General features: G+C 52.0%; 55 protein-coding genes (1 of these 55 running past the window's edge). 35 read left to right on the top strand and 20 right to left on the bottom strand.

Going from position 1 to position 57671, the window contains the following annotated elements; genetic code table 11:
- Together rpmB and radC are read right to left on the bottom strand one after the other, a co-directional pair.
- A protein-coding gene (gene rpmB / locus ACFQW4_RS21495) for a 50S ribosomal protein L28 (RefSeq protein WP_007885297.1) crosses the window boundary here: on the bottom strand, positions 1 to 58 show its 5' end (the start). The gene continues 179 nt to the left of window position 1, outside the view; only the first 58 of its 237 coding nucleotides appear in the window; it begins with the start codon at positions 56 to 58; its stop codon lies off the left edge, out of view.
- A 243-nt stretch (positions 59 to 301) separates the two neighbouring features.
- Positions 302 to 958, bottom strand: coding sequence for a DNA repair protein RadC (gene radC, locus ACFQW4_RS21490; protein WP_101760688.1), 657 nt, complete (start codon positions 956 to 958; stop codon positions 302 to 304).
- A gap of 185 nt (positions 959 to 1143) precedes the next feature.
- Here radC and coaBC point away from each other — a divergent pair, with 185 nt between their 5' ends.
- From coaBC to slmA, 3 genes are all read left to right on the top strand, one after another.
- On the top strand, positions 1144 to 2364 hold the full coding sequence (gene coaBC, locus ACFQW4_RS21485; protein ID WP_350261293.1) for a bifunctional phosphopantothenoylcysteine decarboxylase/phosphopantothenate--cysteine ligase CoaBC: 1221 nt from the start codon (positions 1144 to 1146) through the stop codon (positions 2362 to 2364).
- Positions 2342 to 2800 (top strand): dUTP diphosphatase, encoded by a 459-nt coding sequence (gene dut / locus ACFQW4_RS21480; protein WP_167391166.1) that lies wholly within the window; start codon positions 2342 to 2344, stop codon positions 2798 to 2800. The genes coaBC and dut overlap by 23 nt, the downstream gene beginning before the upstream one ends.
- A gap of 116 nt (positions 2801 to 2916) precedes the next feature.
- Complete coding sequence (gene slmA, locus ACFQW4_RS21475; protein ID WP_110868216.1) at positions 2917 to 3513, top strand: nucleoid occlusion factor SlmA; 597 nt, start codon at positions 2917 to 2919, stop codon at positions 3511 to 3513.
- A gap of 41 nt (positions 3514 to 3554) precedes the next feature.
- On the opposite strand, the gene pyrE is transcribed toward slmA, so the two are convergent.
- Both pyrE and rph read right to left on the bottom strand, forming a co-directional pair.
- A complete protein-coding gene (gene pyrE / locus ACFQW4_RS21470; protein WP_008109749.1) occupies positions 3555 to 4196 on the bottom strand; it encodes an orotate phosphoribosyltransferase in 642 nt (213 codons plus the stop codon).
- A 49-nt stretch (positions 4197 to 4245) separates the two neighbouring features.
- On the bottom strand, positions 4246 to 4962 hold the full coding sequence (gene rph, locus ACFQW4_RS21465; RefSeq protein WP_101760691.1) for a ribonuclease PH: 717 nt from the start codon (positions 4960 to 4962) through the stop codon (positions 4246 to 4248).
- Positions 4963 to 5106: 144 nt separating this feature from the next.
- On the opposite strand from rph, the gene ACFQW4_RS21460 reads away from it, so the two are divergent.
- Complete coding sequence (locus tag ACFQW4_RS21460) at positions 5107 to 6291, top strand: nucleoside transporter C-terminal domain-containing protein (protein ID WP_336769315.1); 1185 nt, start codon at positions 5107 to 5109, stop codon at positions 6289 to 6291.
- 31 nt (positions 6292 to 6322) lie between these two features.
- On the opposite strand, the gene ACFQW4_RS21455 is transcribed toward ACFQW4_RS21460, so the two are convergent.
- Positions 6323 to 6766, bottom strand: a complete 444-nt coding sequence (locus ACFQW4_RS21455; protein ID WP_110868218.1) for a DUF3574 domain-containing protein — start codon at positions 6764 to 6766, stop codon at positions 6323 to 6325.
- A 156-nt stretch (positions 6767 to 6922) separates the two neighbouring features.
- Here ACFQW4_RS21455 and ACFQW4_RS21450 point away from each other — a divergent pair, with 156 nt between their 5' ends.
- Positions 6923 to 7786, top strand: coding sequence for a YicC/YloC family endoribonuclease (locus tag ACFQW4_RS21450; protein ID WP_061720336.1), 864 nt, complete (start codon positions 6923 to 6925; stop codon positions 7784 to 7786).
- Between the two features lie 60 nt (positions 7787 to 7846).
- On the opposite strand, the gene ACFQW4_RS21445 is transcribed toward ACFQW4_RS21450, so the two are convergent.
- Positions 7847 to 8776 (bottom strand): PEP phosphonomutase, encoded by a 930-nt coding sequence (locus ACFQW4_RS21445; RefSeq protein ID WP_101760693.1) that lies wholly within the window; start codon positions 8774 to 8776, stop codon positions 7847 to 7849.
- Positions 8777 to 9255: 479 nt separating this feature from the next.
- Here ACFQW4_RS21445 and ACFQW4_RS21440 point away from each other — a divergent pair, with 479 nt between their 5' ends.
- From ACFQW4_RS21440 to ACFQW4_RS21370, 15 genes are all read left to right on the top strand, one after another.
- Positions 9256 to 9783, top strand: coding sequence for a fimbrial protein (locus ACFQW4_RS21440; RefSeq protein WP_101760694.1), 528 nt, complete (start codon positions 9256 to 9258; stop codon positions 9781 to 9783).
- Positions 9784 to 9855: 72 nt separating this feature from the next.
- Positions 9856 to 12384 (top strand): fimbria/pilus outer membrane usher protein, encoded by a 2529-nt coding sequence (locus ACFQW4_RS21435; RefSeq protein ID WP_377727362.1) that lies wholly within the window; start codon positions 9856 to 9858, stop codon positions 12382 to 12384.
- A gap of 72 nt (positions 12385 to 12456) precedes the next feature.
- A complete protein-coding gene (locus ACFQW4_RS21430; RefSeq protein WP_377727359.1) occupies positions 12457 to 13206 on the top strand; it encodes a fimbria/pilus periplasmic chaperone in 750 nt (249 codons plus the stop codon).
- Between the two features lie 11 nt (positions 13207 to 13217).
- On the top strand, positions 13218 to 13721 hold the full coding sequence (locus tag ACFQW4_RS21425; RefSeq protein WP_377727356.1) for a fimbrial protein: 504 nt from the start codon (positions 13218 to 13220) through the stop codon (positions 13719 to 13721).
- 11 nt (positions 13722 to 13732) lie between these two features.
- Positions 13733 to 14224 carry a fimbrial protein gene (locus ACFQW4_RS21420; protein ID WP_377727353.1) on the top strand — a complete coding sequence of 164 codons (492 nt, stop codon included), beginning with the start codon at positions 13733 to 13735 and terminating at the stop codon, positions 14222 to 14224.
- A complete protein-coding gene (locus ACFQW4_RS21415; RefSeq protein WP_210081781.1) occupies positions 14225 to 14692 on the top strand; it encodes a fimbrial protein in 468 nt (155 codons plus the stop codon).
- 5 nt (positions 14693 to 14697) lie between these two features.
- Positions 14698 to 15216 carry a fimbrial protein gene (locus tag ACFQW4_RS21410; RefSeq protein WP_377727350.1) on the top strand — a complete coding sequence of 173 codons (519 nt, stop codon included), beginning with the start codon at positions 14698 to 14700 and terminating at the stop codon, positions 15214 to 15216.
- Positions 15216 to 16013, top strand: a complete 798-nt coding sequence (locus ACFQW4_RS21405) for a hypothetical protein (protein WP_377727347.1) — start codon at positions 15216 to 15218, stop codon at positions 16011 to 16013. Before ACFQW4_RS21410 ends, ACFQW4_RS21405 begins: the two co-directional genes overlap by 1 nt.
- A gap of 13 nt (positions 16014 to 16026) precedes the next feature.
- The gene (locus tag ACFQW4_RS21400) at positions 16027 to 17739 is read left to right on the top strand and encodes a Wzy polymerase domain-containing protein (protein ID WP_377727344.1); all 1713 of its coding nucleotides are present in this window, start codon (positions 16027 to 16029) and stop codon (positions 17737 to 17739) included.
- A 297-nt stretch (positions 17740 to 18036) separates the two neighbouring features.
- Entirely contained in the window at positions 18037 to 18960 is a 924-nt protein-coding gene (lpxP, locus tag ACFQW4_RS21395; protein WP_101760701.1) for a kdo(2)-lipid IV(A) palmitoleoyltransferase, read from the top strand.
- Positions 18961 to 19098: 138 nt separating this feature from the next.
- On the top strand, positions 19099 to 20538 hold the full coding sequence (locus tag ACFQW4_RS21390) for an efflux transporter outer membrane subunit (RefSeq protein ID WP_377727340.1): 1440 nt from the start codon (positions 19099 to 19101) through the stop codon (positions 20536 to 20538).
- Positions 20539 to 20653: 115 nt separating this feature from the next.
- A complete protein-coding gene (locus tag ACFQW4_RS21385; protein WP_377727558.1) occupies positions 20654 to 21796 on the top strand; it encodes an alanine racemase in 1143 nt (380 codons plus the stop codon).
- A gap of 106 nt (positions 21797 to 21902) precedes the next feature.
- Positions 21903 to 22298, top strand: a complete 396-nt coding sequence (locus ACFQW4_RS21380) for a polyketide cyclase (protein ID WP_101760704.1) — start codon at positions 21903 to 21905, stop codon at positions 22296 to 22298.
- Positions 22299 to 22734: 436 nt separating this feature from the next.
- Positions 22735 to 23001: a hypothetical protein gene (locus ACFQW4_RS21375; RefSeq protein ID WP_137386792.1), complete on the top strand. Its 267-nt coding sequence runs from the start codon at positions 22735 to 22737 to the stop codon at positions 22999 to 23001.
- 74 nt (positions 23002 to 23075) lie between these two features.
- The gene (locus ACFQW4_RS21370) at positions 23076 to 23720 is read left to right on the top strand and encodes an oligosaccharide flippase family protein (protein WP_377727337.1); all 645 of its coding nucleotides are present in this window, start codon (positions 23076 to 23078) and stop codon (positions 23718 to 23720) included.
- An 80-nt stretch (positions 23721 to 23800) separates the two neighbouring features.
- Here ACFQW4_RS21370 and ACFQW4_RS21365 read toward each other — a convergent pair whose 3' ends face one another.
- Entirely contained in the window at positions 23801 to 24493 is a 693-nt protein-coding gene (locus ACFQW4_RS21365; protein WP_101760707.1) for a LuxR C-terminal-related transcriptional regulator, read from the bottom strand.
- Positions 24494 to 24784: 291 nt separating this feature from the next.
- Between ACFQW4_RS21365 and ACFQW4_RS21360 the strand changes: the two genes are divergently transcribed.
- The gene (locus ACFQW4_RS21360; protein ID WP_008109765.1) at positions 24785 to 25402 is read left to right on the top strand and encodes a trimeric intracellular cation channel family protein; all 618 of its coding nucleotides are present in this window, start codon (positions 24785 to 24787) and stop codon (positions 25400 to 25402) included.
- Here ACFQW4_RS21360 and ligB read toward each other — a convergent pair.
- Positions 25316 to 27085 carry an NAD-dependent DNA ligase LigB gene (ligB, locus tag ACFQW4_RS21355; RefSeq protein WP_377727333.1) on the bottom strand — a complete coding sequence of 590 codons (1770 nt, stop codon included), beginning with the start codon at positions 27083 to 27085 and terminating at the stop codon, positions 25316 to 25318. The two genes, ACFQW4_RS21360 and ligB, sit on opposite strands and share 87 nt — an antisense overlap.
- A gap of 240 nt (positions 27086 to 27325) precedes the next feature.
- Here ligB and gmk point away from each other — a divergent pair, with 240 nt between their 5' ends.
- From gmk to recG, 5 genes are read left to right on the top strand one after another with little or no spacing between them, the layout of a single operon-like run.
- On the top strand, positions 27326 to 27949 hold the full coding sequence (gene gmk, locus ACFQW4_RS21350) for a guanylate kinase (RefSeq protein WP_008109768.1): 624 nt from the start codon (positions 27326 to 27328) through the stop codon (positions 27947 to 27949).
- A gap of 57 nt (positions 27950 to 28006) precedes the next feature.
- Positions 28007 to 28282 (top strand): DNA-directed RNA polymerase subunit omega, encoded by a 276-nt coding sequence (rpoZ, locus tag ACFQW4_RS21345; protein WP_007885265.1) that lies wholly within the window; start codon positions 28007 to 28009, stop codon positions 28280 to 28282.
- A 20-nt stretch (positions 28283 to 28302) separates the two neighbouring features.
- Positions 28303 to 30414 (top strand): bifunctional GTP diphosphokinase/guanosine-3',5'-bis pyrophosphate 3'-pyrophosphohydrolase, encoded by a 2112-nt coding sequence (gene spoT, locus ACFQW4_RS21340; RefSeq protein ID WP_101760709.1) that lies wholly within the window; start codon positions 28303 to 28305, stop codon positions 30412 to 30414.
- A gap of 3 nt (positions 30415 to 30417) precedes the next feature.
- Positions 30418 to 31113, top strand: coding sequence for a tRNA (guanosine(18)-2'-O)-methyltransferase TrmH (gene trmH, locus ACFQW4_RS21335; RefSeq protein WP_101760710.1), 696 nt, complete (start codon positions 30418 to 30420; stop codon positions 31111 to 31113).
- Complete coding sequence (gene recG / locus ACFQW4_RS21330; RefSeq protein WP_377727326.1) at positions 31110 to 33188, top strand: ATP-dependent DNA helicase RecG; 2079 nt, start codon at positions 31110 to 31112, stop codon at positions 33186 to 33188. The genes trmH and recG overlap by 4 nt, the downstream gene beginning before the upstream one ends.
- Here recG and ACFQW4_RS21325 read toward each other — a convergent pair.
- Positions 33185 to 33670 carry a MarR family winged helix-turn-helix transcriptional regulator gene (locus ACFQW4_RS21325; protein WP_110868425.1) on the bottom strand — a complete coding sequence of 162 codons (486 nt, stop codon included), beginning with the start codon at positions 33668 to 33670 and terminating at the stop codon, positions 33185 to 33187. The two genes, recG and ACFQW4_RS21325, sit on opposite strands and share 4 nt — an antisense overlap.
- Positions 33671 to 33740: 70 nt before the next feature.
- On the opposite strand from ACFQW4_RS21325, the gene ACFQW4_RS21320 reads away from it, so the two are divergent.
- From ACFQW4_RS21320 to ACFQW4_RS21310, 3 genes are all read left to right on the top strand, one after another.
- Positions 33741 to 34676 (top strand): zinc-binding alcohol dehydrogenase family protein, encoded by a 936-nt coding sequence (locus ACFQW4_RS21320; RefSeq protein ID WP_377727323.1) that lies wholly within the window; start codon positions 33741 to 33743, stop codon positions 34674 to 34676.
- Positions 34677 to 34768: 92 nt separating this feature from the next.
- Positions 34769 to 36154, top strand: coding sequence for an NCS2 family protein (locus ACFQW4_RS21315; RefSeq protein WP_008109781.1), 1386 nt, complete (start codon positions 34769 to 34771; stop codon positions 36152 to 36154).
- 122 nt (positions 36155 to 36276) lie between these two features.
- Positions 36277 to 37956 (top strand): AsmA family protein, encoded by a 1680-nt coding sequence (locus ACFQW4_RS21310; protein ID WP_377727319.1) that lies wholly within the window; start codon positions 36277 to 36279, stop codon positions 37954 to 37956.
- A gap of 92 nt (positions 37957 to 38048) precedes the next feature.
- Here ACFQW4_RS21310 and fabY read toward each other — a convergent pair whose 3' ends face one another.
- The 5 genes from fabY to typA all read right to left on the bottom strand — a co-directional run bounded on the left by fabY (position 38049) and on the right by typA (position 42964).
- Positions 38049 to 38996: a fatty acid biosynthesis protein FabY gene (gene fabY / locus ACFQW4_RS21305; protein WP_101760715.1), complete on the bottom strand. Its 948-nt coding sequence runs from the start codon at positions 38994 to 38996 to the stop codon at positions 38049 to 38051.
- A gap of 59 nt (positions 38997 to 39055) precedes the next feature.
- Positions 39056 to 39493, bottom strand: a complete 438-nt coding sequence (gene dtd / locus ACFQW4_RS21300; protein WP_271461464.1) for a D-aminoacyl-tRNA deacylase — start codon at positions 39491 to 39493, stop codon at positions 39056 to 39058.
- Positions 39490 to 40362 (bottom strand): virulence factor BrkB family protein, encoded by an 873-nt coding sequence (locus ACFQW4_RS21295; protein ID WP_101760717.1) that lies wholly within the window; start codon positions 40360 to 40362, stop codon positions 39490 to 39492. Before ACFQW4_RS21295 ends, dtd begins: the two co-directional genes overlap by 4 nt.
- Positions 40363 to 40959 (bottom strand): glucose-1-phosphatase, encoded by a 597-nt coding sequence (gene yihX / locus ACFQW4_RS21290; RefSeq protein WP_377727314.1) that lies wholly within the window; start codon positions 40957 to 40959, stop codon positions 40363 to 40365.
- Positions 40960 to 41143: 184 nt separating this feature from the next.
- Complete coding sequence (gene typA, locus ACFQW4_RS21285) at positions 41144 to 42964, bottom strand: ribosome-dependent GTPase TypA (RefSeq protein ID WP_008109794.1); 1821 nt, start codon at positions 42962 to 42964, stop codon at positions 41144 to 41146.
- A gap of 439 nt (positions 42965 to 43403) precedes the next feature.
- Here typA and glnA point away from each other — a divergent pair, with 439 nt between their 5' ends.
- The 3 genes from glnA (at position 43404) to glnG (ending at position 47467) form a co-directional block, all read left to right on the top strand.
- Positions 43404 to 44813, top strand: coding sequence for a glutamate--ammonia ligase (glnA, locus tag ACFQW4_RS21280; protein ID WP_007885243.1), 1410 nt, complete (start codon positions 43404 to 43406; stop codon positions 44811 to 44813).
- Between the two features lie 187 nt (positions 44814 to 45000).
- Positions 45001 to 46050: a nitrogen regulation protein NR(II) gene (gene glnL / locus ACFQW4_RS21275; RefSeq protein WP_008109798.1), complete on the top strand. Its 1050-nt coding sequence runs from the start codon at positions 45001 to 45003 to the stop codon at positions 46048 to 46050.
- Positions 46051 to 46057: 7 nt separating this feature from the next.
- Positions 46058 to 47467, top strand: coding sequence for a nitrogen regulation protein NR(I) (glnG, locus tag ACFQW4_RS21270; protein ID WP_008109800.1), 1410 nt, complete (start codon positions 46058 to 46060; stop codon positions 47465 to 47467).
- Positions 47468 to 47518: 51 nt separating this feature from the next.
- Here the strand turns inward: glnG and hemN are convergent, their stop codons facing one another.
- A complete protein-coding gene (gene hemN, locus ACFQW4_RS21265) occupies positions 47519 to 48892 on the bottom strand; it encodes an oxygen-independent coproporphyrinogen III oxidase (protein WP_377727309.1) in 1374 nt (457 codons plus the stop codon).
- Between the two features lie 236 nt (positions 48893 to 49128).
- The gene (gene yihI, locus ACFQW4_RS21260; RefSeq protein ID WP_101760720.1) at positions 49129 to 49650 is read right to left on the bottom strand and encodes a Der GTPase-activating protein YihI; all 522 of its coding nucleotides are present in this window, start codon (positions 49648 to 49650) and stop codon (positions 49129 to 49131) included.
- 555 nt (positions 49651 to 50205) lie between these two features.
- On the opposite strand from yihI, the gene yihA reads away from it, so the two are divergent.
- Positions 50206 to 50847, top strand: coding sequence for a ribosome biogenesis GTP-binding protein YihA/YsxC (yihA, locus tag ACFQW4_RS21255; protein WP_101760721.1), 642 nt, complete (start codon positions 50206 to 50208; stop codon positions 50845 to 50847).
- A 395-nt stretch (positions 50848 to 51242) separates the two neighbouring features.
- Here yihA and polA read toward each other — a convergent pair whose 3' ends face one another.
- The 4 genes from polA to ACFQW4_RS21235 all read right to left on the bottom strand — a co-directional run bounded on the left by polA (position 51243) and on the right by ACFQW4_RS21235 (position 56367).
- A complete protein-coding gene (gene polA, locus ACFQW4_RS21250; protein ID WP_377727305.1) occupies positions 51243 to 54035 on the bottom strand; it encodes a DNA polymerase I in 2793 nt (930 codons plus the stop codon).
- Positions 54036 to 54402: 367 nt separating this feature from the next.
- On the bottom strand, positions 54403 to 55032 hold the full coding sequence (gene dsbA, locus ACFQW4_RS21245; protein WP_101760723.1) for a thiol:disulfide interchange protein DsbA: 630 nt from the start codon (positions 55030 to 55032) through the stop codon (positions 54403 to 54405).
- Positions 55033 to 55058: 26 nt separating this feature from the next.
- Positions 55059 to 56045, bottom strand: a complete 987-nt coding sequence (locus ACFQW4_RS21240) for a serine/threonine protein kinase (RefSeq protein ID WP_101760724.1) — start codon at positions 56043 to 56045, stop codon at positions 55059 to 55061.
- 46 nt (positions 56046 to 56091) lie between these two features.
- The gene (locus tag ACFQW4_RS21235) at positions 56092 to 56367 is read right to left on the bottom strand and encodes a YihD family protein (protein WP_101760725.1); all 276 of its coding nucleotides are present in this window, start codon (positions 56365 to 56367) and stop codon (positions 56092 to 56094) included.
- Positions 56368 to 56439: 72 nt separating this feature from the next.
- On the opposite strand from ACFQW4_RS21235, the gene mobA reads away from it, so the two are divergent.
- Positions 56440 to 57015: a molybdenum cofactor guanylyltransferase MobA gene (gene mobA / locus ACFQW4_RS21230; protein WP_271461461.1), complete on the top strand. Its 576-nt coding sequence runs from the start codon at positions 56440 to 56442 to the stop codon at positions 57013 to 57015.
- Positions 57012 to 57515, top strand: a complete 504-nt coding sequence (gene mobB, locus ACFQW4_RS21225; protein ID WP_110868414.1) for a molybdopterin-guanine dinucleotide biosynthesis protein MobB — start codon at positions 57012 to 57014, stop codon at positions 57513 to 57515. Before mobA ends, mobB begins: the two co-directional genes overlap by 4 nt.
- The last annotated feature ends 156 nt before the right edge of the window (positions 57516 to 57671 follow it).

Raw genomic sequence — 57671 nt, 5'->3', positions numbered from 1 at the left:
GGGAACGGTTGTTACCCGTTACCGGACGCTTTCCAGTTACCTGGCAGACTCGTGACATTTCTATTCTCCAAAAATCAAATCAGCTCGAGCTTTAAAAACTAGGTTTTGGCCGCCTCGTCAGGCCTTAGCCCGCCCAGGCGAGTTCCATGTGAACCCGCTAAGCTGGCCCAAACGCCAAACCCGAGATTCTCAAAGGTGGCGTAGTATACGCCGCTCAGCCCGAGTGCTCAAGTCCCGAACAGATAAAGATCCCTCTGGATCGCGCAAAAATGCCCTATTTCTGTTCAGTTGAATCGATGAATTACAACCAACCGCGCTCGGCGAAAGAGGTAAACTCGCCGTGACCGATCACCAAATGATCAAGTAAACGGATATTGAGCAGCGCGCACGCTTGCCCGACTTTTCCGGTAATATCGCGGTCGGCGCGACTGGGTTCAGCGATTCCCGACGGATGATTGTGCGCCAGAATCACCGCCGCCGCGTTAAGTTTCAGCGCTTCGCGCACGATTTCGCGCGGATGAACTTCCACACTGGCAATCGAACCGGAAAACATCTTCTGCGCCTGCAACACGCGGTGCTGATTATCGAGGAACAGTGCCATAAACACTTCGCGCTCCTGATGCGCCAGCACGCTTTGCAGGTAATGGCGCGTCACCTGCGGATTCTCCATCACGTTTTCCCGCGCCAGCTGGCTGGCAAAAAATCGCCTTCCCAATTCCGCGATGGCATACAGCTGCGTCATTTTGGCGCTGCCCACGCCTTTAATCTGCCCGAGTTCCTCTTTGCTGGCCGTCATAATGCGATAGAGCGAACCAAACTCGTTCAACATCTGATGCGCCAACAGCAGCACGCTGGTGCCGCTGATACCGGTACGCAAAAAAATCGCCAGCAGCTCAGCATCACTCAACACTTCAGCGCCCATTAACATCAGTTTTTCCCGTGGTGCCAGTTCCGTCATGACCATCTCCTCCCTGCGATGCGGCGATTCTGCGCGTCAGCCACCGTCAGCGCCAGCACGCGCTGAACGATTTCAGAGCCAGCTCGCAAAGGCCGCAGGCAGTGAAAAGGCGCACTGTGGATTTTGTGATAAAGTTGCCTGCATCTGCCGCCCCTGACGCGGCAATTTGCTTTGAGGCGAACAACATGACGGGATTAGCTGGAAAGAAAATTCTGCTGGGCGTGAGCGGCGGCATTGCTGCATACAAAGCGCCGGAGCTGGTGCGTCGGCTGCGCGATCGCGGTGCTGATGTGCGCGTAATGATGACCGAAGCGGCCAGGGCCTTTATTACTCCGCTGAGCCTGCAGGCGGTTTCCGGTTATCCGGTATTTGATGATTTGCTCGACCCGGCAGCCGAAGCGGCGATGGGCCATATTGAACTGGCGAAATGGGCCGATTTAATTGTGCTGGCGCCGGCTACCGCCGATCTGATTGCCCGCGTCACTGCCGGCATGGCGAATGATTTGGTCACTACCGCGTGCCTGGCAAGCGCAGCGCCGGTTGCCATCGTCCCGGCCATGAATCAGCAGATGTACCGCGCGGCGATCACGCAAGAGAACCTGCAGCGTCTGCAGCAGCGCGGCGTACTGATTTGGGGCCCCGACAGCGGCAGCCAGGCGTGCGGCGATGTGGGTCCCGGCCGCATGCTCGATCCGCTGGCGATTGTGGCGCACGCGCTTGAATGGGCTGCGCCCGTCAACGATCTGCAACATCTCAGCATTATGATCACCGCCGGTCCAACCCGCGAAGCGCTGGATCCGGTGCGTTATATCAGCAATCACAGCTCGGGCAAGATGGGCTTTGCGATTGCTGCGGCTGCGGCCAAACGCGGTGCGAAGGTGACATTAGTTACCGGTCCGGTGGCGCTGCCAACGCCAGTTGGCGTGCAACGCGTGGACGTCGACAGCGCGCTGGAGATGGAAGCGGCGGTGATGGCGCAAATCCAGCAACAACATATTTTCATTGCCAGCGCAGCCGTGGCAGACTACCGGGCGGCTAACATTGCCGCAGAGAAAATCAAAAAGCAGGGTGGCGACGACAGCGTCACGCTGCAGTTGGTGAAGAACCCCGATATTGTCGCGGGCGTCGCGGCGCTGCAGGAAAATCGCCCTTATGTTGTGGGATTTGCTGCCGAAACCCAGAATGTGGAAGAATACGCGCGGCAAAAACGGGTGCGAAAAAACCTGGATCTGATTTGTGCCAACGATGTGGCGCAGGCGGGTCAGGGCTTCAATAGCGACACCAATGCTCTTCACCTTTTTTGGCAGGAAGGAGAAAAAGTCTTACCGCTCAGTGATAAGACGCTCCTTGGCCAACAATTACTAGACGAGATTGTCAGCCGTTATGATGAAAAAAATCGACGTTAAAATTCTTGATGCACGTGTGGGCAATGAATTCCCGCTGCCGACTTATGCAACCTCTGGTTCCGCAGGCCTCGATTTACGTGCCTGCCTGGATGATGCGCTGGAAATCACACCCGGCATGACCACGCTGGTTCCCACCGGTTTGGCGATTCACATTGCCGATCCTGCTCTTGCCGCAGTGATTCTGCCGCGCTCCGGTCTTGGCCATAAACATGGCATCGTGCTGGGTAATCTGGTCGGTTTAATCGACTCCGATTATCAGGGCCAACTGATGGTTTCCGTGTGGAACCGCGGCCAGGACAGCTTCACGCTGCAGCCAGGCGACCGTTTAGCACAGCTGGTCTTCGTGCCGGTCGTGCAGGCCGAATTTAACCTGGTGGAAGATTTTGACACCAGCGACCGCGGCGCAGGCGGCTTCGGTCACTCAGGCCGCCAGTAACACGCGACACTTTTCGCTTAGCCATCTTTTTATTTCTTGTCGCCACAGGCCGCTATGTCTGTGGCAGATGAGGCAGTATTGCCTGTTTTTGGTGAATTTCAGGGGTGTTGAAGGTCATGGCAGAAAAAAAAGTCGCGAAACGGAATCGTCGCGAAGAGATTTTGCAGGCGCTGGCGCAAATGCTGGAGTCGGGCGATGGCAGTCAGCGCATCACCACCGCGAAGCTGGCCGCTAATGTCGGCGTGTCGGAAGCGGCGCTTTATCGCCACTTTCCCAGCAAAACGCGCATGTTTGACAGCCTGATCGAGTTTATTGAAGACAGTCTGATTACCCGCATCAATCTGATCCTGAAAGATGAAAAAGAGACTCTGACGCGCCTGCGTTTAATCGTGCAGCTGATTCTGGGATTTGGTGAGCGTAATCCGGGGCTGACGCGTATTTTGACCGGCCACGCGCTGATGTTTGAACAGGATCGCCTGCAAGGGCGTATTAATCAGCTGTTTGAGCGTATTGAAGTGCAGCTGCGTCAGGTGATGCGCGAGAAGAAAATGCGTGATGGTGAAGGTTTCCAGAACGACGAAACGCTGCTGGCGAGCCAGTTACTTGCGTTTTGTGAAGGGCTGTTGTCGCGCTATGTGCGCTCGGAGTTTCGGTTTCGTCCGACCGTGGATTTCGATAGCCGCTGGCCGCTGATGGCTGCACAGTTGGTTTAAAAGACCAGGTCGGCATAAATGCCGACCTCATTACCGAATAATTAAATCCCGTACTCTTTACGATACGCGCGCACTTTCGCCAGATGGTCAGCCATCTCCGGCTTCTCTTCCAGGTAATCAATCAGCTCAGCCAGGGTAATAATCGCCGTGACTTTGCACTTATAGTCACGTTCCACTTCCTGAATCGCCGAAATATCGCTGCGACCGCGTTCCTGACGATCCAGCGAAATCAACACGCCCGCCAATGTCGCGTTATGTGCACTGATGATATCCATTGATTCACGAATCGCCGTACCGGCGGTGATCACATCATCCACCAGCATCACTTTGCCTTGCAGCGGGCTGCCCACCAGCAAACCGCCTTCGCCGTGATCTTTGGCTTCTTTGCGGTTGAAGCAGTAAGGCACGTCACGTTCATGATGATCGGCCAGCGCCACCGCGGTGGTGGTGGCAATTGGGATGCCTTTGTACGCCGGGCCAAACAGCAGATCGAAATCAACGCCGCCATCAACGAGCGCCTGCGCGTAGAAACGGCCTAACAGCGCCAAATCGCGACCGGTATTAAACAGACCGGCATTGAAGAAATAGGGGCTTTTACGTCCCGATTTCAGGGTGAACTCACCAAACTTCAGCACCCCTTTGTTCAGGGCGAATTCAATAAACTGACGCTGCCAGGCTTTCATTGCTCACTCCTCAAATAAAGAAAAGGCGACTCTATGGTCGCCTGTTACATCAATTAGTTAGCGCCGCTTTCTGCGCCTGAATCAACTGCTCAATGCCGCCTCGCGCCAGCGCCAGCAGCTGCAGTAACTCGTCGTGGCTGAAGGGCTCACCTTCTGCGGTGCCCTGCACTTCAATCATGCGGCCGTCTTCGGTCATCACCACGTTCATGTCAGTTTCTGCGGCGGAATCTTCCACATACTCCAGATCGCACAGCGCTTCACCGCCGACGATACCCACAGAAATCGCCGCCACCATGCCTTTCAGCGGGCTGGCTTTCAGCTTGCCAGCCGCAACCAGCGCATTCAGTGCATCGGCCAGCGCCACGCAGGCGCCGGTAATAGATGCAGTACGCGTACCGCCATCGGCCTGAATCACGTCGCAATCCAGCGTGATGGTGAATTCGCCTAGCGCTTGCAAATCCACTGCTGCGCGCAGTGAACGGGCAATCAGACGTTGAATCTCCAGCGTACGTCCGCCCTGTTTGCCTTTGGCGGCTTCACGCGCCATGCGGCTGTGGGTCGAACGCGGCAGCATGCCGTATTCAGCGGTGATCCAGCCTTGACCTTTGCCTTTGAGGAAACGCGGCACGCTCTCTTCGACGGTTGCGGTGCACAGCACTTTGGTTTCGCCGAATTCAACGAGCACAGAGCCTTCTGCATGTTTGGTGTAGTGACGAGTGAGTGTGACGGGACGTGTTTCAGATGCACTACGGCCTGCTGGACGCATGGTTTCTCTCCGGCTTGCTTAGGTTTGGCTGCGCATTATACGGACTTCAGCTGCGGCTGTCCCGCCCGCGATCGCCACAATCCTGGATGAAATTCTCTGGTGGCTGTGGCTAAATGCGCGTTTCCTCCCTTAAAAAGATAAATGATGATCGCGATACTCCATTTCCTGCTGGCGCTGGTGGTGATTTTTGCCCTTGCGCTGTTGGTCAGCCACGACCGCAAACGCATTCGTCCTCGCTTTATTATTCAGCTGCTGATTGTCGAAGCCGCGCTGGGCTGGTTCTTCCTGCACTCGGCCGGCGGCCAATCGGTAGTCACTGCGGTGGGCGGCTTCTTTGAAACCTTATTAACCTACGCCGCGCAAGGGACCAACTTTGTCTTCGGCAATATGGCAGATCAGGGATTAGCCTTTATTTTCCTCGGCGTGCTCTGCCCGATTGTGTTTATTTCCGCACTGATCGGCATTTTGCAGCACTGGCGCATTCTGCCGCTGCTGATTCGCGCCGTTGGCACTCTGTTATCGAAAGTGAATGGCATGGGCAAGCTGGAGTCGTTTAACGCCGTCAGCACCTTGATTCTCGGCCAGTCGGAAAACTTCATTGCCTATAAAGGCATTCTCGCTGATATTTCCGCGCCACGCATGTACACCATGGCGGCGACGGCGATGTCGACGGTTTCGCTGTCGATTGTTGGCGCGTATATGTCGATGATTGATGCCAAATATGTGGTTGCGGCGCTGCTGCTTAATATGTTCAGCACCTTTATTATTCTGTCGATCATCAATCCAACCCGCCCGGAAAACGAAGAGCAGATTGCGCTGGATAAGCTGCATGAAGATCAGAGCTTCTTTGAGATGCTGGGCGAATACATTCTCGCCGGCTTTAAAGTGGCGATGATCATCATGGCGATGCTGATTGGCTTTATCGCGCTGATTGCAGCAATCAATGCGCTGTTTTCTGCGGTATTTGGCTACAGTTTCCAGCAGCTGCTTGGCTACGTTTTCTATCCGTTTGCATGGCTGGTTGGCATTCCCTCCGCCGATGCTTTGCAGGCGGCGAGTATTATGGCCACCAAACTGGTAGCGAATGAATTTGTTGCGATGATCGAGCTGAAGAAAGTGGCGGCTGAAATGACGCCACGCGGACTGGGGATTCTGTCAGTGTTCCTGGTGTCGTTCGCTAACTTCGCCTCAATCGGCATCGTTGCCGGTGCGATTAAAGGCCTGAACGAGAAACAGGGCAATGTGGTTTCCCGTTTTGGCTGGAAGCTGGTGTATGGCTCCACGCTGGTGAGCTTGCTCTCGGCCGCGTTCGCCGGGCTGTTTATCTGATAACGCATGGCGGCTGCATGGCCGCCATTTTTTAAAACGCCACGCACACCAGTGAATCAACCCGCATCACCGATTCCTGCTCGAAGCGCTGTTTATACACATCACGAAGTTTGTTGATGCTGTCAGAACTCGCCACATCCGGAGTGTGAATCAGCATCAACGCTTTGCTGTTTTCCCGCGCCAGCTTACCGTTCTCGCCCAGCCACTGACCTTTGGCGTCATATACCGATAAACCGTCTTTGAAACGCGGCGTCACATCGTTATCGACAAACTGCTGCCATTCGCTGCTGCTGACGATGCCACCTTTCGGTTTATTCATGCCAAACCACAACGTAGTTTGCATCATCACGTCACCAGAACCGCATACCGCAACCGGCGCGGTGTTGGGCGGGATCTGATGCATTTTCGTCGACGGAGCCTGACAGCCAGCGAGCAGTAAGGTTAATAAAGCAGGAAGAGCCAGAGAGCGGAACATCACTTCATCCTTTTAAGCGAACCAGCGCTAAGCATAAGTGTCTGTCGGTAAAAGAGGTAATTTTTTGTTATTCACGCTTAAGTGCGCTTATGCCTGTTAGCGTCGAGTCTGCCTCGCTATACTTCACCCAACATTTCTGAAAAAGAGAAGACGATTATGATCCGCAGTATGACCGCTTACGCCCGCCGCGAAGCCAAAGGCCACTGGGGCAGCGCCGCCTGGGAAATCCGTTCGGTTAACCAGCGCTATCTGGAAACCTATATCCGTCTGCCGGAGCAATTTCGTGGCCTGGAGCCGGTCATCCGCGAGCGCATCCGTAATCGCCTGACGCGCGGTAAAATCGAATGCAACCTGCGTTATGACGCCGATGCCAGCGCGCAAGGCGAACTGCAGCTGAATGAATCACTGGCCAAACAGCTGGTGCAGGCCGCCAATTGGGTGAAGATGCAGAGTGATGAAGGCGCGATTAATCCGCTGGATATTCTGCGCTGGCCGGGCGTGATGTCCGCGCAAGAGCAGGATCTCGATGCCATCAACGCCGAACTGCTGGTGGCGCTGGATGGCGCGTTAGATGACTTTATCGAAGCGCGTGAAAGCGAAGGCACCGCGCTGAAAGCGATGATTGAACAGCGTCTAGAAGGCGTATCGCACGAAGTCAGCAAAGTGCGCGCGCAGATGCCAGAAGTGATTAAATGGCAGCGCGAGCGTCTGGTCACCAAGCTGGAAGAAGCCGAAGTGCAGCTGGAAAATAATCGCCTGGAGCAAGAGCTGGTGATGATGGCGCAGCGCACCGATGTGTCGGAAGAGCTGGATCGCCTGGATGCGCACGTTAAAGAAACCTACAACATCCTGAAAAAGAAAGAAGCCGTTGGCCGCCGCCTCGACTTTATGATGCAGGAGTTCAACCGCGAGTCGAACACGCTGGCTTCAAAATCAATTAATGCCGAGATCACGACATCAGCGATTGAGCTGAAAGTGTTGATTGAACAGATGCGTGAGCAGATTCAGAACATCGAGTGATCACGCCCTCCATTAATAACGTCAAGTCCGTCATCCTACGGGCTTGACGATTAATGCGGGTTAGCGATTTATTGAGCGTGCCATGCGCGTGTAAGTATGTCGGATACCGCGAATGGCAATGCTGTAAGCCATGATATTTTCAGGCAATGCCATCCCGATGTAACCGGTGTCACCAATATGATGAAGATCTGCGCCCGCCATCTTACTCATTAACGCGATTTGACGAATGGTATTCACATCTGCCCCCTCTTGCGATGTCCCGATCGCGGTCATCGCCAAAGCGCCATGCGAATGAATACATTCAATGAGTGAGGCAACTTTCTGCTGACTCATACCCGGTAGTGTGCCGGGTGCAGGCACTAACACCACATCAACCCCTTGATGCACGAACTCAGCAATATCTTGCTCGGTGAGGATGTCGCTGCCACTCTCCTGAACAATGCCAGCACCATGCATCTTACCGGTGATAATGAGTGCGCTGTTACCAACCGCCTCGCGGATCATTTTCGCCGCTTTAGCCAGCGCACGATTGCTCACACCGTTATTAGGATTGCCCGTGAGAACCAAAATTTTGGCTCCCATTTGCACCAAACGGCAGGCGTTCTCCGCTGTTGCCGCGCGCCCTGGCACCATTTGTAATCCATCAAGATGCGTGGCATCAAAATCAGGATCTACCGCTTCAAGATTGACCCCAATAATACGCCCGGTCAGCCGGCATAATTCATGTAATATTTGTTCCGGCGCAATGTTTGCGGGCATGCCATGAATAATAGGGTTTTCACTGTCGAACATGTTGATCAACACAATATCAGCACCCTGAGAGGCCGCCAATTCGGCGTTAGTAATATTATGCAGCAAAGGTGAAGTCATGCCGATAGTTTCGCTGACTACCACCCGTCCTTCGCTGGCACGCACAGCATATATCAACGCATCTTTATCCATCGGCAGCAGCTCGGAAGCTGAGCAATCCAGCAAACGTTTATGTGTCATAGAATTTATTCTCTTTGGTAAGCATCAGGTTAAGATCGGGAAATTATGCATAAAATAACAGTTAGGGATCCAAAATATATCCGCCCTGATCAACTCTTTGTAAATATCCCCTGTACCAGGTAGCGAAAGCTATACATGAAAAAAATGTTCATCATCAGGCAACGCCTTATTTCATTTTAAATAAGACATTTTCATTTCCGTGTATAAGAAATGTCTCTAATTTTGAAATTTCCTCCTTAATATCTCTAGCACAAAACTTATTAATGCCCTAAGGATGAAAAGAAAAAGACCCTGTTTTTCTGAATATTACTCGTGATCGTAATATTTTACTTTTCCTATTAATTTTTTCGAGAAACCTGTCGCCCTTCAATTCGTGCACATGCAATGGATCGTTTAAGGAAAGCGAATTTTATGCTCATCACTATCGCGGTTCTTTTCCTTTGCGCCTTCAAACACCCATATAGGAACAGGTAAATATTATGAGATTTAACAAGATGTCAGTCGCACTCGGCTTGGGATTGATGATGACCGCCAGCCTGGCTAACGCTGTCAATAGCCAGGGTGCAGGTACTGTCACCATTAAGGGCTCAATTATTGATGCACCTTGTTCAATCAACCCAGGCTCGCAGGATCAAACCATTGATCTGGGTCAGGTATCGAAAAAGCAGTTGGCAGCGGGTGGTAAATCAACACCGGTACCCTTCAACATCAAACTGGAGAATTGCGATTTCACCGCAGGTAAAGATGTGAGTGTGACCTTTACCGGCCAGGCCTCTGCTGCCGTACCGACTCTAATTGGCATGACCGGTACCGCTAGCGGTGCCAGCATTGGCCTGACAGATGGCTCAGGCCAGCTAATTAAATTGGGCCAGCCATCAACTATGACTCTGCAGAATGGTAGCAACACTTTGTCGTTCTCTGCATATCTGCAGGGTGATGGTGCCTCTGCAACCATAACACCGGGGGTATTTCAAAGCACCGTCGATTTTAGCCTGGATTATCAGTAATCATTTTCCACGCTAATTAGAGACATGCGTAATCTGCGCATCTCTTTTTTATTTGACCAGGGTGTTAGTAGTATGTCAGTCCATACCAGGAACTCATTTCCTTTTCAAAATAACTGGCGCTTACGCCCGTTAGTAACTGCTTTATTATTGGCTTTTTTTAGCAGTGCTATTAGCAGTGCATTAGCAGAGGAAGTTGAGTTTAATCTGGACAACATGGATATTTCCGACCGGGAAAACATTGATATGAGTCAATTTTCCCGGGCAGGTTATATGATGCCTGGTCAATATGACATGGCAATCAAAATTAATGACAATGAATCACCCACAGAGGAGGTTACTTTTTTACCGTCTGAACATGATGAAAACGAAACTGTCGCCTGCTTAACACCAAAAATGATGGCAGGCTTCGGTTTAAAGAAGTCATGGTTAGATAAAGTTACCTACTGGAATAATGAAAAATGTGCCCGGCTTGATATCATGCCGGGTATCATTTTGCGTCCTGATCTCGCGTCATCAACGCTCTACATGAGTGTTCCTCAGGCATATATTGAATATCAAACGGCTAACTGGGATCCCCCTTCACGCTGGGACGAAGGGATTGCTGGATTTATTGCGGATTATAACACCAATTTTAATTACTCCTCCCCGGCACAAGGCAGTGAATCAAGCGAATTAAGCGGTAATGGCGTGGTAGGTGTCAACGCCGGTCCCTGGCGTATGCGTGCGTTCTGGAATGGTACTCATTACACTGCCAATAACACTAAAACCTCTACTTTTAACTGGAATCAATATCAGGCATTTAGGGCAATCAAACCTTGGGGCGCAAAATTAATTATTGGTCAAAATGACCTCGCCAGTGATGTGTTTGAAAATGCACGCTATGTTGGCGCCAGCCTTATTAGTGATGATAGCCAGTTACCCCCCAATTTGCGTGGATACGCACCGGAGGTCCGTGGCGTGGCGAAGACCAATGCAAAAGTCACCATTAGTCACGCTGGACGTGTGTTATATGAAAGCCTGGTGGCTCCCGGTCCTTTTATTATTCAGGACTTGAGCGACTCTATTACTGGCACGCTGGATGTCAAAGTTGAAGAGCAAGATGGCAGCATTCAGACCTTTCAGGTCGAAACCGCATCTGTTCCCTATCTTAGTCGCCCTGGACAGGTTCGCTTTAAGGCGGCGGTAGGGCAAACGACAGACGATAGATTTCATCTGCAGAATGAAAGGTTAATGGCAGGGGAATTCTCATGGGGTATTAGTAACGGTTGGTCGCTGCTCGGGGGTGGATTATCCTCTGGAAAATATCATGCCGCGTCGTTGGGTGCAGGGCGTGACCTCTTATCGTTTGGGGCCCTGGCACTCACCGCAACCCAATCTTATGCAAAGCTGCCTAATAACCAAACGCGCTCTGGCGGCTCCTATAGCCTGAGTTATTCTAAACGCTTCGAAAACTATGACACGCAGGTTACCTTCGCAGGTTATCGCTTTACGGAGAAGAGCTATCTTAGTCTAAATCAATATCTTGAGGCGAGCCGTAAGCATTTGGTTATTCGTAATAATGCAGCGAATAAGCAGACCTATACCGTTTCACTTAATAAACAATTCCGTACACTCGGCGTCAGCGCATTTTTAAATTATAACTATCAGACTTACTGGAATCGTCAGGCGACCAGCCGCTGGAATATGTCGTTTGCGCGTTATTTCGATGTGGGAAATTTTAAAAACGTCAGTTTCAATCTCTCCGCCTATCGCGCACAAAATTCAGGTATACAAGATGACGGAGTGTTCTTAAGCCTGAACGTGCCTTTCGGGACCTCATCGGGCTTGAATATCAATGCACAAAATTCAGATGCCGGCCAAATCAATAGCCTGAGTTGGTATAACCGCATGGATGAACGCAACAGTTATCGCTTAGGCGCCAATGTCGATCGCCAACAACAAAGCGCTTATAGTGGCTACTACACCCATACCGGCGATAACACGCTAACGAACTATAGTGCCAGTTATAAACCCGGTCAGTATCGCTCCGCAGCCCTGTCCATGCAGGGAGGATTAACGGCCACAGCACATGGAGCAGCATTACATCGCACCATAATACCTGGAGGCACGCGTCTGATGCTGGATACTGAAGGTATTAGCGATGTGCCCATTAAGTCTTCCGGTGCGGCCACTCATAGCAACAAATTCGGAAAAGCGGTACTAGCGGATGTCAGTAGCTATATACGTAATCAGGCACATCTGGATATCAACCAACTCAACGATGACATTGAAGCGGAGTCGCCCGTTTTGCAATTAACCTTAACCGAAGGCGCCATTGGCTATCGTCGCTTTCGATTAATTAAAGGTCAAAAGCTAATGGCGGTTATTCGCCTAAGTGATGGCAGTTATCCGCCGTTTGGCGCGAGCGTATTAAGTAAAGGGCGTGAGACCGGCATTGTTGATGAGATGGGCAGCGTCTGGCTTAGTGGTGTAAACCCTGAAATGCTGATGGATGTCCGCTGGAACGGCAATATTCAATGCCAAATTACCTTCCCAAAAGTATTACCCATTGATGAGAGTGGAGAAACAAACCTGCTGCTTCCGTGTACAGAAAAAGAATAATTTTTGCGCATTAAAGTTTGTTGAGTATCTGTCGCTCTATTACCCCAGACATATAGAGTGAGTATTAATTTTATGAACCTGAAGGCTTCTCTCGCTACCGTGGCGATGCTGTTTGGCGCTATGATTTTTTCACAAAGCACGCTGGCTGCTGTTGCATTGGATCGCACCCGCGTCATTTATGACGGCGCTGAACGCTCAATCAGTTTGAATATCAGCAATGAAAATAAAGCGCGTCCGTATCTGGCGCAAAGCTGGCTGGAAGATGAGCAAGGAAAAAAAATAAAGTCGCCGCTTATGGCGCTCCCTCCAGTTCAGCGTATTGAGCCGGGTCATAAAAGCGCGATTAAAATCCAATCTTTACCTGCCGCAAAATCATTGCCTCAGGATCGTGAATCTTTGTTTTACTTTAATTTGCGCGAGATTCCGCCACGCAGTGAAAAACAAAACGTATTACAAATTGCGTTACAGACCCGCATCAAACTCTTTTATCGCCCAGAAAAATTAATGATCGATCCACGGGCTTCGATCAAACCCGTACAAAATCAACTCACGTTGAAAAAAAACGGTGATCAATACACGGTGATAAATCCTACCGGATATTATGTCACGCTGATTACTGCAGCCAGTCATGTTGATGGTAAAGAAGAAAGTGATTTTAATCCGATCATGATTCCGCCACAGGGCAGTGCCGCTATTAACGTAAAAGCCAGTAAGTTAGGTTCGCATCCGGTATTAAGCTATATCGACGATTTCGGCGGTCGGCCAAAATTGACATTCAGTTGCAAAGCCAATGTGTGCCGTGTCACCGATAGCCGCGAATAAGCATGAACAGCATGAAGTGGCTGGTCATCGTTTTAGCACTGCTGCACTGCAAAATGCTCTTCTCAGCGCCGATCGCGCCGCATGAAGAAATTATCCCCGGCACGAATAGATATCCAATTAATGTGTCGGGGATTATCGTCAGCTCCCAATGTACTTTGAATGGTGATCGAGAAAGTCGTGTTAACTTCGGCGATATCATCATTCAACTAATTGATGGTATCCGGTTCAGTAAATCGGTGCCATTCACCGTCACGTGTCCGGGAGCTTTCAACGGGGAGCAGGAAGTTTTTATCTCAGCTACAGCGGCGGTGTTTGATAAAAATGTCATTTCTACCACCAACAGCAATGTGGGCATCAAATTAATATTAAACGGTAAAGACATCGAAATAAATAAAGCACACAACATTGATTGGCGAATATCAAACACATTGATTGCCGTGCCGGTTAAAAACAAGGTCAAAGTCACAGCGGGTAACTTTACTGCAACCGCCACCATGGTATTGAATGTTCGTTGAGGAGACACGGAATGCAGATTATAAAAATAATGCTCTATCCACTGATCATTGCATTTGCGTTGCATAGCACGTTGTCTAATGCCAATGCAGGCGTCAACTTTTCAGGAAAGCTGATTAACGTCCCGTGTAAAATTGACAATAATAAAGATATCGATGTCAACTTTGGTGACAATGTGGATATTAATGAAATAGATGGCCTAAAATACACTGAATTGCTGACGCTGTCGATTAAGTGCGATGAAAACTATTCCGAAAATCTTTACTTCCGTGTATCGGGTAGCGCAGCAACATTTGATAAAGCAGCAATACGCACTAACATCACCAACGTTGGGATAAAATTCATCAATGGTAAAGATGGCACACCACTCGAAATAAATAAAAAATACAATTATGTGCAGACGGGGGATTTTTCTCTGAAGGTAGTTCCTGTTAAAAAATCTGGTTCAATACCCTTACCAGGTAAGTTAACAATAAGTGCACAACTGATCGTCGAGCCTCAGTGAATGAAAACTGCAATACTCATACTATCACTCTTTATTTATTGTTGTAATTCACACGCTGTGAAAATAAATTTTTCAGCCACACTGATCAGTATTAATTGCGTAATAAACAATGACAAACCGGCAGACGTTGATTTTGGTGATGCAGTAGGAGTAAATCATATTGATGGTGTGAGATATCAACAGCGTGTTCCTATCAGCATCGTATGTCGGACCCCGCCGGGAAAACAGCTGGAACTGGCATTTTTGGGCATAACCAGCAATTTTGATGCCAGCGCATTATTCACAGGGATTGATGATTTAGGTATCAGGATAATGCAAAATAATCAACCCATTATAATCAATCAGCGCTTTACGCTTGATGATGTTACGCAGCCAATATTTTATGCCGTTCCGATAAAGCGAGCTGGCAGCGCTTTGAAAAGCGGACGTTTTAAAGCGCTTGCAACGCTTGTTATTAAATACGAGTAATGATTATGCGCTTCCATATTATGTTAATAATAACTCTGCTATCAACATGTTCTATAAACGCCTTTGCAGCTGCTGACTTTTCTTTTACAGGCGGATTAGTGCAGGAACCCTGCATTCTCGACCCCAACAGCAGTGATATTGTTATTGATTTTGGCAGCGTCATTAATAAATTTCTTTATCGCTATCAACGTACCGCAGGTATTTCCATAACGCTTAATTTACAGGGTTGCGATACCTCAACAACCAATAAACTCTCAATCACCTTTAAGGCAACAGAAGATGCGCGGCAAGCGGGCATGATGGCACTTGATCCATCCAGTACCGCAAAAGGCATCGCCATTGGCGTTGAAGAAAAAGGTATTTTTATTCCGATAAACAAAAGCGTCGAGAGGATTTTCCATTCTGGTGACAACAAAATGGTCTTTGACTTATTCCTGTCTGCTAATCGTGAAAGCATTAAAAATAACGAATTACATCCCGGGACAATCAATGCCAGCGCAACCATAGAACTGGAGTATCACTAATGAGCATTTTTAAACTCATCATTTATTTTATTTGCATAATTATAACTGCATCAGCACAAGCCACAATCATCAGCCATAATACTTTTCTTTCCTGGATTGGAAAATATACTACCTTTCGTATATATGTTGATCACTGGGATGAAGATAGCCCTTTGAAAAATCCGTGTTATAAGCAGTCGGGCTGTAAGATCGCGTCTTTTCCGGAAAATGATAGGGTTCCCGCTGACATTCATGCGCCAAATGTCTTATCTGCAGAAAACTATGCAACTATTGGTGAACTGGGAAAAGCGTATAAAGCTAAATACCCTTTATCGATAGAACATACCTTTCAAATAGACGGCAGGTCAGCTGAATACAATTGTTTCCGATTGGCAGCATTTCAAAATGATTGGCATGATGCAACCTTCCTGCCTGATAATATCTGCATCCGGGATCATAAATATCCCGTCAGCTGTTCACTTTTGGGTGATACTAATCTCTATCACGGTTATGTTTCTGATAAAAGCATAAACGGTAATACTGCTCAAACGCAGTTAACGCTCTCCTGTAGCTCAGCGGCAACGGCGAAAGTTTATGCGGTAGGGTTTAACAACAATATTGTCTCACTCCGTTCGGATAACAGTTTGCAGACTGAATTAAAAGTCAACGATCAAGATGCTTCTGAAGGCATTGAGCTTAAAGTAAATTCAGCCAACTTGCTGGCAACATTTACGCTTAGCTCAACGCTGCGTACTCATGGAGCGGTCACACCTGGCGCATTTAATGGCGCCGGCACGCTCATCATTACCGCTTATTAATTAGAAGAAAACCATGTTTTTTAGCCCTACTTTTCGCAAGCCCCCATTTACTACATTATTTGTTTCACTGGTCGTGGCGAGCGACTTAATATTGATGCTGCAAGTTTACGTTGCCAATATGGGCGGTTCAGGTTTTCGTTTGCCGCAAAATCTTATTACGCTCAATTTTATGGGCATCTGTATTTTTATCGTGGCAATAAAATGCCTCTTTTCTCCCCCCTCAACGGGCGGGGTGCGAGTGGCAAAGGTGACACCGATATGGCTGCTAGCGTTTCTGCTCCTTAGCCAGCCCATACTCTGTACGTTTTACGGCAATCATGATGTGACCTTACTCCCCCAGCTAACTGCCTATGCTCTGGCAGTGCTGTTTTACCTGGCCATGCTACAAATCCCCCTTTCGCCAAACGTTAAAAGGCTCTGGCTGGTATGCATCATTACTGCGGCCGTGGCGCAGGCGATGCTGGCGCTATGCCAACTCTTCATGACGGGGGCAAATAACTGGATGGAATTTCCGGCAGATGGCACCCGCGCCTATGGCATTTTCCAGCAGGTAAATTTACTGGGTAGTTTTCTGGCTACTGGCTGGACGTTAGCGCTGTATTTTAGCTTTAAGGTGCGTCATGGCGGGCTTCGTTTACTATTGGCAGCGATCATGGCTGTATTGCTGGTGATTTTAATGATCATCCAGTCTCGCGTTGCCTGGCTTGGTGCGTCGGCCAGTAGCGCTTTACTTATCTGGACATTCCGCCGGCATCGCCATTGGCGGCAACACCTCTTGATTGGCTTACCGATTGCATTAGCAATTGTGATAGCTTGCCAGACCCTGCTCGCGTATGCCCCCATGGCGGGATTACAAAAAGTGGATAAAACCCATTCAACGGCAGGCCGTGTGCAGATGATCACGCACAGCCTGCATATGATCGCCGAACGTCCTTTACGTGGCTGGGGTGCGGGTCATTTTGAGCACGATTATCTGCTGCACGTACGTGAGGAAACGGCGCATCCGTTGAATTCTCGTCCCCCAACGCACCCGCATAATGAAATCCTGTTTCAGTGGATGGAAAATGGCGTTATTGCGCTGGCGGGAGTGGCACTAATAATTTGGGCATGGTTCAAGCCCGTCGTAACCGGCAGCCCTCATGCAAGGCGACGCGCCTTTACGTTTTGGACGATGACCTTACCTATCGTGACCCATCTGCTTTTTGAGTATCCACTCTACCAGTCCGCGCCGCATGGTCTGGTATTACTACTGCTGATCCGTCTGATGCAATCTGAGTCAGATCTGCAAAGCCTGACTCTGCGCCCGTTGGCGCATTACGCTGCAACTGGGTTTGTCACCCTTTTTGCTCTCGCTTTGATGGTTTTTGCGGCAACAGGTTTGCACACCAATGCCATCCTGACGCAAATTGAGCGCAACAGGTTTGCTGATTTTTCCCATGCTGAGCAACTTATTAATCCTTACGCCCAATGGGAGCGCTATCAGTTTGATGCAAACCTTCATCGTCTAATGACGTTCAACAGCACAAAAGATGTCGGACAATTAATCCAATTCAAAGTGTGGGCAAGGGAATACCTGACAAAGCACCATGATGCCAACGTTACCTATTCACTGCTTAAAATTGCCATGTTGCAGGGAGACATGGAATGGCAACAGAGACTGCATCAGCGCGGTCATCGGCTTTTTCCTGAAGACAAACGCTTTAATCTTCCTGAACAAAGTAAATAAAGCGTAAAGATTAGTGTGTCCTTATTAACAGACAGTTCTTAATCCACTACGTGATGGCTATTTTGACTTCTTTAGGATGAGTTTACCCTGCTGTTTTTAAAGGGAATGAATAAAAGGTGATAGAATGAAGCCGTTCTAACCATGAATGTGCTCAATCCTGAGGATTGCAGAGATTGGGTAACATTGACGGCACTTTTTGCTAAAGTGCTGGTCGTAATCAATACAGTTGTACCGCTCCAGGAACTCAGGGACCCTTTTTCTTCGTGCGATACATTTTTTCCCCGACATGAAGGCGTTATGACGAAATCCAGGCAGTTCCGTTCCAAACTTCTGCATCCCCGTTATTGGTTTACCTGGTTTGGGCTAGGTGTACTGTGGCTGCTGGTGCAACTTCCTTACCCCATTCTGATCCGGCTTGGTGCTGGCGCTGGCAAATTGTCGCGTCACTTCCTGAAGCGCCGCGAACGCATCACCCGTCGCAATATCGAGCTGTGCTTTCCCAATATCAAGGAAGAGAAAATCGAGGCGATGATCGCCGGCAACTTCGAATCGCTAGGAATGGCGCTGGCAGAAACCGGCATTGCCTGGTTCTGGTCTGATGCACGCGTGCGTCGTTACTTCGAAGTGCATGGTCTGGAAAACCTGCAGCACGCACAAAGCCACCAGCGTGGTGTGATGGTCATCGGTGTGCACTTTATGTCGCTGGAGCTGGGCGGCCGCATTACCGGTTTATGCCAGCCAATGATGGCGATGTATCGTCCGCACAATAATCAGGCGATGGAGTGGGCACAAACCAAAGGTCGCATGCGTTCGAATAAAGCGATGATCGATCGTCGCGATTTGCGCGGCATGGTGCAGGCGCTGAAAAAAGGCGAAGCGGTTTGGTTCGCACCGGATCAGGATTACGGCCCCAAAGGCAGCGTGTTTGCTCCGCTGTTTGCGGTGAAACAAGCGGCGACCACCAACGGCACCTATGTTTTGTCTCGTCTGGCAAAACCGGCAATGCTGACCATCGTATTGATTCGTAACCAGGATAAGAGCGGTTATCAGCTGATTATTCAGCCTGAACTGGAAAATTATCCGTATGAAGATGAAGCCGCTGCCGCTGCTTACATGAATCGCGTGATTGAGAATGAAATTCTGCGCGCGCCCGACCAATATCTGTGGCTGCATCGTCGCTTCAAAACCCGTCCGCCGGGTGAAGCGTCTCTCTATATCTAATCTCTTGATGCAGCAGGTTTTCACCTGCTGCTCATTTTCTCTGCTCACATTTGACAACCATTCTTAACGAAAAACAGGTTTGTCAAAATCTGCCCCGCCTCTTGTAATGGTCGCCTTCACCTCTCTTTGACCAGAACCATGACACAGCACTTTCACTGCAAATTTCTCGCGCTGGCCGTTGCCACTGCGCTGCTGGCCAGTTGTGCCAATCCATACGGCTTACACCCCAAAAACACGCTGCTTGATGCTAACGCTCTGCAAGCCAGTCAATCCCTGAAAAACGCGCATTTCAGCGCCGCGAATTGGCCAAAAAGCGCATGGTGGCAAGGTTTTAACGATGCTCAACTCAATCGAATGATTGATGATGCGATGGCATCCAACCCGGATTTGCAGGTAGTCAACGCGCAAGCGGATAAAGCCAATGCACAAGTGATTGCCGCCGATGCCGAACGCTATCCGGATGTCGATCTCAACGCGGGCATTACGCGCTCGCGTGTGGCAAAAGTGGATGATCCGCTGCTGGAGGGGAAAAGCTACAGCACGCTGCGCACCGCTAACGTTGGATTGAGCTACACCTTCGATTTATGGGGCGGCAAAAAAGATGCCGCTGAAGCCGCATTGGGGCAAGCACGTGCCAGCGAGTTGGATCGTCAGGCCAGTCAGTTAACGCTAGCCGCGAACGTGACGCGAGCGTGGAACCACCTTAATCTCGCCTGGAATAATGCCGAACTGGCGCAGCAGAATGCCGAGCGTGCGGCGGGTATCGCCAAAATTCAGCAGCAATATGTCAGCGCTGGCCTCACTTCCGATTACCAATATAAGCAGGCGCTGTCGCAGCAGAAAACCGCGCAAGCCGAATTGACGCAAGCTCAACAGCAAGTCACCGATGCCGGTATTCAGCTTTCGACGCTGATAGGTAAAGGCCCGGATTACTGGCACCAGCTAAAACCGGCGCAGATGAATGTGCCGGTCGCCGCCATGCTGCCAAACACCATTCCGGCCGAACTGCTGGGTCGTCGTCCGGATGTGGTGGCCGCGCGCTGGCGCGTTGAAGCGGCATCGAAACAGATCGCCGCCAGCAAAACCGAGTTCTATCCCAACATCAATTTGGTGGCCGAAGCCGGCACCAAATCACTGCTCGGCGATGCCTTGTTTGGTGCACCAAGCCGCTTCTTTAATGTGGGACCGAGTTTGTCATTGCCGATCTTTGACGCGGGCAAACGTCGCGCCGATTTAGCAGAGAGCGACGCCGATTACGATCTGGCGGTAGCGCAGTACAACAAATTGCTGATTAGTTCACTGGGCAATATCAGCGACACCATTACTCAGTTGCAGTCGATTCAGGATCAGCTGGCGCAACAGGAAAGCGCTAACCAGCTGATTCACAGCGCGTGGGATGATTTGCATCGTGAATACGCAGCGGGCCTACGTCCTTATCTTGATGTGCTGACAATCCAAAATCAGTTGATCGAATCCGACCAAAAACGGGTGGCGCTGAAGGCGCAGCAGATTAACCTTGCAGTGGTTTTGATAGAAGATTTGGGCGGCGGATTCCAGAGCTCCAACTCTAAAGTTTAAAAAGTCACCATCAATGGCGGCCCTGCGCAGGAATGTGCCGATTTTGTCGGCTGGCATTCTGCCGTGCATTGATGAATCATAGTCCGCACTGTGTAATCACCTGCGGACTATTATGATGGAACAGAATATTGAGGCTGGTTGGTTGCGGCCTCTGATTGCCGACCGACTAACACCGTACCTCGAAATTGATGCAGCGCGCCTGCAACGCAACCTGCAACAGATGCAGCAAAAAGCCGATGCCGCTGGCGTCACGCTACGTCCTCATATCAAAACCCATAAAAGCGTCTGGATTGCTGAGCAGCAGCGAAAGCTCGGCGCGCGCGGCATTACCGTATCTAAACCGAGTGAAGGCATCGCTTTTATTCTCGGTGGCGAACGCGATCTGCTGCTAGCTTACCCAATTGTGCATGCCGATACGCTGAAAGAACTTTTGGCGGTAGCCGCACAACATCAGGCGCGCATTACCTGCATTGCGGATTGCGCGAATGGCGTGGCAGCAATAGCGGCTGCACATCAGCGCCAGCCCGATTGCCAGCTGGCGTTAGCCATCAAGGTGGATGTGGGATTACATCGCATCGGTGTTGATCCGCACGACGATGCCGCCGTTACGCTGGCGCAACAAATTCAGGATGCGGGCCTCACGTTTGCCGGGCTGGTTTCTCATGCCGGTCACGCTTATGGCGCAGGTAACGCCGCAGCGATTGCCGACGTTGCCCTGCAGGAAATCGCATTGATGCGTGATCTGCAGCAGCGCCTGATTGCCGCTGGTTTTGCGCACTGCCCGATTTCAGTCGGTTCAACGCCAACGGCATTGGCGGCACCCGTCGCGCAGGGCAGCGATGAAATCCGCCCCGGCAATTATGCGCTGCTCGATCTTACCGCATGGCGTTTAGGTCTCTGCACGCCAGATGCGTTGGCGCTGAGCGTGGTAACGCGCGTGGTAGCGGTCAATCCGCACTTCGCCATTATTGATGCCGGTTCCAAAATGCTTAGCTCTGACAAAGGGCCGCACGGCACCAATGCCAGCGGATTTGGTATCGCCGTCGATGAGCAAGGCAATCATTATGAAGTGTTGAAGCTGTCGGAGGAGCATGGTTTCCTGCAATATGCTGAACAGGCACCCACCGTTGGCGCGCTGCTGCGCATCTTCCCTAATCACAGCTGCGCGGTGGTTGCGCAGTCCGATCGCTTCGTGCTGCGCCATGCTGATGGTACGGGTGAAGAACAGGCTATTCAGGGACGCGGCAAGTTTATCTGATTACAGCGTTTTCACGGAAACCGCTGCTGACCCACACTTCCATGACCGGGCCGTTTGCAGCCCGGAATCAGCGTGCTTTAATGGCTGTATCACATCAGGAGGTCCCATGCTGCCATCTCAGACCGTCACACTAACGGTTCCACGCAACTGGTTAGATTTGTATGAAACCATCTGGAAACCGGAATGCTTTGCCAAATGGGCTAGCGGACTCAGCGCCAGTACGCTGACGCAGGAAGGGAACAGCTGGAAAGCCAAAGGTCCCGAGGGAACGGTAAAGATTCGCTTTACCCCACACAATCCCTTTGGCGTGATGGATCACTGGATTGATACCGGAACGGGTAAAGAGATTTATATGCCGATGCGGGTGATTGCCAATGAGCAAGGTGCGGAAGTTGTGATGGTGGTTTATCGTCAAGCATTCATGTCTGACGAGAAGTTTGCCGAGGATGTTGCATGGGTAAAACGCGACCTGGAACAGCTTCTTCATCTGTTAACTCATTAGAATCAATGGATTATGCAGAGATCGCTTCTTTAACGCATGCTGGAATCAATCAATAAAAATCGCTTACTTTTTTGCTCAGTAGCGTTTAACTGTTTTGCTCAAACCTTCACGTATTTATCTGTTAAACACCAGTCTGGCTTAAGCATCCTCAACAGGAAAATTCCTGGTGAGGATGTGCAGAAAAATGCTGAGTGCCTCTGATTTATCAAAGTTTTTTCTGTATTTCTTTATCGCCGATTCATTCAACCGTATGGAATGAAGAAAAGCACTAATAAATAGTAAATCATTCGCCTTATATATTCTGATGCAAATTCTGAAACCATTTATTCCTGCAGTCTATTTATAGGAGTTTTCTGATGGTGTTAAATTAATTAAAACACGGTATAACTCATTTCACACACAGCAGTAACCATAATAACAACAGCAGGGAAATAACATGGATCGCTCAACCTATCCTTTGTTATCAGAAAAAGAATTCGTTGAGATTGCCAGCCGGATGCTGGCCGGGGAATATATAAACTCAAAGGGATTTTATAATGATCTTACGGATTTCCTCCGCACAGGAGGAGATACCATTAAGACAACAACATCATTAAGCGCCAGGGTCATCTTAATAAATTCAGAACATCATTTAATTGAACGCATTTTTACGTGGCAAAACCTGAAAGGTATATCAGGGCTGCGTCAGGATGCGCTGCATTGATGTAAGCTGTGCTTTGGCCTGTGGCCAGAGTAAACCCTTAATTGCACTGGTACATGTACCATAATGAGCAGAATATGGCGATAAGAGAAAAAAATCTGACCAACGCTAAATGGTCAATTTTGTCATCGATTAAAATCGTCGGCATTGGTGTTTTACAACTTTCACTTCTGGCACAAATACTCCAGGCAAACGAGTTAAATTTACTCGCCATTGCTATTGTAATGTTATTGATTATTGACACACTGGCCGATCGCGGATTTGGCAATGCCATTATCAGAACAAAAAACCTGAACAACAGCGATCTCTCAATATTATATTGGGGGAATGCATTAAGCGGACTCGCTATTTTTGCCGCGCTGTTTATTGGTAGCGATATTTCTAGCCGAATAATGAATCAACCCGAAATGGCAATAATGCTGGAAATGATTTCGGTCATCTTCATTATTATTCCGCAGGGACAACATTATCGCGCCATATTACAGCGGGAAAACCAATTTTCACGCATCGCTTTCGCGGAAACATCTTCTGTGCTGGTGGGATTAAGCGTCACACTGTTTACCGTGTGGCTGACACCTTCAGTGCTGTGCGCCATCTGGGGCTACCTCGCCATGGTATCCATCAGAATGCTGATTTACTGCTACTACGGTCGCTCCTGGTTCCAGCCAGAATACCGCTTTAGCCTGAAAAGTTTCGCTAACGTGCGAGCAAGAAACGGATAATAAAAACAAGTCTGTATGGTGGGCTCTGGGCATCTGAAAAGATGCGTTCGCGTGCTGGTCGCCAGCACGCTTTTTTCTTTTTAGGCTTCCAGTAACTCTTCCAGTGACTGAAAACTGAGTTCGCTTAATTTGCCGTTACGCTGCAAGCGCAACCAACTCACTATCATGCGTAACTCATCAATCACCATGTAGAGATCGGCCATATCATTCTTGCTTTTAACCTGCAGTCGCGCCAGTGCATTGAGTTTGTGTGCATTCACTGTTTTATGACTGATGCCCAGGCGAATGCCGATGTGCTCAATGCTGTAACCCCACGCCATCATCAGTAGTACCCTTAATTGCCTGTCTGGCAGAAGAATATCCGCGCCTTCAACTAACTGAATTTGGGCATTAGTGTTGATGCTGGTGAGGAGACGGCTGGAAAGTATCTGACGAGATGATTTTAAGTCCAACACCGTGAGCGAAGGCAGGTAACGACTGAGCGCATGCATCAGCGGTAACAAACGCCGCGTCAGCACCACGATTTGCATCGTGGGAAACTGCTGCTGTAAGGCGTAAAGCACTTTTAAGGTGCCGGTTAGCGGCATATTTTCATGAAAGATACACACCAGCAAACGCGGTTTCATCTTTTCGCACTTCGCCATGACCGTGCTGAGAGACCATAGCTCATGCAGCTGACACGCAACAGGTAACGAGGACAAAAGACTCTCAAGCCCCAGCGCCGCCAGTTTGTCAGAGGAGAAAAAGAGGATGTCTTCGTTACGAGTTTTCATGCCTGTCCAATAGTTGCTACACGTGATGCCTGAGAGCGGAAAGCCTGCTTCAATTGCCAGTAATCACGTACGACACAAACTGGCTAGAACTTAAGAAGAGAAGATCTGCCCCTCTTCGCATCATTTATACTTATGCGAAAAGGCCAATAACTGCAGATTTATCCCGCCTGCTAAGCCTGTTAGCATGCACGCCATCAAAAAGCCTAATCCGATAACGCTTTATTTAGAAAATCTCAGTGGTCTACACTCTGAGAAATCTTTAGCCTTGCCGCCAATTTACTGGAGTGCTCTATGTTGTTAACCGTTCTCTATATTATTGGTATTACAGCCGAAGCCATGACCGGCGCGCTGGCGGCAGGACGTCGTAAAATGGACCTGTTTGGCGTGATCATCATCGCCTCGGTCACCGCCATTGGCGGCGGTTCGGTGCGTGACATTTTGCTGGGCCACTATCCGCTCAGTTGGGTTAAAAACCCGGAGTACATCATGATCGTGGCTGCGGCTGCGGTTGTGACCACCTTTGTTGCACCGCTAATGACGCACCTGCGCAAAGTGTTTCTGGTGCTGGATGCGCTGGGTTTAGTGGTGTTCTCCATTATTGGCGCCCAGGTTGCACTGGATAGCGGGCACGCCTCCATCATTGCTGCCATCGCCGCCGTGATCACTGGCGTATTCGGCGGAGTGCTGCGCGATATGTTCTGCAACCGCATTCCGCTGGTGTTCCAGAAAGAGCTGTATGCCGGTATCGCTTTCGCCTCGGGCTGGATGTATATCCTGTTGCTGAAAACGCCGCTGGCGCATGAAGCGGTGGTGATCATCACGCTACTGTTCGGCTTCTTCGCCCGCTTGCTGGCGCTGCGTTTCCGCCTCGGTTTGCCGATCTTCAACTATCCCCATCCTGAACATTGAATCAGTTGCAGGAATCTCCTGCTGCTGCAGGAAGTGAATCAACTGCTGCAGGTGCGCATCCTGCAGCATCATCACAATCCGTTGCGCTAACACGCTACCGATACCGGGCAGTTGCTGCCAGCTTTCCGGCGTTCGCGCCAGCAACTGCGACCACTGCGCATCCGGTAAAGCCTGTAACGCTGCACGCGGCAACGGCAAGCCAAGCGCACTCACCCAGCGTCGCAGCGGCTGCTCACGCGTCAGGTTAAAGCGGTGCCAGATAAGTTGCGCGCGAGCCGGCGTGATGCCATTAGCCTGCGCAATCTGATCCGGCGTCAGTGTCAGCCAGGAAAAGAGATGGCTGATAGCGCCGCTATCCAGTAGGCGCTGCCAGCTGCTGCGCTGAACACCCGCAATATCGAGTACCGACTTCTGGCTGAGCCAGCTAAGGCGAGATAAAAACTGCGCCCGGCAGTCGGCGCTAAAGTGCAGACAGGTTAAGCCGTGGAATTCACCCTCCTGTGGCGACGCTGGATAATCGCGCTGCGCCACACGCCAAATCACGCGCTCCAGTCGCGGAATGCCTAATCCCGCCAGCGTGAGCGTCACCTCATCACCCGCGATCACATCCAGTTCCCGCCAGCGTCGCAGGGAACCAATGTTTACCCGGCGTACCGTTTTGTCCTCCAGTTGTACCGGTATCAGATTTAGCACCACGGCGATCTTGCCCGTGCGGCCCACATTGAAATCCACTGACAGCACTTCGCTGCTGACTTCTGCTGGTTGATACTTCCATGCCGCTGACCAACTGCCCTGGCCGGGCTGCCAGTCGCGCCCTGCGCTGACAGGTGATTGATGGATTACCACGCCGTCGGTGACAAACGGCAGCGATTCGCGGAACCAGCGATCGCGCCATACCGCGACTTCCTCTTCATTACTCACCTGACGGCTCCAGCTCTGCGCCAGCCCAAATCCCCATTGTGTGAGCTGCGCCAGACGATCGGGCATTGAATTGGGTCCATCCGGCCACGCCCAGATAAATACGCCAAGGCGCTCAAGCAGCGGGCTGGTGTCGTGGCGCATCATCGCTCCCGCCACCTGAGCGCGCGCGTTCTTGCCGCCGTCACGCGCCTGTTGATGATCGGTCATTTGCAGAAACAGCTCACCTTGCAGCACCACTTCCTCATGCAAGGTATCCAGCCGCTGCGGGATGGAGGGAATATGTGCGGATTTGGCCAGCCACTCTTCGCCACGCAAACCATCGCCGCGGCTGATCAATGAGGCCAACTTACCCTGTCGATATACTAAAGTAACGGCGACGCCATCGACTTTCGGCTGCAGCCATAGCGCAGATTTGTCCTGCATCCAGTACGCCACTGCCAGCTTATCGCGCAGTTTGCGCACGCCGGTATGCGCCACCGGATGATGCGTACTGCCATCGGTGGTGAGTTGTGCATCGTAGGTGGCGTGCGCCGGAGTGAAACAGCGCTGCCACTGCTGTAATCGCTGTTGCAGGCTGTCGTAATCGGCATCGGTCACCAGATTAGTGCCCTGCCGGTAATACGCGTCATCCCACTGTCGTAGCTGGGTTTGAAGCTGTGTGATTTCCTGCCCCGCGCGCACCGGCGACCAATTCGGGCAGAGCGCTTCGGCCCAGCAACCCATACTGAATAAGCAACACAATAGACTCAGGCATCCTTTCATCTTCGCTCTCCTTTTTTGCTATTGGAGCGCGCAGCGCAGGCCTTTACCAGCCATGAAGATTGTGCGCTGGATGCAGATTCCAGAGATTAAATTGCTGTTGCAGCCTGCTACATCAGCCTCTGGCGCGGCTTCACAGAAAAAAGAATTGCCTCAGCCAAGCGGCAAACGCTGCGTGACCACCCCAAGCCGTGTATACTGTGCAGGAAATCGACTCCGCTCTTTACTCAATTCAAGATAACCATGGCTCAAGGCACGCTTTATATAGTTTCCGCCCCCAGCGGCGCGGGTAAATCCAGCCTGATTCAGGCGCTGTTAAAGACACAACCGCTGTACGATACGCAGGTGTCTATTTCTCATACCACCCGTGGCGTGCGTCCCGGTGAAGCTCATGGTGAGCACTACTTTTTCGTCTCTAAGTCCGAATTCGAGACCATGATTGCAACAGACGACTTCCTCGAACATGCGGAAGTGTTTGGCAATTATTACGGTACGTCACGCGCTGCGATTGAGCAGGTGCTGGCGACCGGCGTGGACGTCTTCCTGGATATCGACTGGCAAGGTGCGCAGCAAATTCGCCAGAAAATGCCGGCCGCTCGCAGCATCTTTGTGCTGCCGCCTTCTACCGAAGAGTTGGATCGTCGCCTGCGTGGCCGCGGTCAGGACAGCGAAGAGGTGATTGCCCGTCGTATGCAACAGGCCGTGGCGGAAATGAGCCACTACGCCGAGTATGACTATTTAATTGTTAATGATGATTTCGATCTGGCGCTGTCAGATCTGAAAACCATTATTCGCGCAGAACGTCTGCGTATGGGTCGCCAAAAATCGCGACATGATGCTTTAATCAGCAAACTATTGGCAGTCTGAATTCACTTTCAGTATTATGCCCAGTCATTTCTTCATCATCTGTGGAGTAGCACACCTATGGCACGCGTAACCGTTCAGGACGCAGTAGAGAAAGTTGGTAACCGTTTTGACCTGGTGTTGGTCGCTGCACGTCGTGCACGTCAGATGCAGGTAGGCGGTAAAGATGCGCTGGTTCCGGAAGAGAACGATAAGCCAACCGTTATCGCCCTGCGCGAAATCGAAGAAGGTTTGATCACTACCCAGATTCTGGATGTCCGTGATCGTCAGGAACAGCATGAGCAGGAAGCCGCTGAGTTACAAGCCGTTACCGCTATCGCTGAAGGTCGTCGTTAACAGCACTTCGCAGGTCGCCCTTGTATCTGTTTGAAAGCCTCAATCAACTGATTGAAAAATACTTGCCTGAGGAGCAAATTAAGCGCCTCAAGCAAGCTTATCTAGTCGCGCGTGATGCCCACGAGGGTCAAACACGCTCCAGCGGCGAGCCTTATATCACCCATCCTGTTGCTGTAGCCTGCATTCTGGCCGAGATGAAACTCGACCACGAAACGCTAATGGCGGCGCTGCTGCATGATGTGATCGAAGATACGCCCGCCACTTACCAGGATATGGAACAGCTGTTTGGTAAAAGCGTTGCCGAACTGGTAGAAGGTGTATCCAAGCTCGATAAGCTGAAGTTCCGCGACAAGAAAGAAGCGCAGGCTGAAAACTTCCGCAAAATGATCATGGCGATGGTGCAGGATATCCGCGTCATCTTGATCAAACTGGCTGACCGCACGCACAACATGCGCACGCTCGGCGCGTTACGTCCGGATAAAAAACGTCGTATCGCGCTGGAAACGCTGGAGATTTACAGTCCTCTGGCGCACCGCCTTGGTATTCATCACCTGAAAACAGAACTGGAAGAGCTCGGCTTTGAAGCGCTCTACCCGAACCGTTTCCGCGTGATTAAAGAGGTGGTGAAAGCGGCGCGCGGTAACCGTAAAGAGATGATTCAGAAGATCCTTGCTGAAATCGACGGTCGCTTACAGGAAGCAGGTATTCCCTGCCGCGTAAGTGGACGCGAAAAACATCTCTACTCGATCTACCGCAAAATGCACCTGAAAGAGCAGCGTTTTCACTCGATCATGGATATCTACGCTTTCCGCGTCATCGTGAAAGATCTGGATACCTGCTATCGCGTGCTCGGACAGATGCACAGCTTGTACAAACCGCGTCCCGGACGCGTAAAAGATTACATCGCCATTCCCAAGGCCAACGGCTATCAATCGCTGCATACTTCAATGATCGGCCCACACGGCGTACCGGTTGAAGTGCAGATCCGTACTGAAGATATGGATCAGATGGCAGAAATGGGTGTGGCAGCACACTGGGCGTATAAAGAGAGCGGCGAAGTCAGCGGTACTACCGCGCAGATTCGTGCTCAGCGCTGGTTACAAAGCCTGCTGGAGCTGCAACAAAGCGCCGGTAGCTCGTTTGAATTTATCGAAAGCGTGAAATCCGATCTCTTCCCGGATGAGATCTATGTGTTCACGCCGGAAGGCCGCATCGTCGAATTGCCGGCTGGCGCCACGCCGGTTGATTTCGCCTATGCGGTGCATACCGATATCGGTCATGCCTGCGTCGGCGCACGCGTCGATCGCCAGCCTTACCCGCTGTCACAATCGCTGACCAGCGGTCAAACCATTGAAATCATCACCGCGCCGGGTGCTCGCCCGAACGCTGCCTGGCTCAATTTTGTCGTCAGCTCGAAAGCGCGCGCCAAAATCCGTCAGCTGCTGAAAAACCTCAAGCGTGAAGACTCCGTCAACCTGGGTCGTCGCCTGTTGAGCCACGCGCTCGGCGGCAGCAAGAAGCTGGCAGAGATTCCGGTTGAGAACATTCAGCACGAACTTGAGCGCATGAAGCTGACCGCCATCGATGATTTGCTGGCAGAAATCGGCTTGGGCAACGCCATGAGCGTGGTGGTGGCGAAAAACTTGCTGCAGTCAGGCAGTGAAGAGCCGCAGAGCAACAGCAAACGCAAAAAGCTGCCGATCAAAGGCGCGGATGGCGTGCTGATTACCTTTGCCAAATGCTGCCGTCCAATTCCTGGTGACCCGATTGTGGCGCACGTTAGTCCCGGAAAAGGTTTGGTGGTGCATCACGAATCCTGCCGTAACATCCGTGGCTACCAAAAAGAGCCTGAAAAGTTCATGCCGGTTGAGTGGGATAAAGTGACCGACCAGGAATTTGTCGCAGAGATTAAAGTCGACATGTTCAATCATCAGGGCGCACTGGCGAATCTGACCGCGGCAATCAACACTGCCAGTTCCAATATTCAGAGCCTGAATACCGAAGAGCGTGATGGTCGCGTGTATAGCGCCTTTATCCGCCTCACCGCGAACGATCGCGTCCATCTGGCGAATATTATGCGCAAAATCCGCGTAATGCCGGACGTGATCAAAGTTCACCGCAACCGTAACTAGCCCATGAACGCTCAACGTTTTGCCCGAATTCAGGAGATGCTGGCCCTGCGCCAGCACGATCTTACCGTTTGCATGGAACAGGTGCATAAACCGCATAACGTCTCGGCAGTGATCCGTACCGCCGATGCGGTGGGCATTCATGAAGTGCACGCCGTCTGGCCAAGCGTGCGTATGCGCACCATGGTTTCCGCTTCGGCCGGCAGCAACAGTTGGGTGAAGGTTAAAACGCATCAGCATATTGCAGATGCAGTGCGTCATCTGAAGGATGAAGGCATGCAGGTGCTGGCGACCAATCTGTCCGCCAAAGCGGTAGATTTTCGCGACATCGATTACACCAAACCGACCTGCATTCTGATGGGTCAGGAAAAAACCGGTATTACCGCTGAAGCGCTGGCGCTGGCCGATCAGGACATCGTTGTGCCGATGGTGGGCATGGTGCAGTCGCTCAATGTCTCGGTGGCTTCCGCGCTGATTTTGTATGAAGCGCAACGTCAGCGACAGAATGCCGGTATGTATCAGCGCACCTACAGCCTGCTGGATGAAGATGAGCAGCAGCGTTTGCTATTCGAAGGCGGTTATCCGGTGCTGGCACGCGTCGCTAAGCAGAAAGGCCTGCCGTATCCGCACATCAATGGTCAGGGCGAAGTAGAAGCCGACGCCGAGTGGTGGGCCACCATGCAATCAACAGGTAGAAAATGAAAGGCCGTCTGCTGGATGCCATCCCGCTCAGTACCCTGACCGGCGTCGGCGCCAGTCAGGCGGGCAAGCTGGCCAAACTTGGCCTGTTCACCATTCAGGATCTACTGCTGCATCTGCCACTGCGTTACGAAGATCGCACCCAACTGTATAAAATCAATGACCTGCTGCCCGGCGTTTATGCCACGGTGGAAGGTGAAGTGCTGAGCAGCGAAATCACTTTCGGTCGCCGCCGCATGTTGGTGTGCCAGATCAGCGATGGCAGCGGCATGCTTACCATGCGTTTCTTCAATTTCAATGCCGGGATGAAAAACAGCCTGGCGCCGGGCCGTCGCGTTACCGCTTACGGCGAGATTAAGCGCGGTCAGCGCGGTGCTGAAATCATTCATCCCGAGTTTCGCGTGCAGGGCGAACAAGGCGGCGTTGAGCTGCAGGAAACCCTGACGCCGGTTTATCCCACTACCGAAGGCATTCGCCAGGCGACACTGCGCAATCTCACCGATCAGGCGTTGACGTTGCTGGAGAGCTGCCCAATTGCCGAGCTGCTACCATCCGAGCTGAGCGGCGGGCTGATTAGCCTGCCGGATGCACTACGCACGCTGCATCGTCCACCGCCGGATCTACGTTTAAGTGAGCTGGAGACTGGCCGCCATCCGGCACAGAAACGCTTAATTCTGGAAGAGCTACTGGCGCATAACCTCAGCATGCTAGCAGTGCGCGCCGGTGCACAGCGCCATCATGCATTGCCGATGATGGCGCGCCACGAGCTGGTTGATCAACTGCTGGCGGCGCTGCCCTTCTCGCCAACCGGTGCGCAACAGCGTGTGGTGGCAGAAATTGAAAAGGATTTGGCCAACGATTTTCCGATGATGCGTTTGGTGCAGGGCGATGTCGGCTCCGGTAAAACGCTGGTGGCCGCACTGGCGGCACTGAACGTCATCGCACACGGCAAACAGGTAGCGCTGATGGCGCCGACCGAACTGCTGGCCGAGCAGCATGCCAACAACTTCCGCCAGTGGTTTGCACCGCTGGGAATTGAAGTGGGCTGGCTGGCGGGCAAGCAGAAAGGCAAAGCGCGTGAAGCGCAGCAGGAAGCCATTGCCAGCGGTCAGGTCGCGATGGTGGTCGGCACCCACGCGCTGTTCCAGGAGCAGGTGAAATTCAACGGCATGGCGCTGGTGATCATTGATGAGCAGCATCGCTTTGGCGTGCACCAGCGCTTAGCGCTGTGGGAAAAAGGCGAGGAACAAGGTTTCCATCCGCATCAGCTGATCATGACCGCTACGCCGATTCCGCGCACGCTGGCGATGACGGCTTACGCCGATCTCGATACCTCCACCATCGACGAATTACCGCCAGGACGTACGCCGGTGACCACGGTAGCAATTCCCGATAGCCGCCGCAGTGAGATCATCACGCGCGTGCAAAGCGCCTGTCACGAAGGACGTCAGGCTTATTGGGTGTGTACGCTGATTGAAGAGTCGGAAGTGCTGGAAGCGCAGGCGGCAGAAGCAACGTGGGAAGAGCTGAAAGTGGCGCTGCCCGATTTGCAGGTTGGCCTGGTACACGGCCGCATGAAGCCTGCCGAAAAGCAGGCGGTGATGGCGGCGTTTAAGGCCAATGAAATCCAGCTGCTGATCGCCACCACAGTAATCGAAGTGGGCGTGGATGTGCCGAACGCCAGCCTGATGATTATCGAAAACCCGGAACGTCTCGGTTTGGCTCAGTTACATCAGCTGCGCGGCCGCGTTGGGCGTGGTGCTGTCGCTTCACACTGCGTGTTGTTGTACAAAGCGCCGCTCAGCAAAACCGCGCAGAAGCGGTTGCAGGTGCTGCGCGATAGCAATGACGGCTTCGTGATTGCCCAGCACGATCTGGAGATTCGCGGTCCGGGTGAAATGCTCGGCACACGTCAAACCGGCAACGCCGAGTTTAAAGTGGCGGATTTGCTGCGCGATCAGGGCATGATTCCCGAAGTTCAGCGCGTGGCGCGTCATATCCACCAGCACTATCCAGAGCAGGCGCAGGCACTGATTGAGCGCTGGCTGCCGGAAACCGAGCGCTACAGCAACGCTTAATCCGCCGTCTTGCTTTTATCGATGGCAATAAAATCCCCGACAAATTTCTGCAGCAGACGCGCCAGCTCGGCGCGTTCTTCATCCGGCCAGCTGGCAAACAGGTTCTGATAAATTTGCGCGCGCGCCGCATCGATTTTGTCAGTCATCGCTTTACCTGCCGCAGTGATCACCGCTTCATTCACCCGTTTGTCTTTGGCATTTTTCTGGCGCTGCGCCAGCCCTAATTCCTCCAGCTTCGCCACCTGACGACTGACGGTGGTGTAATCGCGTCCGGCCCGCTCCGCCAGCTCCACCACGCCAATTGGCCCGAAGCGACCGATTTGAATCAGTAGCGGAAACAGCGCACGATCGAGCTGAATATTTGACTCTTTTATCAATAATTCATCACGTTGTGGACGATTGAAAGTTCCTACAATCATCAGCAGCGCATTGTGCAGATCATCAAATGCAGCACTATTATGTGTATTTTGCACACTTTTCATTGACGTTATCCTGAGGCAAGCCTAATGTGTGCATATTACACATAGTTTCCACTTAACTGAAGGTGAAAGCATGAAAGCAGCGATAGTTTCCGCGGCAGGTGAACTGCCCGTTTACGGTGATTTTCCTGAACCGCAGGCTGATGAAAGCCATGTGGTGGTAACAGTGAAAGCCGCCGCCGTTAGCCAGCTGGCAAAAGCACGCGCCGCCGGAACGCATTACAGCGCGGCCGCGCACTATCCCTTTATTACCGGCATCGATGGTACCGGCACGCTGAGTAATGGCGATCCGGTTTACTTCCTTGCCTTTAATGCACCTTGGGGCAGCATGGCGGAGAGAACCTTAGTGCCCGCCGACAGCATCGTTTTGTTGCCGCCGAAATTGGATCCGGTGCTGGCCGCTGCGCTGGCGAATCCGGGCATGTCATCCTGGGCGGCATTAACCCGACGCGCCCAGCTGCGCACTGGTGAAACCGTATTGATCAATGGCGCAACCGGCACGTCGGGCGGTTTAGCGGTGCGTATCGCACAGCATCTGGGTGCAGGCAAAATTATCGCCACCGGTCGTAATCGCGCCGCGCTGGATCAACTGCGCGCGCAGGGCGCCGACCTCACTTTCACGCTGGATGAATTGCCGGACGCGTTACCGGCGTTGATGAACGAAGGTGTTGATGTGGTACTCGATTATCTGTGGGGCCAGAGCGCACTCGATATCATGCACGCCGCCGTAGCGGGCGGAGAGAAAACGGTACGCTTTGTGCAAATCGGTTCCTTAAGCGGACAGGAAATTACCCTGCACAGTAAACTGCTGCGCTCGTCCGGGCTGACATTAATGGGCAGCGGCCTCGGCAGCGTGTCGGATAAAGAGTTGATCGCCTGCATCGGCGAAATGCTGACGGCCGCCGCCGAGAGCGATTTTTCGATCGCCTTCCAGATGCGCTCGCTGAGTGACGTCGCGCTGGCGTGGCAGGAAGATGACAGCCGTTGCCGTACGGTGTTTACGCTTTAGATCAACGGAAGTAAAAAGGGGCATTGCAAACGATTGCTTTCACAACGCAACCGTTTAAAATCGCCCCTTTGTTGTAATTGAGAACGTCCACCATGTCCGTCAACACCGCTGAAACTCGCCAGCCTGCCAGCGCTGCAAGCCCGAAAAGTGAACTGATTTACCGCCTCGAAGACCGTCCACCGTTACCGCAAACCTTGTTTGCTGCATGTCAGCATTTGCTGGCGATGTTTGTCGCGGTGATTACGCCTGCGCTGCTGATTTGCCAGGCGCTGGGTTTACCGGCACAGGACACGCAACACATCATCAGCATGTCGCTGTTTGCCTCGGGCGTGGCATCCATTCTGCAAATCAAAACCTGGGGACCCGTGGGCTCTGGCCTGTTGTCGATTCAGGGCACCAGCTTTAACTTCGTGACGCCGCTGATCATGGGCGGCATGGCGCTGAAAAATGGTGGCGTTGATGTGCCGACCATGATGGCGGCGCTGTTTGGCACGCTGATGGTGGCGTCTTGTACCGAAATGGTGCTGTCACGCGTGTTGCACCTGGCGCGCCGCATCATTACGCCGCTGGTTTCCGGCATTGTGGTGATGATTATTGGCCTGTCGCTGATTCAGGTCGGTTTGACCTCCATCGGCGGCGGCTTTGCGGCGATGAGCGATCACACGTTTGGCGCTCCGAAAAACTTGTTGCTGGCGGCTTCGGTATTGGTGGTGATTATCCTGCTTAATCGTCAGCGTAATGCTTATCTGCGCGTGGCTTCGTTGGTGATCGCGATGGCGGTAGGTTATGCGCTGGCCTGGGCGCTGGATATGCTGCCCGCCACCAGCACGCCAGCCGATCAGCCGCTGATTGCCGTGCCATCGCCGCTCTACTACGGCCTGGGCTTTGACTGGAATCTGCTGATCCCGCTGATGTTGGTGTTTATGGTGACCTCGCTGGAAACCATCGGCGACATCACCGCGACTTCTGATGTTTCCGAGCAGCCGGTAAGTGGCCCGCTGTATATGAAGCGTCTGAAAGGCGGCGTGTTGGCCAACGGTCTTAACTCCTTTGTCTCAGCGCTGTTCAACACCTTCCCGAATTCCTGTTTTGGCCAGAACAACGGCGTGATTCAGCTTACCGGCGTTGCCAGCCGCTATGTGGGCTTTGTCGTGGCGCTGATGCTGATCGTGCTTGGCCTGTTCCCAGCCGTGAGTGGTTTTGTGCAGCATATTCCAGAACCGGTGCTGGGCGGTGCCACCATTGTGATGTTTGGTACCATCGCCGCATCTGGCGTGCGCATCGTTTCGCGTGAACCGCTGAATCGTCGTGCCATCATGATTATCGCGCTGTCGCTGGCGGTAGGTTTGGGCGTTTCTCAGCAGCCGCTGATTCTGCAATTTGCCCCGGACTGGCTGAAAACCCTGCTTTCATCTGGCATTGCGGCCGGTGGTATTACCGCCATCGTGCTGAACCTGATCTTCCCGCAAGAAAAGTAATCCTGCAGGCAGGCTTCGGCCTGCCTGATATTTATCCGCATTTACATCCAGGCTGTTGAGCTGTAACGGTAATTCAGGCATAACAACCACTCACCGGATAAATATCGGGATGGATGAGTGCGATGAAATTTTTAGGCAAGTTTTTCCTTACCTTACTGCTGCTAATTCTGCTGGCGCTGGTAGTGCTGTATGTGTTGCTACAAACACAATGGGGCGCAGGTTGGTTTAGCCGCTGGGTAAGCGATAAAACCGCCTGGCATCTCTCTCTCAGCAAGATTGAGCACGACTTCTCCTCCCCTTCGCATATCATTCTCGATGACTTCAGCTTTGGTCATGATGGTCAACCCGCCGTGTTAGTGGCGAAACGCGTTGATCTTGGCCTTGCGCTGGTTCAGTTCAGCGATCCACTGCACTTCAACAGCATCGAAGTGCGCGACGGTGAAATCAATCTCGCCAATCAAGCGCCCGATACCACGCTGCCGATTCAGGCCAATCGCCTGCAGCTGAATAATGTGCGTATTGAGAATCCGCACAGCGCATTGCCGATGACCGCTCAGCGCGTGAACGGCGGTCTTCTGCCGTGGAAACCGCTGCCTAACGACGTGCTGGGCAGCGATGCGCAGTTCCAGATCAGCGCTGGCACCCTGACGCTGGATGGCGTACCAGGTAACAACGTGCTGCTGCAGGGCAGTATCAAGCAACGTCGTCTGGTGCTGAGCAATATCGGCGCCGATCTGGCGCGCGGTTCGATGACCGGCAACGCCGAGCGCGATGCGCTGGGTAACTGGAAGATCGACCAACTGCGCCTCAACGATATCCGCATGCAAACCCATCAAAGCCTGAGCGACTTCCTCAATCCGCTGCGCGCTGTGCCTTCTGTGAGCATCAACCGTCTGGATATGACCGATGCACGCCTGCAAGGACCTGACTGGGCGGTGACCGATCTCGATTTAACCCTGAAAAATGTCACCCTGCGCGGCGATGATTGGGAAAGCGATGGCGGTTCTCTCTCCATGAATGCCGGGAATTTTATTAACGGTGGCTTTGAGCTCAACGATCCTATCGTCAATGCCGAATTCTCGGCGCAGGGCATCGCGCTGACGCAGTTCAGTTCGCGCTGGGTGAATGGCGTGGTGCGCGCCAGCGGCAACTGGACGCGCAGCGACAAACGTCTGACGCTGGATGAACTGGCGATCGCCGGGCTGGAATATACTTTGCCGCAAAACTGGCGTGAACGCTGGCAGCAAACCTTACCGGAATGGCTGGATAGCGTGCTAATAACCCGCGCTACTGCCAACCGTAACCTGATTATTGATATCAATCCGACGTTCCCGTTCCAGATGACGTCACTGGATGGCAGCGCGAATAATCTGCTACTGGCGCGTCAACATCAGTGGGGAATCTGGTCCGGTAAAGCCAGCTTCAACGCGGCCGAAGCCACCTTCAATCGTACCGATCTGCGTCATCCGTCCATTGCGCTGAATGCCAACGATCAACAGATTCAGGTAACAGAATTGAGCGCCTTTAACGGCAGCGGTTTACTGGAAGGATCAGCAACGGTTGGGCAGGACGCGCAACGTCCGTTGACGCTGAATCTGAAAGGCCAGGCTGTGCCGGCAAACGTGCTGGGCAATTGGGGTTGGCCAACGCTGCAGTTGAGCGGTAACAGTAATTTACAGCTGCAGCTGAAAGGTTCGCTGAACGCCAGCGCGCCGCTGCGCCCCAGCGTGGATGGCACGTTGTCGGTAACCACCGATGCCCAAGCTGTACAGCAAACGATGCGGGGCGGGCAAGTGCAATAATTCTGTAGCGGCGCGATTCATTGCGCTCTTTTGACTTTAAAAAGCGATGCGCAATAAATTGCGCCGCTACAGTATGTAAAAAAATTGCAGGACTAATCGATACGGGCGCCGGAGCCGCCCTCTTCCAGTGCTCCGTCAGAATCGGCGGGCAGCACGATATACACACCTTCGAATACCGCGCCCAGCTCATCATCCCCAAACAGCTCCACTTCCATCTGCACGCGCGCTTTGCGGCCACGCGCCAGACGATCAAGATCGCCGCTGAGCGAGCCGAGATCGGCAATCGCGCCCGGACGGCCGCTGATCGGTTTGCTGTAGCGAATATGCGCATCCGCCAGAATAATGGTGCCACCGAGATGGCGCTCGCGCAGCAGCAGCCAAATTAAACCCCAACCGGTGAGCGTGGCGAGCGAGAACAAGCTGCCCGCAAATAGGGTGTGATGGGGATTCTGGTTGCCCGCTTCGGGCATGGTGGTAACGAATTTCTGCCCGGTATATTGCAGAATGCGCACGCCCATTTTTTCACTCAGCGGAATGTGCTCGTACCAGGCTTGTTGCAGCTGTCCGCACCAGTCGGCGCGATGCAGAATATCGTCGAGCGTCACGACCGGTTTTATCATCAGGAAGTGGCGCACTGGCGTAGTTTGCGGCGCGGTGATTTCGCCCTGGTTGACGTAGCCGAGCTTGGCAAAAAATTCGACGGCGTCTTCACGCGCGCTACAAGTGACGCGTTTTGCCCCTTCCTGACGCGCGACCGATTCTAGCGTCATCGCCACCAGCGTGCCAAGACCTTTGCCCTGCACCGAAGGATGCACGGCAAGGAAGCGAATCGCGGCTTCGTTCTCGGCATTGATGTACAGACGGCCGATTGCCACCGGTTTGCCTTGCTCATCCACCACCATTTGATGATGCGCCAGCGCATCCCAGGCATCACGCTCAGAACCCTGCGGCTGACGCAGCGGCTTTCGTAACATTTCCCAGCGGAACTGGTAATACATATCCAGCTCTTCCGCCGTTTGCGGTACGCGAAGATGATACATAAAGTGATTCTCTCGTTCGAAGCTTGCGTGGCTAAGTCCTTGCCGCTCGGCTGAAACCCTCACACCTGTAACCAGAAGGTCACCGGACCATCGTTTACCAACGAAACCTGCATATTGGCGGCGAAGCGCCCGTTTGCGGTGGCCACACCCTGTGCACGGCAGCAATCGCTAAAGTATTCATAGAGGCGCTCGGCTTCCGCCGGTTCTGCGCCGCCAGAAAAAGAGGGACGCATACCTTTATTGGTATCTGCGGCGAGAGTGAATTGCGACACCACCAGCACGCTGCCACCTGCCTGCTGCACATTAAGATTCATTTTGTAATTCTCATCCGCAAAGATACGGTAGCCCAGCACGCGCTCGGTTAATCGCTGCGCTTTTTGTTCGTCATCGCCCTTTTCCACACCCAATAACACCAGCAAGCCGGCGCCAATTTCGCCCACTGTCGCGTCGTCAACGCTGACACTGGCGCGGCTGACGCGCTGAATCAAAGCAATCATGTTTCCTCACGTTCTTTTTCGCGTTCCTGCTGTTTTAGCTGGCGATAGTCATCCAGCGTGACGGTGATTTCCGCGCCTAACAACACAATACACCACGACCAATAGACCCATAGGAACAGAATGGGGATGACCGCCAGAACGCCGTAAATTAACTGATATGAAGGGAACATCGTAACATAGAGCGCAAAGCCTTTTTTACCCAGCTCGAACAGCAATCCGGCAACAATGGCGCCGATCAGTGCATCACGCGTCGGCACGCGCCGCGTCGGCACAATGCTATAAAGCAGCCAGAAAGCGAGGATCGAGAGGCACAGCGGGAATATGCGCAGCAGATGATCGATCAAGCTGGTGACGCCCGTGACGTTTACCCAGCGCAGCGACAGCAGATAGGAGCTGAGCGCTAAACTTGCGCCGGCCAGCAGCGGGCCCAGCGTTAAGATCATCCAGTAAACAGCAAAGGAGTAGACCATTGGACGCGGTTTATCGCTGCGCCAGATGGCGTTCAATGCGCTGTCCACCGAATGCATCAGCAGCAGCGCGGTGACGATCAACCCCACAATGCCGACCGCCGTCATCTTATTGACGTTGGCGACAAACTGGTCAAGATAACGCTGAATCACGTCGCCCGTTGCCGGAATGAAGTTGGTAAAGATGAAGTTCTTCAACTGCACGCTGATGTCCGAGAACATCGGAAAAGCTGCAAACAGTGCGAACACCACGGCAATCAGCGGCACCAATGCCAGCAATGAGACGTAGGCGAGATTACCCGCCTGCGTCGTCATGTTGTCATCGTCAACGCGTCGCCACAGCAGTTTTACCCACAAATAAAAGGCATGCGCCGAGTGGCGCAGATGTCGATGGTTCAGCACTCAGAGACGACCCGCAAACCAGTCCGGCACAGTTTTCTCATCAACCACCAGCACGCTTTCAATGCCGAGTGCGCGCGCAGCGTCGATATTGGCCTGATTATCATCGAAAAATACCGCCTGATCGGCCTGATAACCTTCGTGCTGCAGCACATAGTTGTAGATGCGCGCTTCCGGCTTACGCATGCCGATATCCTGCGACATATAAAGATGATCGGCCGCCTGATGAACATCGGGATATTGGGTTGGCCAGAACTCGAAGTGCAGCTGATTGGTATTGGACAGGATCACCACGCGCTCGCCATTGGCACGCAGCTTGTTCATGATCGCCAACGTTTCCGGACGCACGCCGACAAAGACCGCCTGCCAGCCAGCGGTGAATTGCGGATAGCTCAACGCGATATCCAGCTGGTCGCAAATGCGCGCAGCGAATTCTGGATCGCTGATTTCGCCACGTTCGTGTTTCTCAAAAGCCTCATCCATGCGAAAACGACTTTGTAGCGTGGATAACGGCACGCGCCCTAAGTCGCTCCAGACGCCGAGCACACGATTGAAATCGATATCAACAATCACATTGCCTAAATCAAAGATGTACAGCATGACGCCTCTCCTTTTCGTTCCCTGGATCATTCACTTTAGCGGCAAAAGTGGGAGCTGAACAGGGACGAGGGGCGGGAAATCAGTAATCTGGAAGCGGAGGCAAACTTCATTAAGCGAGCGTTGCAGCGGGTTGCAGGCATAAAAAAGCCCCGCAGGTGCGGGGCTCAATATCAGACTGTTTCGCTTACTCTTTGCTGCCGCGAGAAGAACGTTTACGATCGTTCTCGGTCAGATGACGTTTACGAATACGGACTGACAGCGGAGTCACTTCTACCAGTTCGTCATCATCGATGAACTCGATAGCCTGTTCCAGCGTCATTTTCTGCGGTGGAACCAGTGTGGTGGCTTCGTCAGTACCTGACGCACGCATGTTGGTCAGTTTCTTACCGGTCAGACAGTTTACTGTAAGATCATTAGAACGGCTGTGAATACCGATGATCTGGCCTTCATACACTTCCGCACCGTGACCGAGGAACAGCTTGCCGCGGTCCTGCAGACCGAACAGGGCGAACGCTACCGCTTTACCCTGACCGTTCGAGATCAGCACGCCGTTCTGACGCTGGCCCACTTCGCCCGGACGAACATCGTCATAGTGGCTGAAGGTGGAGTACAGCAGACCGGTACCTGAAGTCATGGTCATGAATTCGTTACGGAAGCCAATCAGGCCACGGCTTGGGATCATGTAGTCGAGACGTACACGGCCTTTACCATCTGGATCCATGTTTTTCAGATCGCCTTTACGCTCACCCATCGCTTGCATCACAGAACCCTGATGGGTTTCTTCGATGTCGAGGGTCACGTTTTCGAATGGCTCCTGCTTACGGCCTTCGTGCTCGCGGAAGATAACTTTCGGACGGGATACCGCCAGCTCGAAACCTTCACGACGCATGTTTTCGATCAGAACCGACAAGTGCAGCTCACCACGACCGGAAACGCGGAATGCATCCGAATCTTCGGTTTCTTCAACGCGCAGTGCCACGTTGTGTACCAGCTCTTTGTTCAAACGCTCCAGAATCTGGCGCGAGGTCACGAACTTACCTTCTTTACCGCAGAACGGTGAGGTGTTCACGTTGAAGAACATGGTAACGGTTGGCTCATCAACGCTCAGGGCTGGCAGCGCTTCCACATTCTGCGTGTCGCAGATGGTGTCAGAGATGTTCAGCTCGCCCAGACCGGTGATCGCGATGATGTCGCCCGCTTCTGCCAGGGTACTTTCGATACGTTCCAGACCCAAGTGGCCCAGCACTTTACCGACTTTACCGTTACGGGTTTTGCCTTCGCTATCAATGATAGTGACCTGCTGGTTTGGCTTCACGGTACCGCGCTTGATGCGGCCGATGCCGATCACGCCCAGATAGTTGTTGTAGTCCAGCTGCGAGATCTGCATCTGCAGTGGCGCTTCAACTTCAACCTGAGGTGGAGAAACGTGGTCAACGATCGCCTGATACAGCGGGGTCATGTCGTCAGCCATGTCGGTGTGTTCCAGACCCGCGATACCGTTCAGCGCCGAAGCGAAGATAATCGGGAAGTCCAGCTGCTCGTCAGTCGCATCCAGGTTAACGAACAGGTCAAATACCTGATCAACAACCCAATCAGGACGCGCGCCCGGACGGTCAACTTTGTTGATAACCACAATCGGCTTCAAACCATGAGCAAATGCTTTCTTGGTTACGAAGCGGGTTTGCGGCATAGGGCCATCCATCGCATCTACAACCAGCAGCACCGAATCCACCATGGACATGACGCGCTCCACTTCACCACCGAAGTCGGCGTGTCCTGGGGTATCAACGATGTTGATACGGTAGTCATTCCATTTGATGGCGGTGTTTTTTGCGAGGATGGTAATCCCACGCTCTTTCTCCAAATCGTTGGAGTCCATTACGCGCTCAGTCGCTTCGGTACGAGCATCAAAAGTACCGGACTGTTGGAGCAGCTTGTCAACCAGGGTGGTCTTACCATGGTCAACGTGCGCGATGATGGCGATGTTACGCAAATTTTCGATCACAGCTTTGCCTCAGGCATTATAGAAATAACGCGGTATTGTACACGGATTAAGCGGAAGACTGAACATGATCACAGATTTCGCCGAAAGTTTCTTATAGCGCTGGTTTTTAGCACCGTTTACGGTGCATTAATCTGCACTGCGATAGTAATTTGCACCAAATTGGTGCTTAACTTCACCTGTGGCGCACCATAACGATGCATGCAATCCATCCTGGTGCAGCCTTCGACTCACGAAAGGGCGCATTGTAGCGCCATTTTCGCCATTGTCATAAAGTTGGCACAGAATTCGCTTTATATATTTTAAGCGAAAACGACAGTTATAAAACGGTTGAAAGAGCTTGCCGAGATCTTTGGTTAGGAGTGGTCAGCAGTCGTGACACATTCCCGGCAACGAAGTTCTCTCACCATGACGATAATGACCATTTCCAGGAGAGTTGAGTATGTCCGCTGAACACGTTCTCTCGATGATGAACGAGCATGAAGTTAAGTTTGTTGACCTGCGTTTTACCGATACCAAAGGTAAAGAACAGCACGTTACTATCCCTGCTCACCAGGTTAACGCTGACTTCTTCGAAGAAGGCAAAATGTTCGATGGCTCCTCCATCGGTGGCTGGAAAGGCATTAACGAATCAGACATGGTGCTGATGCCGGATGCAACCACTGCAGTCATGGATCCGTTCTTCGAAGACTCGACCCTGATCATCCGTTGCGACATCCTTGAGCCAGGCACACTGCAGGGCTACGACCGTGACCCACGCTCCATTGCTAAGCGTGCAGAAGAGTTCCTGCGTTCTTCAGGCATCGCGGATACCGTGCTGTTTGGACCAGAGCCAGAGTTCTTCCTGTTCGATGACATCCGTTTCGGTTCTTCTACTTCAGGTTCACACGTGGCTATCGACGATATCGAAGCAGCCTGGAACACCGGTAAAGAGTACGAAGGCGGTAACAAAGGTCACCGTCCAGGTCTGAAAGGCGGGTACTTCCCAGTGCCACCGGTTGACTCAGCACAGGACATCCGTTCTGCCATGTGTCTGACCATGGAGCAGATGGGTCTGGTGGTTGAAGCACATCACCACGAAGTAGCCACAGCTGGTCAGAACGAAGTGGCAACCCGCTTCAACACCATGACCAAAAAAGCTGACGAAATTCAGATCTACAAATACGTGGTGCACAACGTTGCTCACGCGTACGGCAAAACGGCAACCTTTATGCCTAAGCCAATGTTCGGCGATAACGGTTCTGGTATGCACTGCCACATGTCTCTGTCAAAAGGCGGCGTGAACCTGTTCTCTGGCGACAAGTACGGCGGCTTGTCTGAAACTGCTCTGTTCTATATTGGCGGTATCATCAAGCACGCTAAAGCGATCAATGCCCTGGCGAACCCAACCACCAACTCTTACAAGCGTCTGGTCCCAGGCTACGAAGCGCCAGTTATGCTGGCTTACTCTGCCCGTAACCGTTCTGCTTCTATCCGTATCCCAGTGGTTGCCAGCCCGAAAGCACGTCGTATCGAAGCACGCTTCCCGGATCCAGCGGCTAACCCATACCTGGCATTCACCGCGCTGCTGATGGCCGGTCTTGATGGTGTTATCAACAAGATCCACCCTGGCGATGCGATGGACAAAAACCTGTATGACCTGCCACCGGAAGAAGAAGCTGAGATTCCAAAAGTTGCAGGTTCTCTGGAAGAAGCGCTGAACGCACTGAACGAAGACCGCGAGTTCCTGACCCGTGGCGGCGTGTTCACTGATGACGCTATCGATGCGTACATCGAACTGCGTAAGCCAGAAGTTGACCGCGTGCGTATGACTCCGCACCCAGTTGAGTTCGAACTGTACTACAGCGTTTAATTTAAAAATTTCAGCTCCCTGTTCACGCACTCTTTTTGCTGCGTGAACAGCCTGAAAGATTTTTAATTGCCGTGGAAACTTTAGCCCATCTCCGGATGGGCTTTTTTCTCCGCGCATTCATGGTTCGAAGCACAGATTTCCGTCCTGAAAGGCTATAATGCACTAAATTAGTGCAGAGGAACGCTGTATGGCAACTGGCACGCTGCCCGACGCGGGGCAGATTCTCAACTCCCTGATCAACAGTATTTTGCTGGTCGATAACGATTTAGTTATCCATTACGCCAATCCGGCGGCTCAGCAATTACTGGCGCAAAGCTCACGTAAATTGTTCGGCACGCCATTACCGGAATTAACCGGCTATTTTTCGCTGAATATTGAGGTGATGAGCGAGAGTCTCGGAGCTGGCCAGGGCTTTACCGATAGCGAAGTCACTCTGGTGGTTGATGGCCGCGCGCACATTATGTCGCTCACGGCACAGCGCTTACCGGATGGCTTTATTCTGCTGGAAATGGCGCCGATGGATAATCAACGTCGTCTTAGCCAGGAACAAATTCAGCATGCTCAGCAGGTCGCTGCCCGCGATTTAGTGCGCGGTCTGGCGCATGAGATTAAAAACCCGCTGGGAGGATTACGTGGCGCCGCGCAGCTACTGACTCGCGCGTTACCCGATCCTTCCCTGCATGAATATACGCGCATCATCATTGAGCAAGCCGACCGCCTGCGTAATCTGGTTGATCGTCTGCTTGGCCCGCAACAGCCGGGCTTGCACGTAACGCAAAGTATTCATCAGGTTGCCGAACGCGTGGTGAATCTGGTGTCGATGGAGCTGCCGGATAACGTTTCGCTGGTGCGCGATTACGACCCAAGCCTGCCGGAACTGCCGCACGATCCCGACCAGATTGAACAAGTGCTGTTGAATGTGGTGCGAAACGCGCTGCAGGCATTAGGCGATGAAGGCGGCACCATTGTGATTCGTACGCGTACCGCCTTCCAGCTCACGCTGCACGGCACGCGTTACCGCTTAGTCGCGCGTATTGATATTGAAGATGACGGCCCAGGCATTCCGGCCCAGCTACAAGATACCCTGTTCTATCCGATGGTTAGCGGACGCGAAGGCGGCACCGGTTTAGGTCTGTCCATCGCCCGTAGCTTGATCGATCAGCATTCAGGAAAAATAGAATTTAACAGTTGGCCAGGTCACACCGAATTCTCGGTTTACCTGCCTATTCGCCAGTGAGGTTTCTATGCAACGAGGGATAGTCTGGATCGTCGATGACGATAGCTCCATCCGCTGGGTGCTTGAAAGGGCACTCACTGGAGCCGGTTTGAGCTGTGCAACCTTTGACAGCGCTAACGAGGTATTGGACGCGCTCGCAAGCAAAACCCCAGACGTATTATTGTCAGACATTCGTATGCCTGGCATGGATGGACTTGCGCTGCTGAAACAGATTAAGCAGCGCCATCCGATGCTTCCGGTGATCATTATGACCGCGCACTCCGATCTGGATGCGGCCGTCAGCGCTTATCAGCAAGGTGCGTTTGATTACCTGCCAAAGCCGTTTGATATTGATGAAGCGGTCGCACTGGTTGAACGTGCGATTAGCCATTATCAGGAGCAGCAGCAGCCGCGTAATCAGCCCGTCAGCGGCCCAACCACCGACATTATCGGCGAAGCGCCGGCAATGCAGGATGTGTTCCGCATCATTGGTCGTCTTTCTCGCTCCTCAATTAGCGTGCTGATCAACGGTGAATCCGGTACCGGTAAAGAGTTGGTGGCACATGCGCTGCATCGCCACAGTCCACGCGCGAAATCTCCTTTTATCGCGCTGAACATGGCGGCGATTCCCAAAGATTTGATTGAATCTGAGCTATTTGGTCACGAGAAAGGCGCGTTCACCGGTGCCAACCAGATTCGTCAGGGACGTTTTGAGCAGGCCGATGGCGGCACGCTGTTCCTCGATGAAATTGGTGATATGCCGCTTGATGTGCAAACCCGCTTATTGCGCGTATTGGCCGATGGCCAGTTTTATCGCGTTGGCGGCTATGCGCCGGTGAAAGTGGATGTGCGTATCATCGCGGCAACCCACCAGAATCTTGAGCTGCGCGTGCAGGAAGGCAAATTCCGTGAAGACTTGTTCCATCGTCTTAACGTGATCCGCGTTCATCTGCCGCCGCTGCGTGAACGACGTGAAGATATTCCGCGCCTGGCGCGTTACTTCTTGCAGGTTGCTGCACGCGAGTTAGGGGTGGAAGCGAAGATTCTGCATCCCGAAACCGAAACCGCGCTGACGCGTCTGCATTGGTCCGGTAACGTGCGCCAGCTGGAAAATACCTGTCGCTGGTTGACGGTGATGGCAGCTGGCCAGGAAGTGTTGATTCAGGATCTGCCGCCTGAACTGTTTGAATCCAGCACGCCAGACAATCCGGTGCAATCGTTGCCGGACAGCTGGGCTACGCTGCTGGCGCAGTGGGCAGATCGCGCCTTGCGTTCCGGTCATCAAAACCTGTTGTCGGAAGCACAGCCGGAGATGGAGCGCACGCTGCTCACCACCGCGCTGCGTCATACACAAGGGCACAAACAGGAAGCGGCACGCTTGCTCGGCTGGGGACGAAATACCCTGACGCGTAAGTTGAAAGAGCTGGGGATGGAATAACGCGCACGTTTTGCGTTTTGAAACCGGGGAGCGAATGGGCTCCCCGTTTTTTTATATCACTCGCGAGAATTGCTGCATGCGCACCTTTTGGCGCATATACACATCGAAGCACATACAGATGTTACGAATCAGCAACCGACCGACGCCGGTAGCGTGCAGGCTGCGACCGTGCTGCTCCACCAATCCATCCGCCACCAGCGGCGCTAACAGCGCTAAATCCTCGGCAAAATAGTGTTCAAACTCAACCGGGTATTGCGCCTCTACCGCGGCAAAATCCAGTGCGAAATTACAGATTAAGGCTTTAATCACATCGCGGCGCAAACAATCATCGTTACTCAACGTAAGCCCGCGCCACAGCGCATTGCCGCGCTGCTCGACATCTGCGTAATAGGCTTTCAACTCTTTGTGATTTTGCGCATAGCTGTCGCCCAGCATGCTGATGGCCGACACGCCCAAACCGAGCAAATCGGTTTCGCCCTGTGTGGTGTAACCCTGAAAATTACGATGCAGTTCGCCAGCGCGTTGTGCCACCGCCAGCTCATCATCCGGACGCGCGAAGTGATCCATACCGATAAACTGATAGCCTTCGCCGGTTAAGGTGGCGATGGTTTCCTGCAGGATCTGCAGTTTCTGTGCTGCACCTGGCAGCTCCTCATCTTTAATTTTACGCTGCGCAGCGAACAGTGAAGGCATGTGCGCATAATTGAAGACGCTGAGGCGATCGGGATTGAGTGCAATAACGCGCTGTAAAGTAAAGGCGAAGCTTTCCGGCGTTTGCAGCGGTAAGCCATAAATCAGATCAAGGCTGACCGAACGGAAGCCTTGCTCACGCGCACGCTGCACCAGAGCGAAGATGGTTTCTTCCTCCTGCACGCGATTCACGCGCTCCTGCACCGCTTTATTAAAGTCCTGCACGCCCATGCTCAGGCGATTAAAACCTTCCGCGCGCAGATGATCGATCATCTCCAGTTCGATTTCACGTGGATCAACCTCGATCGACATTTCGACGTCATCGGCAATCGTAAAATGCTCGCGTAGCAGCGCCACCAGCCGGCTCACCTGCTGCTGGTTGAGGAATGTCGGCGTGCCACCACCCCAGTGCAATTGAGTGACGCAGCGGCCCGCAAATAAGGGCGCACGTTGACGAATTTCCAGCTCCAGCACATCAAGGTAGCGATCGGCTTTATGCAGCTGGCGCGTCACGATTTTATTGCAGCCACAAAAATAACAAAGCCGATGGCAAAACGGGATGTGCACATACAGCGATAACGGACGTTCGGGATAGCGCTGCACGGCTTGCTGAAAATCTGCCTCACCAAATTTCTCACTGAATTCGAGCGCGGTGGGATAAGAGGTATAACGTGGGCCAGCGTAGTTGTATTTTTCGATGAGGCGCTGATCCCAATCAATCTGCTGCGATGACATGCTCACTCCTTACGGTGACGTCGTCTGAGAGAGGGTCGCGTAGCAGAAGAGTGGACGAAGCGATGGGCTGAACGCCGACGTAAACGCGACTTAAGACGCGACAGGCGGCGTAGTTTAAACAATAACCAGAGCAGATAACATGTCAGCAGCAGCGCGAAAATTGATCCAGGCCAAAACATAGGTGAATACCTGTTTAGCGCGGCATGCGCGAAAACGCATGCCGATCAAAATTTGCCTTAATTACCTTTTAGCAGGCGCATCATATCTTCTTCAGCCTGCTCATCTTCCGCTTCGTCATCCAGCGCGATGCCCAGCGTTTCCATCAGCTCATCGATGCGGTCTAAGGTTTGATCCAGCCAGGCCTGATCTTCGCCACTCAAGGTTTCACCGTTTTCCAGGCGATCCAGCAGCGTATCCAGACGTTCGTCATTTTCCAGCTTCGCCAGCTCTTCTTGCGGCGTCAGGCGAACTTTTTCTGCTTTTGGCTTTGGTTTCGCTTCAGGCTTTTTTGCCGGCTGGGTTTTACCATCAGCAACTAATGCGATCGGCTTTTTGCTGCCCAGGCGTGGATCCTGAGCTTTTTTACCCTGACCTTTGCCAGCGGCTTGCGTTTCAGGATTGGCGCGGCTGCCAGATTTATGGCCGCTATGTTTTTTATCACGTTTGCGATCGCGCGCTTCCTGATTAAGGTCTTCACGCGATTTGCGTTTGGCTTTCGCAGCAGGTTTGCCACGCGGGGCTGATGCAGGTTGCTTCATGGTGTCCGGTCTCGGCGGTGCTTTGTGAGTTCAGTATAGAATTGCGGCGAAATCTAGCAGAAAGTAAGCAAAGAAAAAAGGCGATAGCCTATGCTATCGCCTTTTATCGCACCTTCATATGAAGGAAACACTGAATAAATCCTTTACGGCTCACAACGTCCCGGTTGCTCCATCGCCACATCGCTCCTGCGATTAATCCCTGTCCTTGTTCGATTCCTGCCTGAATCGCTTCCCGCCATGCTCTTGGTCATCCCCGACACTCCTGAGCTCATCATCCTGATGGGTGCTGCCGTGCACTGACAACAAATGTAGACTAATAGGTAAAATGAACAAGTGAGACTTGTCTCTATTTTAGAGTGGCATTTCCTAAAGTCATTTCAAATCATTGAAATATAACATCTAAATGGATTGTTAATATTCAATGAAGCGGTAATCGCTGGCAGTAAAAATCATAGATCTCTTACAAAATGGCGCATTTGGACGCTATCGGGCACTTTTGCGCCATTACAGGTATAATCAGCCCAATTGCCCGATTCATTTTGCTGGAGTTTCACTTTGTCTGCTTTGAACTATCACATGACCCATTTCATGCTCAGCGCCCCCGATATTCGCCACTTACCGGCGGATGTGGGTATTGAAGTTGCTTTTGCCGGGCGCTCAAATGCAGGCAAATCCAGCGCGCTGAACACCATCACTAACCAAAAAGGTCTGGCCCGTACCAGTAAAACGCCAGGTCGTACTCAGCTGATTAACCTGTTTGAAGTGGTTGAAGGTAAATGTCTGGTCGATTTACCCGGTTATGGCTATGCCCAGGTTCCGGAAGAGATGAAGCGCAAATGGCAGCGCTCGCTGGCGGAATATTTGCAAAAACGTCAGGCGCTGAAGGGTCTGGTGGTATTGATGGATATTCGCCATCCGCTGAAAGACCTCGATCAGAACATGATTGAATGGGCCGTGCAGAGCCAGATTCCCGTGCTGGTCTTACTGACCAAAGCCGACAAACTGGCATCCGGCGCACGTAAAGCACAACTGACGATGGTGCGCGAAGCGTCGCTGGCCTTTAACGGTGATGTGCAGGTGGAAATGTTCTCGTCGCTGAAGAAGATGGGCGTTGATATTGTGCGTAAGAAGCTGGACAGCTGGTTTAGCGAACTAGAGCCAGCGCAAGAAGGCGACGGCGAAGAAACAGCAGAGTGATTTTGTTGCGGCTTTTGAGAAAAAGCCCAATAAAAAACGCCCCAGTCATAAATGACTGGGGCGGCTAAATATTCAGCCAAATCCGATTACGTGAAGTAAAAGGTCTGAAAGATAGAACATCTTACCTCTGTACCCTACGCGACAAACTCTACCTGATTTTCAGCGCCCTACAAAGGGTTTTTTGTTGTTAAGTTTCAGGATTCGACATCTTTTTTACTAAGCTCATCACACTTTCACGCGTTCGATGTAGTTTAATTACTAAAAAAATGCTTAGCCGATAGGCAGTTACAAAACGCGCATTTAATAGACCGCTTTGTGAGGTTGCTGAACCGATTAAGTAAACTTTTTTCTTATGATGATGCCAGCGGCACGCAAATACCGCTGAATCAGCATGATCAGTGTGCCTCATCCCAGTTATCGCCGGTGCCTACTTCCACCTGCAGCGGCACATCCAGCTTCATGCTGTTCTCCATCAGATCACGGATGGTCTTAATGGCGCTATCCACTGCATCGCTGCGGATCTCAAACACCAGTTCATCGTGTACCTGCATAATCATGCGCACGGCATCGTCTTTTTGCTCCAACAGCCAGCCATCCACCGCAATCATCGCGCGTTTGATGATGTCTGCTGCCGTGCCTTGCATTGGGGCATTAATCGCCGCTCGCTCCGCCGCTTTACGACGAATCGCATTGCTGGAGGTGATATCAGGCAGCCACAAACGACGACCATCGAGCGTTTCTACATAGCCTTTCTCTGCTGCCTTCGCGCGCGTCTCTTCCATATAACGCAGCACGCCCGGATAGCGTTCAAAGTAGAGATCCATGTATTTCTTCGCCTCACCCGCACCGATATTGAGCTGGCGGGAAAGACCAAACGCGCTCATTCCGTAGATCAGACCAAAGTTGATCGCCTTGGCACTGCGACGCTGCTCACCTGAAACTTTGCTTAACGCCACACCAAACACTTCTGATGCGGTGGCACGGTGGATATCTTCGCCCTGGGCAAACGCATCCAGCAGGCCTTTGTCTTGCGACAGATGCGCCATGATACGCAGTTCAATCTGTGAGTAGTCCGCGGCGACAATACGATTGCCCGATCCGGCGACAAACGCCTGGCGGATTCGGCGCCCTTCTTCGTTGCGCACCGGGATATTCTGCAGGTTAGGATCGGTAGACGAGAGTCGTCCCGTCGCCGTTACCGCCTGATGATAGGATGTATGTACGCGGCCGGTAAGCGGATTGATCATCAGTGGCAGCTTATCGGTGTAAGTCGATTTCAACTTTGATAAACCACGATGTTCCAGAATTACTTTAGGCAGTGGATAATCGAGAGCCAGTTCAGCCAGCACTTCTTCGCTGGTCGACGGCGCGCCGCCCGGCGTTTTCTTGGTCGGTTTAATACCCTGCTTTTCAAACAAAATGGTTTGCAGCTGTTTGGGTGAAGAGAGATTAAACGGTTCGCCTGCCAGCTCGTGTGCTTTCAGCTCCAGCTCGGCCACACGCGTGGTCAGCTCCTGCGAGTGTTTGGCCAGGATATTCTGGTCAATCAGCACGCCGTTGCGCTCAATCCGCGATATCACCTTCAACAACGGCATTTCGATCTCTTCAAATACCTGTTTCGGCCCCGCTTCCGGCTCCAGTTTCTCCCACATTTTCAGATGCAATTGCAGCGTGACATCGGCATCTTCCGCCGCGTAGTGGCCCGCTTGTTCGATAGCAATCTGATTAAATGTGAGCTGATTTTTGCCTTTACCCGCGATCTCTTCGAAAGTCACCGTTTTATGGTTTAGCCAGCGCGCGGCCAGACTGTCCATATCGTGTTTTCCGCCCACGCTATTCAGGCAATAAGATTCCAGCATGGTGTCAAATTTGATGCCGTTCAGTTCAATGTCGTAATTCTTCAGCACGCCGCGATCGTATTTGAGATTCTGACCAACCTTCGCCGCGTTACCATCCTCCAGCAGCGGTTTTAGCTGCTTCAGCACTTCGCTGCGATCCAGCTGATCTGGCGCATCCAGATAATCATGGGCAACCGGCAGATAAGCTGCTTCGCCCGGCGCGACGGCAAAACCAATGCCGACAATATTGGCGCTTAAGGTATCCAGCGAGTCGGTCTCAAGATCGAAAGCGAAGAGCTCGGCGCTTTTCAGCTTTTTGAGCCATGCGGCAAATGTCGCTTCATCGAGGATAGTGACGTAGCCATCCGCAGAGAGCACGCTGGTCGCTTGGGCAGCGGGCGCAGCAGGTTCGCTGAGCTGCGTTTTCTTAGCCTGCGCGTTGCTCTTCTTACCTTGTTGCAGCCATGAACCATCCTGCAAATCGGTGATCCAGCGCTTAAATTCATAACGGCTAAACAAGGTTTGCAGCGCTTCGACATTAGGTTCATTGACGACAAGCTCATCGCAGGTCAGATCCAACTCAACGTCGGTTTTGATGGTTGCCAGCTGATAAGACAGGAACGCGACGTCGCGATTTTGCTCCAGCTTCGCCGCCATGGTTTTCGCACCGCGGAACGAGAGATCGGCCACTTTATCGAGATTGTCATAGATTGACTGCATACCGCCCAAGCCTTGCAGCAACGCCTGCGCGGTTTTCTCACCGACTCCCGGCACGCCTGGAATGTTATCGGAGCTGTCGCCCATCATGGCGAGGAAATCGATAATCAGTGCTGGCGGCACGCCATATTTCTGCTCGACCTCTTCCGGACCGAGCACGGTATTCGTCATGGTGTTGATCAAGGTGATCGCAGGCGTCACTAACTGCGCCATATCTTTATCGCCGGTGCTGATCAACACCGGGCGGCCGAGTTTTTCCGCCTCTAGCGCCAGCGTACCGATAACGTCATCCGCCTCAACGCCAGATACCGCCAACAGCGGCAGGCCCATCGCCTTCACCATTTCATGCAGCGGCTCAATCTGCGCACGCAGATCGTCTGGCATCGGCGGACGGTGCGATTTGTAGTGTTCAAAAAGCTCATCGCGGAAGGTTTTGCCTTTCGCATCGAAGACCACAGCCACATGGCTTGGCTGATACTGCATCAACAGGCTTTTCAACATGTTGAGCACACCATACATGGCGCCAGTTGGCTCGCCTGCACTGTTCGTTAGCGGCGGAAAGGCATGATATGCACGGTACAGATAAGATGAGCCGTCGACCAGAATCAGGGGATTTTCTGCAATTTGCGCCATAGGTTCGTATTTTCTTCGTTGCGATAATGAGGGCTATAAGGATGCCACAACCAGAGGAGAATGTTGAATGCACTCGGGGAAGTCAGGATCTTTTTCGTCGTTACGCGGCACGGATCGCAAGGATCAAACTGTGGATAAGTTTGTGCGTAAAAATCATAACGTATTGTTATTTACGTTAATTGCAATTACTTTAATATTAAAAATTCATTTATATCAGCAAGTTAAATACTTATTGTGATCTTGCTCGCCCTAATGAAAAGACGATCGTCCATGTGGATATTAAGCGAAGGGTTAATAAATACATCGCACAAATAAGAGAATGAAGGCAATAAAAAACGCCGGCAGTACCGGCGTTCTAAAAACTAAATTACTTCTTTTCTACCAGGAACTTCACTACATTGGCGTAATCAGCAACGAAGTTGTCCATTGAGCTGGTATCCAGGCCGCCGTTGTTAACCATATATTTGCCGTTAACGAAGATCGCTGGCACACCTTGCAGATTGACGTCTGCTGCTGCTTTCTGCTGCTGCGCAACCAGCGCTTTTACTGCGAAGCTATTCCACGCTGCATCGTAATCTTCTGAAGAGATACCCGCCGCTTTAATAAAAGTCTCTTTCAGGCTTGCTGCATCGGTAACGGTTTGGGTTTTCTGAATACCGTCGAAAATCGGTGCAGTAACTTTGCTTTCTACGCCTAGCGCCATGGCAACAGCCCATGCCTGAGTGACAACCGGACCGAATTGACCACCAAGGAAATCAACGTGGTATTTGGTCACTTTCGTGTCCGCCGGCAGGTTCTTTTTCACTGCCTCGCTCACGTGATAAACGCGTTCGAACTGGTAGCAATGTGGGCAGAAGAAGGAGAAGAACTCCAGAACCTGCGGCTCACCCGCCACTGGCTTTGGCAAAGTAACGAACTGCTTACCATCGTTGAACTGTGCCGCCGAGGCGCCAAATGCCAGCATTAAACCTACCAGCGCAAACATGATCTTTTTCATCGTGAAACAATCTCCTGAGTACTTCATTAATATTGCGGGCTAAGCTGCAACGGCGGTTCGTGTAACAGCCTTTCCTGCTCGATAAATAATGCAATCTGCCGGCGCCAAAAATCCTCATCTGTCATCCAGGGGAAGGCGCGCGGAAAAGCGGGATCCTGCCAGCGGCGTACTACCCAGGCCAAATAATAAACCATGCGCATAGCGCGTAAAGGTTCAATCAGTGACAATTCATGTAAATCAAAATCACCGAATTCATTATAGGCTTCCAGCAAAATGTCCCATTGAATCAATTGTTCCTGTCGATCGCCATTAACCAGCATCCATAAATCCTGCACTGCTGGCCCGTTACGGGCATCATCAAGATCGACAAACATCGGGCCTTCACGCCACAGAATATTGCCGGGATGGCAATCGCCGTGCAACCTTAACGGCTGCCAATGGCTATGCCAGCGCTGCTGCAGCGTCGCGCTGAGCTTATCAACGGCAGCAAGCAGTAAGTCTTTAAGTGAAGCCGGTACTAACGCGCTTTGTTCCAGCTCCCGACGCGGTTGAAAAATATACTCTTCAAGGCCGAAAGTGGGTCGCTGCTGAAACAGGCTTTGCTTTGCGGTTTGATGGATGCGCCCCAGAAAGCGGCCAACCCATTCCATCTGATCCTCGTTATCGGTTTCATACTGCCGTCCGCCTAAACTGGGGAAGACCGCGTACATGAAGCCGGCATGATGATTCAACGTGCTGCCCTGCAGAACGAGCGGCGCGGCAACCGGCACTTCATCCTCTAATAAATCCTGAGTGAACTGATGCTCTTCAAGGATCTGTTGTGCGCTCCAGCGCTGCGGACGATAAAACTTAGCCACATAGCGGCGTTTATCATCGTCGCTGAACTGATAGACGCGGTTTTCATAGCTATTGAGGGCGGTTAAGCCTGATTCGACACGCAGACCCGCATCCCAAAGTGCATCAAGGATGACATCGGGATTCAACGTCTGGAAATTAAAGGCGGCTTCGCTCATCATTTTGCCTGTGTGTTACCTTTGCGATTAATGCGCAAGGATAACATTACTCATCATCCTTAATCACACCGCGTGCACGTAATAGCGCGGTTTTGAAGTCCACTTCATAATCCTTTTTCAGGCCGGGAATGGCACTCTGGCTATCTGTGTCACGCATTTTGAGATGGTAAATCAATACATCATCGGTTAATTCACTTAATGGGCCACTGAAACCAGATTCCTGCGCCAGTTTTTGCAAAAATGCCAGCAAGTTGAGATCGGCATCCTTCTGCCATGCGGGTTGCAGAAGCTCGAGCAGTTCATTGAGTCGGTGATATTTCATCATTGATTCCTTTATGCAGATGGTACGCTGCCGCTCAGTAAGTATCGTCCAGAATGAAGCAAGGAGACGAATATGACAGCATTTACCGGCGTGATCCTCGCGGGTGGCCAAGGCACTCGGGTGGGAGGCCAGGATAAGGGGTTATTGATGTTACAGGGTGAACCCCTTTATCAGCACGTTTTGCGGCGATTCCGGCCGCAGGTCAATATTGTGTTGATAAGCGCTAACCGTAACATTGATCGCTATCAGGCAAGCGGTTGTCAGGTGGTTATCGATACATTGCCCGATTATCCCGGACCGCTGGCCGGCATGCTCAGTGGTTTACGCAGCAGTAAAAACGAATGGGTCGCTTTCTGCGCTTGTGATACGCCATGGATCCCCAATGACTTTGTCGCGCGTCTGTGGCAACAGCGTAATGATGCGCCCGCTGTGTGGGTGAAATCCTCCCAGCGTGATCATCCAGCTTTAGCGCTGGTCAATTGTGCATTGGCTGACGATCTTGAAACCTGGCTACTGCGCGGCGAGCGACGTTTAATGCAGTTCTTACATGAGCATGGCGGGCATGCTATTGCGTTTTCAGACCCAGAATCTGCGTTCCGCAATATCAATACGCCAGACGATCTCATGAATGAGGAAAAGTATTTATGAGTGTGCGCTTACTGGCGATTTCCGCATGGAGCGGGACAGGAAAAACCACTTTGCTTGAGCAAGTCATTCCACTTCTCAAAACTCAGGGGATTCGATCAGGCTTAATTAAGCACACACATCATCAGATGGATATCGATACGCCGGGGAAAGACAGTTATTTGCTGCGCAAAGCTGGGGCGGATCAGGTGATCGTCGCCAGTAATCAGCGCTGGGCATTGATGGTTGAATCACCTAATAAGCCTTTAAGCCTAATGCAATTAGCATCACAGATGGATAGCTCAACGTTGGATCTGGTGCTGGTCGAGGGCTTCAAAGATGAGCCGGTCCCCAAAATTGCACTTTGGCGGCGTGGCGTTAAAGGTGAGATTAAGGATTTGCTGGATCAGTATGTGATTGCCGTCGCTACTGATGAGGATATGGAACTGAATTTGCCCATATTGGATATTAATCAGCCAATGCAGGTTGCCGATTTTATTGTTCAGTGGCTTAAAAAGCGTTGAAATAGCCAGTTTTTAGCTAACATTCAGACGTAAAAAAGCCCCGGACTTTCGTCCGGGGCTTCTTCACTATTTGATGCCTGGCAGTTCCCTACTCTCGCATGGGGAGGCCCCACACTACCATCGGCGCTACGGCGTTTCACTTCTGAGTTCGGCATG

This window comes from Pantoea sp. GCM10028869 (assembly GCF_042666835.1).
In the GTDB taxonomy this organism is placed as follows: domain Bacteria; phylum Pseudomonadota; class Gammaproteobacteria; order Enterobacterales; family Enterobacteriaceae; genus Pantoea; species Pantoea leporis.
The sequence above is the reverse complement of the archived record's forward strand: the minus strand, read 5'-3'. Positions and strand labels throughout refer to the sequence as shown.

Bases quoted from the DNA above. Each gene is read 5' to 3' on its own strand.
- coaBC (WP_350261293.1), top strand. From the start codon at position 1,144: ATGACGGGATTAGCTGGAAAGAAAATTCTGCTGGGCGTGAGCGGCGGC.
- gmk (WP_008109768.1), top strand. From the start codon at position 27,326: ATGGCTCAAGGCACGCTTTATATAGTTTCCGCCCCCAGCGGCGCGGGT.
- ACFQW4_RS21390 (WP_377727340.1), top strand. From the start codon at position 19,099: ATGACACAGCACTTTCACTGCAAATTTCTCGCGCTGGCCGTTGCCACT.
- ligB (WP_377727333.1), bottom strand. From the start codon at position 27,085: ATGAAAGGATGCCTGAGTCTATTGTGTTGCTTATTCAGTATGGGTTGC.
- ACFQW4_RS21380 (WP_101760704.1), top strand. From the start codon at position 21,903: ATGCTGCCATCTCAGACCGTCACACTAACGGTTCCACGCAACTGGTTA.
- ACFQW4_RS21405 (WP_377727347.1), top strand. From the start codon at position 15,216: ATGAGCATTTTTAAACTCATCATTTATTTTATTTGCATAATTATAACT.
- ACFQW4_RS21375 (WP_137386792.1), top strand. From the start codon at position 22,735: ATGGATCGCTCAACCTATCCTTTGTTATCAGAAAAAGAATTCGTTGAG.
- ACFQW4_RS21425 (WP_377727356.1), top strand. From the start codon at position 13,218: ATGAAGTGGCTGGTCATCGTTTTAGCACTGCTGCACTGCAAAATGCTC.
- ACFQW4_RS21360 (WP_008109765.1), top strand. From the start codon at position 24,785: ATGTTGTTAACCGTTCTCTATATTATTGGTATTACAGCCGAAGCCATG.
- ACFQW4_RS21315 (WP_008109781.1), top strand. From the start codon at position 34,769: ATGTCCGTCAACACCGCTGAAACTCGCCAGCCTGCCAGCGCTGCAAGC.
- ACFQW4_RS21460 (WP_336769315.1), top strand. From the start codon at position 5,107: ATGATCGCGATACTCCATTTCCTGCTGGCGCTGGTGGTGATTTTTGCC.
- polA (WP_377727305.1), bottom strand. From the start codon at position 54,035: ATGGCGCAAATTGCAGAAAATCCCCTGATTCTGGTCGACGGCTCATCT.
- ACFQW4_RS21365 (WP_101760707.1), bottom strand. From the start codon at position 24,493: ATGAAAACTCGTAACGAAGACATCCTCTTTTTCTCCTCTGACAAACTG.
- ACFQW4_RS21370 (WP_377727337.1), top strand. From the start codon at position 23,076: ATGGCGATAAGAGAAAAAAATCTGACCAACGCTAAATGGTCAATTTTG.
- ACFQW4_RS21325 (WP_110868425.1), bottom strand. From the start codon at position 33,670: ATGAAAAGTGTGCAAAATACACATAATAGTGCTGCATTTGATGATCTG.
- glnG (WP_008109800.1), top strand. From the start codon at position 46,058: ATGCAACGAGGGATAGTCTGGATCGTCGATGACGATAGCTCCATCCGC.
- ACFQW4_RS21410 (WP_377727350.1), top strand. From the start codon at position 14,698: ATGCGCTTCCATATTATGTTAATAATAACTCTGCTATCAACATGTTCT.
- ACFQW4_RS21440 (WP_101760694.1), top strand. From the start codon at position 9,256: ATGAGATTTAACAAGATGTCAGTCGCACTCGGCTTGGGATTGATGATG.
- slmA (WP_110868216.1), top strand. From the start codon at position 2,917: ATGGCAGAAAAAAAAGTCGCGAAACGGAATCGTCGCGAAGAGATTTTG.
- glnL (WP_008109798.1), top strand. From the start codon at position 45,001: ATGGCAACTGGCACGCTGCCCGACGCGGGGCAGATTCTCAACTCCCTG.
- rph (WP_101760691.1), bottom strand. From the start codon at position 4,962: ATGCGTCCAGCAGGCCGTAGTGCATCTGAAACACGTCCCGTCACACTC.
- ACFQW4_RS21445 (WP_101760693.1), bottom strand. From the start codon at position 8,776: ATGACACATAAACGTTTGCTGGATTGCTCAGCTTCCGAGCTGCTGCCG.
- ACFQW4_RS21430 (WP_377727359.1), top strand. From the start codon at position 12,457: ATGAACCTGAAGGCTTCTCTCGCTACCGTGGCGATGCTGTTTGGCGCT.
- rpoZ (WP_007885265.1), top strand. From the start codon at position 28,007: ATGGCACGCGTAACCGTTCAGGACGCAGTAGAGAAAGTTGGTAACCGT.
- dut (WP_167391166.1), top strand. From the start codon at position 2,342: ATGATGAAAAAAATCGACGTTAAAATTCTTGATGCACGTGTGGGCAAT.
- ACFQW4_RS21320 (WP_377727323.1), top strand. From the start codon at position 33,741: ATGAAAGCAGCGATAGTTTCCGCGGCAGGTGAACTGCCCGTTTACGGT.
- lpxP (WP_101760701.1), top strand. From the start codon at position 18,037: ATGACGAAATCCAGGCAGTTCCGTTCCAAACTTCTGCATCCCCGTTAT.
- yihI (WP_101760720.1), bottom strand. From the start codon at position 49,650: ATGAAGCAACCTGCATCAGCCCCGCGTGGCAAACCTGCTGCGAAAGCC.
- glnA (WP_007885243.1), top strand. From the start codon at position 43,404: ATGTCCGCTGAACACGTTCTCTCGATGATGAACGAGCATGAAGTTAAG.
- fabY (WP_101760715.1), bottom strand. From the start codon at position 38,996: ATGTATCATCTTCGCGTACCGCAAACGGCGGAAGAGCTGGATATGTAT.
- mobA (WP_271461461.1), top strand. From the start codon at position 56,440: ATGACAGCATTTACCGGCGTGATCCTCGCGGGTGGCCAAGGCACTCGG.
- hemN (WP_377727309.1), bottom strand. From the start codon at position 48,892: ATGTCATCGCAGCAGATTGATTGGGATCAGCGCCTCATCGAAAAATAC.
- mobB (WP_110868414.1), top strand. From the start codon at position 57,012: ATGAGTGTGCGCTTACTGGCGATTTCCGCATGGAGCGGGACAGGAAAA.
- ACFQW4_RS21415 (WP_210081781.1), top strand. From the start codon at position 14,225: ATGAAAACTGCAATACTCATACTATCACTCTTTATTTATTGTTGTAAT.
- recG (WP_377727326.1), top strand. From the start codon at position 31,110: ATGAAAGGCCGTCTGCTGGATGCCATCCCGCTCAGTACCCTGACCGGC.
- ACFQW4_RS21235 (WP_101760725.1), bottom strand. From the start codon at position 56,367: ATGAAATATCACCGACTCAATGAACTGCTCGAGCTTCTGCAACCCGCA.
- ACFQW4_RS21450 (WP_061720336.1), top strand. From the start codon at position 6,923: ATGATCCGCAGTATGACCGCTTACGCCCGCCGCGAAGCCAAAGGCCAC.
- ACFQW4_RS21385 (WP_377727558.1), top strand. From the start codon at position 20,654: ATGGAACAGAATATTGAGGCTGGTTGGTTGCGGCCTCTGATTGCCGAC.
- ACFQW4_RS21240 (WP_101760724.1), bottom strand. From the start codon at position 56,045: ATGAGCGAAGCCGCCTTTAATTTCCAGACGTTGAATCCCGATGTCATC.
- dsbA (WP_101760723.1), bottom strand. From the start codon at position 55,032: ATGAAAAAGATCATGTTTGCGCTGGTAGGTTTAATGCTGGCATTTGGC.
- ACFQW4_RS21455 (WP_110868218.1), bottom strand. From the start codon at position 6,766: ATGTTCCGCTCTCTGGCTCTTCCTGCTTTATTAACCTTACTGCTCGCT.
- ACFQW4_RS21400 (WP_377727344.1), top strand. From the start codon at position 16,027: ATGTTTTTTAGCCCTACTTTTCGCAAGCCCCCATTTACTACATTATTT.
- yihX (WP_377727314.1), bottom strand. From the start codon at position 40,959: ATGCTGTACATCTTTGATTTAGGCAATGTGATTGTTGATATCGATTTC.
- trmH (WP_101760710.1), top strand. From the start codon at position 30,418: ATGAACGCTCAACGTTTTGCCCGAATTCAGGAGATGCTGGCCCTGCGC.
- ACFQW4_RS21420 (WP_377727353.1), top strand. From the start codon at position 13,733: ATGCAGATTATAAAAATAATGCTCTATCCACTGATCATTGCATTTGCG.
- ACFQW4_RS21310 (WP_377727319.1), top strand. From the start codon at position 36,277: ATGAAATTTTTAGGCAAGTTTTTCCTTACCTTACTGCTGCTAATTCTG.
- radC (WP_101760688.1), bottom strand. From the start codon at position 958: ATGACGGAACTGGCACCACGGGAAAAACTGATGTTAATGGGCGCTGAA.
- ACFQW4_RS21435 (WP_377727362.1), top strand. From the start codon at position 9,856: ATGTCAGTCCATACCAGGAACTCATTTCCTTTTCAAAATAACTGGCGC.
- dtd (WP_271461464.1), bottom strand. From the start codon at position 39,493: ATGATTGCTTTGATTCAGCGCGTCAGCCGCGCCAGTGTCAGCGTTGAC.
- pyrE (WP_008109749.1), bottom strand. From the start codon at position 4,196: ATGAAAGCCTGGCAGCGTCAGTTTATTGAATTCGCCCTGAACAAAGGG.